Here is a 57671-nt window from a genome sequence, read left to right as displayed (position 1 = left end):
GAGTACGGCGGCGACGAGCCGCCGTCCCGGCTGCACGGCGATCTCTGGCCGGGCAATGTGCTGTGGGCCGCCGACGGGCGGGCCTGGCTGGTCGACCCGGCGGCGCACGGCGGGCACCGGGAGACCGACCTTGCGCAGCTCGCGCTGTTCGGCGGGCCGCCGCACCTGGACACCATTCTTTCCGCGTACGCGCAGACCTGGCCGCTCGCCGACGGCTGGCGCGCCCGGGTGCCCGTCCATCAGCTGCACCTGCTGCTCGTGCACACGGCCGCGTTCGGTGGTTCCTATCGCGGGGCCGTACGGGCAGCGGTCGACCGGGCCCGGTCCTGAGCGTCTGTGGGATGGGTCGCCGCGCTGGAGAAAGTGTCGGCGCGACGGGATAGATTCGATCGGTGAGCGAGGGCAGATCCGTGAGCGGCGTCGCCGAGCGGGTCGATGCGGCAGGACAACTCGGCGCGGTCGGAACCGCCGAGGGCCTCCGCGCGCCCGAGCCGACGCAAGCAAGCAGGCCGGCGGAAGTACGAGGTCCGGCGGAATCGGGCGGGCTCGTGGACCGGTTCGGGCGGGTGGCGACCGATCTGCGGGTTTCGCTGACCGATCGGTGCAACCTGCGCTGCACCTACTGCATGCCCGAGGAGGGCCTGGCCTGGCTGCCCCGCCAGCAGCAGCTCACCGATGACGAGGTGCTTCGGCTGGTGCGGATCGCGGTGGACCGCCTCGGGGTGACCGAGGTCCGCTTCACCGGGGGCGAGCCGCTGCTGCGTCCCGGCCTGGTCGGCATCGTGGCCGCCGCGGCCCGGCTGTCTCCCCGGCCGCGTCTGTCCCTCACCACCAACGGGGTTGGTCTGGAGCGGCTCGCTCCCGCCCTGCGCGATGCCGGGCTGGACCGGGTCAACGTCTCGCTCGACACCCTCTCCCCGGAGCGCTTCCGGGAGCTGACGCACCGGGACCGGCATGCGGACGTGCTGGCCGGCCTGCGCGCGGCCGCGACCGCCGGGCTCACCCCCGTGAAGATCAACACCGTGCTCATGCGCGGCGTGAACGACGACGAGGCGCCCGCGCTGCTGCGCTTCGCGCTGGAGCAGGGGTACGAGCTGCGCTTCATCGAGCAGATGCCGCTCGACGGGCAGCACCGATGGGACCGCCACACCATGGTCACGGCGGCGGAGATCCTGGCCTCGCTGGCGCCGTTCGGGCTGGAATCCGACCCGGTTTCACGTGGAACCGCCCCGGCCGAGACCTGGCTGGTGCCCGGCTGGTCCGCGGCGGGCGGCGGTCCCGCCCGCGTCGGCGTGATCGGCAGCGTGACCCGGCCGTTCTGCGGTGACTGCGACCGGACCCGGCTCACTGCGGACGGGCAGATCCGCAACTGCCTCTTCGCCCGCGAGGAGTCCGACCTGCGGGCGCTCCTGCGCGGCGGCGCCGACGACGCGGAGATCGCGCAGGCGTGGCGGGTCGCGATGGCCGGTAAGCGTGCGGGGCACGGCATCGACGATCCGTCGTTCCTGCAGCCGGCCCGGCCGATGTCCGCGATCGGAGGCTGAGCGGTGCTGACCGTGCGGTATTTCGCCGGGGCGCGCGCCGCCGCCGGGGTCAGCACCGAGACCGCCGACGCGGCGTGCCTCGACGACCTCACCTCGCTGCTGACCGCACGGCACGGGGAGCGGCTGGCGGTCGTGCTCAAGGCGGCCAGCTACCTGGTCGACGGGCTGCCGGTCCACGACCGCACGGTGTCCCTGCCGGCCGAGGCGACCGTCGACGTCCTGCCCCCGTTCGCGGGGGGATGACGGTGTTCGTCTTCTTCGCCGTGGTCCTCACGGTCCTCGGGCTGATCCACCTGTATCTGTGGAAGCGCCTCGTCCGTGATCCGCTGCGGCCGGGTCCGGCCCGGTGGATCGGCGGGGGCGTCATCACGCTGCTCGCCGTGCTGGTGCCGGTCACGCTGGTGCTGACCACCGGCGGGCGGTCCCAGCTGCTCGGCTGGGTGGGCTATCTGTGGCTCGCGGTGATGTTCTACCTGCTCGTGACTCTCCTGGTGCTGGAGGTGCCACGGCTGCTGATCGGTCTGCGGATGCGCCGCCGGGCAGCCGCGGACGGGCGGCGGGCGGACGAGCCGGTCACGGCGGCGGCGTCGGTCCCGGTTCCGTCCCAGGACACCGGGACCCATGACGCTCCGGCCCACGACGTTCCCGCTCACGACACCTCAGCCCGGGGGCCCGAAGGACAGGCACCCGAAGGCCGTGCGCGCCAGGGCCGGGAGACCTCGGCGGCGACCGGCCCGGCACCGGCTGCGGCGAGCCCGAACGGCGACGCGGGCACCGGACCTGCCGGGCCGGGCCCCGAGCGAGCCGGGGTCGACCGGCGCCTGCTGCTCGCGCGCGGGGCGGCGATCTTCGCGGGGCTCACCGCCGCGAGCGTCACCGGGTACGGCGTGCGTACCGCGCTCGGGCCGCCGCAGCTCGACCGCGTGCAGATCCCCCTGGCCAAGCTGCCCCGAGCGCTGGACGGCACCCGGTTCGCCGTGGTCTCGGACATCCACCTCGGCCCGCTGAGCGCGTCGCATCACGTCGGCCGCATCGTAGACATGATCAATTCTTTGGACGCGGACGTGGTCTGCATCGTGGGCGACCTGGTCGACGGCAGCGTGGCCGAGCTGGGCCGGTACGCCGAACCCCTGGCCCGGATCCGGTCCCGCCAGGGCGCCTACTTCGTCACCGGCAACCACGAGTACTACCGCCCGGACTACCAGGACTGGGTGGCGGAGGTGGCGCGGCTGGGCGTCCGGCCGTTGCAGAACGAGCGGGTCGCGCTGGGGGCACTCGACCTGGCCGGCGTCAACGACGTGGCGGGGAAGGCGTACGGGCAGGGTCCGGACTTCGGCAAGGCGCTCGGCGGCCGGGACACCTCGCGCCCGGTCGTGCTGCTGGCGCATCAGCCGTCGCAGGTCCGCGAGGCAGCAGAATTCGGCGTCGACCTGCAGTTGTCGGGCCACACCCACGGCGGCCAGATGGTCCCGTTCAACCTGATCGTGGGGCTCAACCAGCCGGTGGTCAGCGGCTACGGCAAGATCGACGGCGTCCCGCTGTACGTGACCAACGGCGCCGGCTTCTGGGGCCCGCCGGTGCGGGTCGGCGCCCCGCCACAGGTGACGCTCGTCGAGTTGCGTACCCCGTGACAGTGAATCCTCTGCGTTGCCCGGCGGTCCGGGCGGCGGCGGTCCAGGATTCTTACCCGGACCGAATGTGTCACTCCGCGCGTGGCGCCGCGCGCGCCGCGGGGCGCCCGTGACAGGATGCGGCGTGCCCTCGTTCAGCGCAGGGTCCTCGGTCACCGCGGACACATACGTCGCGGACCTGCACATTCACTCGAAATACTCGCGAGCCTGCAGCCGTGACCTCACGCTGCCCAACCTCGCATGGTGGGCACACCGCAAGGGCATCGCCGTGCTCGGCACGGGCGACTTCACCCATCCGGCATGGTTCGAGCACCTGCGGGAGAGCCTGGTGCCCGCCGGACCGGGCCTGTTCCGGCTGACCGACGACCTGCGCACCGGCGTCACGCAACGCCTTCCCGGGTCGCTGCGCGACAGCCCCGAGCCGACGTTCATGCTCAGCGTCGAGATCTCGACGATCTACAAGCGGGACGACCGCACCCGCAAGGTGCACCACCTGATCTACGTGCCGGATCTCGACGCGGCGGCCCGGTTGAACACCGCGCTCGGCCGGGTCGGCAACCTGACCGCGGACGGCCGGCCGATCCTGGGCCTGGATTCCCGCGACCTGCTGGAGATCGTGCTGGAGGCCAGTCCGGACGCCTACCTGGTGCCCGCGCACATCTGGACCCCCTGGTTCTCCGCGCTCGGCTCCAAGTCCGGCTTCGACGCCATCGCGGACTGCTACGCCGACCTGGCCGAGCACATCACGGCCGTGGAGACCGGCCTGTCGTCGGACCCGGAGATGAACTGGCGGGTGTCCAGCCTGGACCGCTATCGGCTGGTGTCCAATTCGGACGCACACTCCCCGGCCGCGCTGGCCCGCGAGGCAACCCTGTTCACGGGCACTCCGGACTACTTCGCGATCAAGGACGGCAGCACTCTCGCGGGCACGATCGAGTTCTTCCCGGAGGAAGGCAAGTACCACGCGGACGGCCACCGCGCGTGCGGGGTGAACTGGGAACCGTCCCGCACCCGCACGGCCGGCGGCCGGTGCCCCGAGTGCGCCAAGCCGCTGACCGTCGGCGTGCTGAGCCGGGTCGAGGACCTGGCCGACCGCCCGCCCGGTACGGGTCGCCGGCCGTACCGGGTCGAGCACCTCATCCAGCTGCACGAGATCCTCGGCGAGATCAGCGGCGTCGGCCCGAAATCCAAGACGGTCGAGGCCCAGCTCAACCACCTGGTCGCCACGCTCGGCACGGAGCTGGACATTCTGCGTACGGTGCCGCTCGACGCGATCGGCCAGGCCGGCGGCGAACACCTGCGCGAGGCGATCGACCGGTTGCGCCGCGGCGCGGTCCGCCGGATTCCCGGCTACGACGGCGAGTACGGCGTGATCACCCTGTTCGCGCCGGGGGAGCTGCGCAACCGGGCCAGCGCCCCGCAGACCGAGACGCTGTTCGACGTCCCCGCCCCGGCCGCGGTCCCGCAGCAGCGCCGCTCCGAACCGCAGCTCGGCCGGGTGGCCAAGCCGAAGGTCCGGGAGCCTCGCAAGGCGGTGCCCGCCCCGGCGCCGCCGCTGCCGCCGCCGCCGAGCCCGCACGAGCCGTTCGAGCCGATGCTGGCCGGGATGGAGGAGGTCGGCACCGGGCTGCTGGACCGTCTCGACGCGATGCAGCGGGTGGCCGCCTCGGCGCCGGGCGGCCCGCTGCTGATCGTGGCCGGTCCCGGCACGGGCAAGACCCGCACGTTGACGCACCGGATCGCGTACCTCTGCGCGGAACTGGGTGTGTTCCCGGAGCGCTGCCTCGCGATCACGTTCACCCGGCGGGCCGCCGAGGAGCTTCGGGTCCGGCTCGGCGGGCTGCTCGGCGAGACCGCCGAGGACATCACGGTCGGCACGTTCCACGCCGTGGGGCTGACGATCCTGACCGAGAACGCCAAGGCGGCCGGGCTCGGCCCGGGATGGCGGATCGCGGACGACACGGACCGCGCCGCGGCCCGCGAGCAGGCCGGCGACGACGACGCCGCGTACGTGAAACTGCTGCGCCAGCGCGACCTGGTGGACCTGGACGACCTGCTCACCCTGCCGGTCGCGTTGCTGCGCGACGATCCGGCGCTGGTGGAGAAGTACCGGGACCGGTGGCGCTGGATCTTCGTGGACGAGTACCAGGACGTCGACGAGGTCCAGTACGAGCTGCTGCGCCTGCTCAGCCCCGCCGACGGCAACCTGTGCGCGATCGGCGACCCGGACCAGGCGATCTACTCGTTCCGCGGTGCCGATGTGCGGTACTTCCTGCGCTTCTCGCAGGACTTCACGGACGCCCGGCTGGTCCGGCTGACCCGCAACTACCGCTCGTCCGCGCCGATCCTGGCCGCCGCGGTGCAGGCGATCGCGCCGACGTCGCTGGTGCCCGGGCGGCGGCTCGACCCGGCCCGGCTGGACCCGGAGGCGCCGCTGGTCGGCCGGTACCACGCGGGTTCCGCGGCAGACGAGGCCGACTTCGTGGTGCGGACGATCGACGGGCTCGTGGGTGGGCTGTCGCACCGCTCGCTGGACTCGGGGCGGGTCGACGGGCGGGCGGTCGTGGCGGGCGCGGTCTCGTTCTCGGACATCGCGGTGCTGTACCGCACGGACGCCCAGTCGGTGGCCATTGCGGCGGCGCTGTCGCGCGCGGGGGTGCCCGTACAGAAACGGTCACACAACCGGCTGCGCGACCGGGCCGGGGTGCAGGTGCTCGCCCGCGAGCTGCGCCACGCGGGCGGCCTCGGCGGCTCGCTGGCGGCCCGGGTGAAGCTGACCGCGCAGGTGCTGGCGCAGCGGTTCGCGGCGCCGACCCTGGATGCCGAACAGCTCGCCCCGGACGACATCTGGGCGGCCGCGGATCTGATCACGCCGCTGGCGCAGCGCGTCGGTGACGACCTGACGCGCCTGCTGCAGGAGATCGCCACGGGCGCCGAGGTGGACGCGCTGGACCCGCGCGCCGAAGCGGTGAACCTGCTGACGCTGCACGCGGCGAAGGGCCTGGAGTTCCCGGTCGTGTTCCTCGTCGGCTGCGAGGACGGGCTGCTGCCACTGCGGTGGCCGGGCGCGGCGCCGGACGCCGAGGAGACCGCGGAGGAGCGGCGGCTGTTCTTCGTGGGCCTGACCCGCGCCCAGGACCGCCTGTACGTGACGCATGCGGCGCGCCGGTTCCGGCACGGAAGCGAGCGGGAGCAGGCGCCGACGCCGTTCCTCGACGCGATCGACGCGGGGCTGTTCGAGCGGATGGGGGACACGGTCCCCGCCCGGCCGCGCGACCGCCAGCTCCGCCTGCTGTAGGGCGAGGACTGCGCGCTGGGCGGCAACCGGGACAATCGGCCTATTCGGGCCACGACCACGCCGAGCGGCGCTCCCGTCAGGCCACGACCACGTCGAGTAACGCGCACGTCACGCCAGAACCACGCCGAGCAGCGCGCCGGCCAGCAGGGCCGGGCCCAGTGGCAGCGCGGTGCCGCGCCGGGCCCGCCCGGTGGCCATCAGGACCAGCGCCACCGGACCGTTGATCAAGTGCGGCACCACCAGGCCCGCGGCGGCGACCGGCCAGCCGAGGAAGCCGAGCGGGAAGGCCAGCGCCGCGGCCAGCTTGACGTCGCCGAACCCCAGGCCGTGGCCCGGCAGCAACGCCACCATCAGGTACGCGGCACCCGCGAGCCCCGCCGCGACGGCGGCCCGCCCGAGCCGCCCGGGTTCCCCGCCGAGCAGGGCGAGCAGCACCAGCGGCGGCACGACGACCGCGGCGAGCGCGCCGACGAGCGCGTCGGGCAGCCGCAGGCAGCGCAGGTCCACCACGGCGAGCAGCACGCCGAGCGGTACGGCGAGCAGCAGCACGGGCAGCGTCGGCACCGGTCCCCGGGCGGCGGCGAGCAGCGCCGCAGCCGATGCGCCGACCGCCATAACGGTCCCCGTTGCGGGTCCGGCGTGACAGGCGGGTCCGGCGTCGCCTCCGGGCTGGGCGCCACGGGCGGGTCCGGCGTCGCCGACGGGCTGGGCGTCACGGGTGGGCTGGGCGTCGTGGGCGGGCTCGGCGCCACCAGCGCCGGGGAGCTCGCTGCGGGTACCCGCTCGCCGCGCGGTGCACCCGCACGGGTGACCGGCGTGCGCCCAGCCACGGTGTCCGGTGGGGAAGGGTCGCCCGCAGTCCGCGCAGGCCGTTCGTGGTGAAGCCCCGAACGGCACGGCCAGCCGGTGCGCGATCCGCGGCACGAAAGCGCTGGTGGCGGCCCCGTACCCGGCGGCCAGGATGACTATCGGTAGCGACATGACCGTGGACCGTATCGGTGCCGGGTGGGCGCGTCGGGTCGGGTTGCCGACAGCGGGGTTAGTTGGAGCACTCGGCGCCGGAATGATCCCTGGTCGGCGCGATTCCGGGACGGAACGCGGCCGCGCTGCACGCTACGGTGGCGTACAGCGAACGTGCGCCAGGAGGACCCCGATGTCGCAGAACGGCCCGTACTCCGGCCGGCCATGGTCGGCCGGCGGATCGTCGGGGTCCGACGAGCCGTACACGGAACCGGCCGATCCCTGGGGCGAGCATGCCACCGCTGCCGTGCCGGAGGGCGGGTGGGGAGCCCATCCGGTCTCCATGCCGCCGGGCTCGGAGCCGTCGTCCGGGTACGCCCAGCCGTATCCGGCGCCGCCGACCGCGGTGTCGCCGGCCGGCTCACCCACGGGGTGGGCGCAGCCGGGTGGTCCGCAGCAGGCCGGTCCGCAGCCGCGTCGGCGCAACGGTCCGATCGTGGCCGTAGTGGTCGTGCTGGCCGTGCTGATCTGCGGTGGTCTCGCCACGACCGCCTGGCTGATCTCGAAGGACACGGGGAACAAGCACAAGACCGGAGCCTTGAACACGCCGTCCGCGGCGGCCACGGGTGTCGGGGCCGAGCCGCGCAGCAGTGAGGACGCCCGTTTCGTCGCCAAGGGTCAGTGCGTGCGCAACGACGGGACCCCCGCGGCCCCCGACATGAAGATCACCCCCTGCGCCTCCGGTACGTTCGAGGTGCTCAAGCGGGTGGACGGGCGCACGACGGGTGAGGCGGACGCCGAGGCCAAGTGCAGCCGGGTCCCCCACTACACCAAGTGGTACTTCTACGACAGCGAGCTGGACAGCCTCGACTTCGTGCTGTGCCTGCGCGAAAAGTAGACCTCTCTAGCGGCTTCTAGCGCCAGAGCTAGACAACCGTAGAGCTCCGTCGAGACCCGTCTCTAGCGATTCGGCTAGACAGCCCGATATTGTCCTGTTCGTGGACCCGGTACGGAACCCGTACGCGCCCGGCGCCGGCCAGCGACCCCCCGAACTGGCCGGTCGCGGCCGGGAACTGGACGCGTTCGACGTCGTCCTGAAACGGGTTGCCCGGGGCCGCCCCGAGCGCAGCCTCGTCCTGACCGGCCTGCGCGGCGTCGGCAAGACCGTACTGCTGAACACGCTGCGCTCCGCCGCGATCGGCCGCCTCTGGGGCACCGGCAAGATCGAGGCCCGGCCGGACCAGTCGCTGCGCCGCCCGCTGTCCGGTGCGCTGCACATGGCCATCCGGGAACTGACCCCGCACCACCGCAACCCCGAGCGGGTCGACGAGGTGCTCGGCGTACTGAAGGCGTTCGCGCTGCGGGCCGGTGACACCGGCGCGAAGCTGCGCGACCGCTGGGCACCCGGCATCGACGTGCCGCCCGCCCGGGGCCGCGCCGACTCCGGTGACATCGAGATCGACCTCGTGGAGCTGTTCACCGACGCGGCGTCGCTGGCCACGGACGTCGGCACCGGCATCGCACTGTTCATCGACGAGATGCAGGACCTGGGCGCCGCCGACGTCTCCGCGCTCTGCGCCGCCTGCCACGAGCTGTCCCAGCTCGGCGCGCCGCTGATCGTGGTCGGCGCCGGGTTGCCGCACCTGCCCGCGGTGTTGTCGGCGGCCAAGTCGTACTCGGAACGGCTGTTCCGGTACCAGCGCATCGACCGGCTGGACCGGATCGCCGCCGATCTCGCGCTGTGCGCGCCCGCGGGCCGCGAGGACGTCGCGTACGAGCCGAAGGCACTGGACCTGCTGTACGAGAAGTCCGGCGGTTACCCGTACTTCGTGCAGGCGTACGGAAAGGCGACCTGGGATCACGCACCCACCTCGCCGATCACCGCAGCGGACGTGCGGGTCGCCGCGCCCGAGGCGGAGGCGGAGCTCGCGGTCGGATTCTTCGGCTCCCGCTTCGAACGCGCCACCCCCGCCGAGCGCGAGTACATGCGCACCATGGCCGCGCTGTCCGGCGACGCCGCCGACGACATGGACGCCGCGGTGCCCACCGCCGACATCGCGGGCGCGCTCGGCCGCCGCCCGGCCAGCCTGTCCCCAGCCCGCGACGCGCTGATCAAGAAGGGGCTGATCTATTCGGGCGGGCGCGGCACGGTCGCGTTCACGGTCCCGCACTTCGGCCGATACCTGCGTACACAACCGGCATGATCGGCCGGGTACGGGTATAACCAGCGGTATGAAGCCCGTACGCAGCGCAGCCCGCGCCATGCTCGGCGCCATCTTCGTCATCAGCGGAGTCCGTGTCGCTCTCGATCCCGGCTCCCGCGTCGACCTGGCCAAACGGGTCACGGACCACGTGAGCCCGCTGATCGAGCGGGTGGATTCCCGGTTGCCCAGCGACGCGGAGACCCTGGTCCGGCTCAAAGCCGGCGCAGACCTGGTGGCAGGCCTGCTGCTGGCGAGCGGACGGCTCACCCGCCCGGCTGCGGTGGTGCTGGCGGCGGGGCTGATCCCGACCACGCTGGCCGGGCATCCCTTCTGGACGATGTCCGGACCCGACCGCAAAGGGCAGGAGATCCACTTCCTGAAGAACCTCGGTCTGCTCGGCGGGCTGCTGCTGGCGGCGGCGGACACCCAGGGACGGCCTGGCCTGCGGTACCGCACGTCGCACGCGGTCGATCGCTCGCAACGTACGGTCCAGCGCTCGGTGCGCCGCGCGGTGCGCACCGCGAAACGGGAGGCGAAGATCGCGGCCGCCTCGGCGACCGTGGGCCGGCACCTGCCCCGCTGAACAACCTCCCTGCCGTTCCCGCCGTTAAGCCATCAGGGGCTGCCGGTGGGCCGGGGGCCGCCGAGCTCGCGCCGCGGGCCGCGCCGGACCCGCTCCGCGCCGCCTCTCGAGGTCCGAGCGGACCGGAGAGCGAGAGCGACGGGGGGTCGCGCCATGCCGGCGATTGTGGAGCGTGCGCGCCGAACCGCGCGCACGCACCGGAGAGCGGCGCGACTCGCCGTTGCCGGACTGGCGTGCGTGGGCGTCGGCATCACGGCGGCCGCTCTCACCCATCGGTACGGACTCGCCGGCCTGGCCCTGGACCGCGCCGCCATCCGGAGCTGGCTGTCCGGCGACGGCCTGTACGCCTACCGCGCCCCCGACAGCAACCTCGGCACGGCGGTCCCCCCGGCCGCCGCGTTCCTGCTGCTCCCGGCCGCGTGGCTACCGATCGGGGCGGCGGGCCGTCTACTCGCGCTCGCCGGGGTGGCCGCCCTGGCCCTCGCCCTGTACACACTGGCGGGCCCGGTCGCCCGCCGGTACGGCAGGCCCCGCTGGCGGGCCGTACTCGCCGCCGGCGCACTCGCCCTGCTGCTCGAGCCGGTGCGGGCGGCGCTCGGCCTCGGCCGTCTGGACGTGCTGGCGTTCGGCTTGATCGTGGCGGACATGGTGGCGCTGCGCCGGGGCGCCTGGGCACGCAGCCGCGCCACGTGGTGGCCACGGGGCCGGGGCTCACCCGCGCGACGGTCGATCCACGAGGGCGCGGGATCCGCGGCGCGACCGCCCGGCGGTGGTCACCTGAGGCGGCTGCTGCGCCGCGGCTGGGAGCGGGGGGCGTGGGCCGGTGTGGGCATCGGCATCGCGACCGCGCTGATTCTGAGCCCGGTCTTCTTCATCGTGTATCTCGCGAGCACCCGCCAGTGGCGGGCGGCGTGCACCGCGACCGCCACCGGCGTGGCCCTGGGCGCCGGCGCGGTCCTGGCCGCACCGCACGAGGGTGTCGCGTGGCTCACCGAGGTGTTGTTCCGCCTGGACCGGCGTGGCGGGATCGGCGCACCGGACAACCAGTCGCTCGCCGGTGTGCTCGCCCGGCTGTTCGACTCGGCGACCACGCCGGTCCTGCTGTGGCTGTCGTTCGGGCTGATGCTGGTCTCGGTCGGGCTGATCCGGGCGCGGTCCGCGCACGCCGACGGGGACGAGGTCGCGGCGTTTACGCTGGTGGGCCTCACCGCCGGGATCGCCGGTCCGGTGACCAGCACGTACGAGCTGATCTGGGTGGTGCCGGCGGTGCTGATCCTCGTCGACGCAGCGTTCCGGCAGCGGGTGTGCGGCCGGCGGCCGGGGCCCGGGCGTCCGTCCAGGGTGGCCGGTACGGGCTACGCGATGGCGGCGGTGCTCACGTACCTGCTGTTCGTCACGGCTCCGATGTGGACGCTGGCGGGCGCGGGCGGGACGGTCGGTACGGTCGGCGGCAACGCGTACGCACTGGGGCTGATCCTGCTGATCAACGGGCTGCCCGCGCGGATGGGGGCGGCACCCGCGTTCCCGGTCGACCACTGGCGGCGGCCGGTGACCGCGCACCTGCGGCCCGCAGCGGCCGTCCCGGAACCGGGCTGACCGGCGTCACCCGCGGGTCAGGGGCAGTTCACCCACTCCTCGGTGCCGTCGCCGAACACCTGCCGTTTCCAGATCGGCAGCCGGGCCTTGACCTCGTCGACCAGGCGCGCGCACGCGGTGAAGGCCGCCGCGCGGTGCGCCGTGCTGACCGCCGCCACCAATGCGATGTCGCCCACGTGCAACGTGCCGATGCGGTGCGATACGGCGACCGCGAACACGGACGGGTCCGCGGCCACTTCCTCGGCGACCTCGCGCAGCACGGCTTCGGCGCTGGGGTGGCCCTCGTACTCCAGCACGGTGACCGTCCGGCCGTGGTCGTGGTCGCGGACGACGCCCTGGAACGAGACGACCGCCCCGGCCTGCGGATTCGCGACCGCGCGTTCGTGCGCCGCGAGGTCCAGTTCGGTGTCGAGGACGGCAACGAGGGTGACCGCGGCGGCGGGTGCGGACGGCTGCTCGGTCGTCACGGGCGCTCCCCGGGGCGTGGGCGGCTGCTCGGTCGTCATGGGCGCTCCCCGGGGTACAGCGGCAGGGGCAGGAACGGCACCCGGTCACCGGCCGCGGCCTGGGTGCCCGGGCGGACCACCACGAATCCGTGTGCCCGGGACAGCCCGCGCAGCATCGCGGAGCCGACGTGGCCGACCGGGGTGGCCGTACCGCGGTCGGGGTCGAGGGCGGCCAGTGCCAGGTGGGTGTACCCGCCGCGGCCCGCCACGGCGGCGCCCGTGGTGACGTGGGGGAGGTCGGGCAGTTCGCGGCCGTGCAGACCGGCGAGCAGCGGCGCCACGAGCGAGACCAGGGCAATCACCGCGGACTGCGGGTTGCCGGGCAGCCCGGCAACGAATCGGCTGCGCCCGTCCGGGTCGGTGAGGCGGGCCAGCAGCATCGGGAAGCCGGGCCGGACGGCGACCGTGTTGACCAGGTACTCGGCGCCCAGGGCGGCCAGTGCGGGGTGCAGGTGGTCGACCGGTCCGTGCATCGTGCCGCCGGTCGTGCAGACGACGTCCGCGGTCGCGAGCGCGTGCCGCAGCGCGTCGACGTGCGCGTCGAGCGTGTCGCGGACCGGCCCGGTGACGTCGGCCGGGTCGACGTGCGCGCCGTGCCGGCGCAGCCATCCCGGGACCTGCGGCCCGAGCGAGTCGCGAACCCGGCCCGCGCCGGGCACGCCGCCGGTGAGCAGCTCGTCGCCGAAGATCAGTACGGCGGCCCGCGGCACCGACCGCACCGGGAGGGTTTCGTAGCCGCAGGTGGCGGCGAGCCCCACCACGGCCGGGTCGACCGCCGTCCCGGCGGGCAGGAGCTGCTCGCCGCGGGTGGCCTCCTCGCCGGGCAGCCGCCACTCCGGTGCGCTGCGCGGTACGCCGGTGACCAGACCGTCGGCGGCCTGGCGGGACTCCTCGACGCGCAGCAGGGCGTCCGCTCCGGCCGGGACCATGGCGCCGGTGGCGATCTCGACACAGGTGCCGTCGTCGGTCAGCGGCGCCGGGGTGTGCCCGGCGAGCACCCGGCCGACCGGGCGCCACGGCGCGCCGCCGCGCACCGCCCACCCGTCGATGCTGGCGGTCGGGAACGCGGGCAGGTCGGTCAGCGCGCTCAGCGGCTCGGCGAGGGTCCGCCCGTCGGCCTGTGCCAGCGGCACCTCGTTGACCGGCCCGGCCGCCACCCGCCCCGCCTCGTACGCGATCCGGCGCGCCTTCTCCCAGTCGACCGGGGTGCTGTCAACGCTCACCGCAGCAGCCTATCCACGCACCGGCCCGGCCGGTTCACGCACGCCCGTGATCGCCGCCTCGGACCTGCTGCACCGTGTGCGCCAGCAGTGGCCCGAGCACCGCGAGCCCGTCGCGCGCGCCGCCGGTGGAGCCGGGCAGGTTGACGACGAGGGTGCGCCCGGACACCCCGGCGAGGCCGCGGGACAGGGCGGCGGCGGGCACCCGGTCCCGCGCGTACGCCCGGAGCGCCTCCGCGATGCCGGGGATCTCGAAGTCGAGCAGCCCGCGGGTCGCCTCGGGGGTCCGGTCGGTGGGGGTGACGCCGGTGCCGCCGCTGGTCAGCACCACGTCGATGCCGTCCGCGACCGCGGTGCGCAGGGCGTCGGCGACCGGCTCGCCGTCGGGGACGACCACCGGCTCGGGGTCGACGTCGCAGCCGAGGTCACGCAGCCCGGCGACCAGCAGGGGGCCACTGGTGTCGGAGTAGATCCCGGCCGCGGCGCGGTTGGAGGCGACCACCACGCGAGCGCGGATCGCGGCCGTGGTCACGGGCGGTCCTGCGGGCGTACCCAATCGCCGGTCTTGCCGCCCTCCTTGCGCAGGACCCGGACGGCCGACAGGCTCGCGGCCGGGTCGACCGCCTTGACCATGTCGATCAGGGCGAGCCCGGCGGTGGCGACCGCGGTCAGTGCCTCCATCTCGACGCCGGTGCGCTCGGCGGTCCTGGTGGTCGCGACGATGTCGACGCCCGCGTCGGTCACCTGCAGGTCGACCGTGACCCCGTGCAGCCCGATCGGGTGGCACAGCGGGACGAGCTCCGACGTGCGCTTGGCCCCCATGATCCCGGCGAGGCGCGCCACGGCCAGGGCGTCGCCCTTGGGCATGCCCTCGCCGCGGAGCAGCGCGACGACCTCGGCGGTGGTGTCAAGCCGGCCGGCGGCCACGGCACGCCGGACGGTGACGGCCTTGGCGGAGACGTCCACCATGCGCGCGGCCCCGGTGTGGTCCACGTGGGTGAGCAGGGATTCCTCGGGCATACCGGGAGTTTATAGAACGGTCGCCGACCGGGGGTTAGCGCGACTGCCACCGGGCACAGCACAATTTCTCCACGGCAAATCTTCGGAGATCTTCCCGCTGCTCAACAGCGGTTCGTTCGGTGGTTAGCGGGAACCTGTCAGATAGCCATTGTCAATCGTTTCGGGAGGACCGACGATATCGTCTGCCAATCGATTACTCCGGTTTGACCGACTTTCGGGATTGCGGTCGGTCCGCGGTCCAAAGCGAACGGTGACGTTACCTCGCCCGATTCTCGTGTTCTGCGCATACCGGCACGAATCACTACCAAAACCGCGCCTGGCCGCATAACGTTCCCCTCGTCGCGACACGAACCGGTACGTAGGGGGTTCAGGGGCCCGCGAAGCCTCTGACGGACGGCGAGGGAGACGGCCATGCGTCGCAGCAACGAGTGGGAGTGACGGACCGTGCGTCGGCGCGCTCGCGTCGATACGCTGAGAGTTGAGCCTTGAGTGCCCCGCTGTGCTCGGTATCCGATGTGCACGGTTGACCAGGAAGTCGGATGCGATCCGCAAACAGTCTTGACGACGACGTGACCGATCGGCAGCTCCGGCTGTTCGTCGGTCTCGTCGTCGTGTTGGCGATGTTCGCCTCCGCCGCCGACGCCACCCTGCCCGTCCGGCAACGTCCGACCTGGCCGGATGTCGCGCTGCTGGTGGCGATCTGCGCGGGCACGGTGTTCGCCCACCGGCTGCGCGTCCACGTGCGCGTACGGTCCAACGGCGAAGCCGTCGCCTGGGCCGAGGTCCCGGTACTCGTCGGTCTCTCCCTGGCGCCCGTGCCCTGGGTCGTGCTCGCCGCGGTCGCGGCCGCCCTGATCGACAAGGCGTTGCTCCGGCTGCCGCCCCGGAAGATCGTCTTCGCCGCCGCCAAGGAGGTGTTGACCGTCACCGCCGCGGGCCTGGTCCTCGTCGCCTCCGGTGTGGACCACGACGCGACCCGTCCCGAGTTCGCCCCGCTGGCGATCACGCTCGCCTTCTGCGCCATGGTGATCGTCGACGACCTGGTGTTCCTCCCGCTCATGGCGATCGTGCAGCGCGCGCCCCTCACGCGGGTCACCCGGGTGAATCTCGACGTCAAGCTGGTCGGGCACGTCTTCCGGCTCGGCACGGTCCTGTGGGTGGTCGCGGTCCTGGCGTACCGCATCAACCCCCTGCTGCTGCTGCTCGTCCCGCTGCTGATCGCGTGCGTGCACCTCTGGCACTCGCGGCGCGTCCGCACCCGCACCGAGCGCGAGTCCTGGCAGCGGCTGTCCCGGGCCATCGACGCCTTGAACGTCCCGGATCTCACCGAGGTGCTGCACCTGGCGTCCACCCGGGCGGCCCAGATCTTCTCCGCCGACGCCGTGGAGATCGACCTCACGGGCGGCAGCGACGACCGGGTCGTGCGCGGTGTGGAGCGCGGCGTCACGTTCGACGGGCCCGCGGCCGCCGCGCCCCCGCAGGACGGCAACCTGATTACCACCGAACTGCAGACCAACGACGGCAGCTACCGGGTGGGCGTGCTCCGGCTGCGCTTCCGCGACCGGGTCAAGCTCAATGAATTCGAGCAGTACAAGCTGTGTACGTTCGCCTCGGCGCTGTGCACCGCCATCCGCAACGCCACCGCGTACGCCGAACTCGCGCGGATCTCGGCGGAGAACGCGCACGCCGCCACCCACGACCCGCTCACCGGCCTGCCGAACCGCCGCAAACTGTACGAGAACGCCGCAGCATCCATCGAGGACCGTGCCGGAGACGGCATCCTGGCCCTGCTGCTCATCGACCTGAACCACTTCAAAGAGGTCAACGACACGCTCGGGCACGCGGCCGGCGACGCCGTCCTGTGTGAGGTCGCCGGCCGGCTGCAGGACGCGGCCCGCCCCGGCGACCTGGTCGCCCGCCTTGGCGGCGACGAGTTCGCGATCCTGCTGTCCGGACTGCCCACCCCCGCCATGGCGGCACACCGGGCCGAGTCGATGCTGGCCCAGCTGGACCGCACCATCGAGGTCGACGGCATGCGGCTCACCATCGAAGCAGCCGGCGGGATCGCCCTGGCCCCCGGCACGGGCGGCGTCGAGGAGCTGATGCGCCGCGCCGACGTGGCGATGTACCAGGCCAAACGATCCGGGCGGCGCACCGCCACGTACGCGCACGCCCGCGACACCGCCGACGTCGGCCGGCTGATGCTCGGCGGCGACCTGCGCCGCGCCGTCGCCGAACAGCAGTTCGTCGTCGACTTCCAGCCGATCGTGGACCTGGGCACCGGAGAGGTGATTTCCGCGGAAGCGCTGGCCCGGTGGCATCACCCGCAGCACGGCAACCTCACCCCGCTGGACTTCCTGGAGACCGTCGAGCGGTCCGGTCAGCTCGCGGCGTTCGCCGACGCCGTGCTCGACCAGTCGCTCACCGCGTTCACGGCCTGGCGGGAGGCCGGTTTCGACCTGCCCGTGGCGGTCAACGTGTCCCCGCGCAGCCTGCTCGACCCCCAGTTCCCCGCCGCCGTGCTGGCCCGCCTGCGCAACCACGCGGTGCCCGCCGACCGGCTCGTCCTCGAACTCGCCGAAACCCTCACCCTCAGCCAGCTGGAGGTCGTCGAGCGGGCGTTGGGCGAGCTGCGCGACGCGGGCGTACGGCTGGCCCTCGACGACTTCGGCAGCGGGGTGTCGTCACTGTCGGTGCTGTCCCGCATCCCGGTGCACGAGTTGAAGATCGACCGCGAGTTCGTGATGGCCGTGGAGACCTCCCCGGAGGCCGCGGCGGTGATCCGGTCCACCGTGGACCTGGCACGCAGCCTTCAGCTCACGGTCGTTGCGGAGGGTGTCGAGAGCGAACCCCAACGGCACGCGCTGTTCCGGCTCGGCTGCGTCGCCGGGCAAGGCCACCTGTTCGCCCGGCCCATGGGCGCCGGACGCCTGCTCGCGTCGCTGCGGCGAGGCTCCGGCGGCCGGCCCGGGGTGCTCGCCGACGCATTGCACGAGACCGGGGCGGTCGTACGCCTGCCCCGCCGCAGAGCGAAGGACCGATCGTCTCTGCCACACTTGCCCGCGTGATCACCGCCGCCGGCCGACTGCTGACGCGGGTCGACCGGGCCGCGGACGGCCTCGCCGCCGACCTCGCGCTGTACGCCGTGTCTGCCGCGTTCGCGCTGGTCACCGCGGCGTTCTCCACGCTGCTGCCGCATCGCGGCTGGGGCGCGGTCGCGGCGTGGGTCTACGTCGGCGCCGCGCTCGTGGTGTCGGTTCAGCTCGTCGCCCGACGCATCGGCGGTCGACGGCCGCCCTGGCACTCCCCGTCGACGGCCCGAGCCGAACGCTCCCCGCTGACGGCCTCGGCCACTTGGCCGCGATGGACGGCCTTGGCCGGGCGGGCGCCGCTGACGTGGGTGGTGTGGATCGGAGCGGCGCTGGTACCGCTGGTCGTCGAGGCCGTCCAGCGTGCGGGCGGACGCACCGACCGCGCACAGGAGGAAGTCCTGGTCGTCGAGCAGATGGGCCACCGTCTGCTGGAGAGCGGGACGCCGTATCTCGGCCGGGACGCCATCGCCGCGCTGCCCGCGGGGGAGAGGCTGCTCGGGTACGCGCCGTACCAGCCGGGCATGGCGGTGTTCGGGCTGCCCCGGGCCGCCGCGGGCGACGCCTGGTGGACCGACGCCCGGGTGTGGTTCGCAGTCGTTACGGCAGCCGCACTGATCACCGGCATCGCACTCGTCCGGCACGCCGACCACGCCGCGCGCGTACGCGCCCTGCAGTTCGCGACCGTCCTGCCGATCTGCGCCCTCACGCTGGCGACCGGGGGCGACGATCTCCCCGTACTCGCGTTGTGCCTGCTCGCGCTGGCCTGCTGCGCGACCGGCCGGTTCGGTGCCGGGGGCATCGCGATCGGCGTCGCGGCCGCCTGCAAGCTCTTCGCGCTGCCGGTCCTGGTCGTGCTCGGGGTCCTCGCCGTCGTTGCCGGCCGCGGCCACCGCCTGCTGCCGGCCGCGCTGGGCCTGCCGCTGCTCGCCCTGCTGCCCGCGCTGCTGGTCGACGCGGATGCGTTGGTGGAGAACGCGCTGCGCTTCCCGCTCGGCCACGGAGTGGTGACCAGCCCCGCCCAGTCGCCGTTTCCCGGTCACCTCATCGCCGCGGCGGTGCCCGGCGGTCGTTACGTCGCGGCCGCCCTGCTCGCCGCGGTCGCGGTCGCGATCGCGGTCCTGCTGGTACGTCACCCGCCGCGTACCGCCGGAGCCGCGGCGCTGTTCTGCGGGTGGGGCCTGCTCGCCGCGATCCTGTTGATGCCGACCACCCGGTTCGGTTACCTGCTGTATCCGCTGGCGCTGCTGGCTTGGGCGCCCGTACTCGGGAAGTACTCAGCCACAAGCGCTCCGCGCCATGACGGCGCCTTGTACCGTGTGTGAGATGCAGATGACCTGTCCGAAGTGTCACGGTGAGATGCGGCAGTACGAGCGCAGCGGCGTCACGATCGACCAGTGCACCGAATGCCGCGGCATCTTCCTCGACCGGGGTGAACTGGAGAAGCTGTTCGAGGCCGAGGCCAACTGGAACAGCCGGCAGGCAGCCGCCCGCCCACAGCAGGGGCCCGGGGCATACGCTCCGCCGCCGCCCCCGGCAGGTCACGGCGGCTACGTACCGCCGCCCCCGCCGCCCCACCACGGCGGCGGTTACGCGCCCCCGCCCGCCCCGTACGGCGCACCTGCGGCACACGGCTACCCGCCGGCCGTCCCGGCGTACGGCCACCATGGCCACTACCGCCATCACGGCCATTACCGGCACCACGGCCACTACCGGAAGCGCAAGGGCTTCCTCCACGAGCTGTTCGACTGACCGCAGCCAGGCGCTCGAACCCGCCGATCGCCCGGGATCGCCACTGTTGTGGGGCTTCCCGGCGATCGGCGCGACCGCGGGCCGCCGCCCTTGTTCAGCCCTTCCCGCGCCGAGGCCGCGATTCCAGCAGCGCCCAGGACCCGTTGCATTGTCCCGCGCGCCGCGCCGGGCACGATGATTGAGACGGCGTCAGACGATGGCCATGTCGACGAAACGGGACAGGTGCAGTTGCGCCGCGACGGTCACCGTATCCGTGGGCCCGTTCCGGTGCTTGGCGACAATGAAATCGGCTTCGCCGGCGCGTGGCGACTCTTTGTCGTAGTAATCGTCGCGATGCAGAAGAATGACAACGTCGGCGTCCTGCTCAATTGATCCACTCTCACGCAAGTCGGACAATTGCGGCCGCTTGTCGGTACGTTGCTCAGGTCCGCGGTTCAGCTGACTCACCGCGATCACCGGGCACTCGACCTCCTTGGCCAGCAGCTTCAGACCACGCGACAGGTCGGCGACCTCCTGCTGGCGGCTTTCCGTACGCTTCGGCGAGGTCATGAGCTGCAGATAGTCCACGACGATGAGCTTGAGATCGTGGCGCTGCTTGAGCCGACGAGCCTTGGCCCGGATCTCCATCAGATTCATGCTCGGGGTGTCGTCGACGAAGATCGGAGCCTCGCTGATCTCCCCCATGCGCCGGGCGAGCTTCGTCCAGTCGTCGTCGGAGAGCTGGCCGGAGCGAAGCACGTGCAGAGGCACCCGCGCCTCCGCGGACAGCAGCCGCATCACGATCTCGATCTTGCTCATTTCGAGCGAGAAGATGGCGCTGGCGCAGTTCGCACGGATCGCCGCGTTGCGGGCGAAATCCATCGACGCGGTCGAATTGTGGGTCGCCACCATGGTGTGACCGGCCAGGTACAGCTTGTCCGCATTGTCGATGGACACGCACTTGACCGGCACGCTGGGCACCGGCCGGACGTCGACGATGAACCGGCCCGGCTCCGCGTCGGGACGACGGCGGTCCTTGTGCGCCTGTGCCATGCGCTCCACCCGGAACACGTCGTCAGCCGCCGCGAACGTCACGGTGTGGCCGGTGACCCCCGCCACGAGGCCGGATGTGACCAACGCGGCCGATGCGACCCGAGCCCCCGATGTAACCAACGCGGCCGATGTGACCCGGGCCCCCGGTGTGACCGACGGCTGGTAGCCCAAGCCCGCGACCAGGTCCCGGACATCCTCGGCTAGCCGCCGCGACGTGGCGGTGAATTCGCACAGGCCCGCGTCCGTCACAGTCCCGGCGGTGTCCAGCAGGCCGGCCAGCAGGGCACGGCGTTGCGCGACCGAACCCCGCAGGTACGCCGCCGGGATGTGCGGGTCATGATCCTCGGGCTGCCCCGCGGATCCCGACAGCTGCGCCTCCGCGCCGCCGCCCAGCCGGGTCCCCAAGGCGTACGGGGAGACCGGCAGGTCCCGCTCCGGCAACTCCATGGGGCGCGCATCGGCCACCCAGTGGTTGAACTGCCGGCCGGTGGAACCGCCGTACAACGTGGCCGCGATCTCCCGGGTCGTGCGGACCTCGGCGGGGCGACCGGACCGGCGGGCCGCGTCGTCATGGGTGGCCCACTGGTGTGAGCCGTCGGCCACGAGCACCGAGCCGTCGGAGAACTCCACCTCGAAGCACGGCCGCCCCAGCATGATCTCGCTGGTGGCGATGACCGTGGTCGGCCGGCCGTCCGCGCCGATGAGCCGGTCACCCACGGTGGCCTGCGCCATCGTCGTCCAGCCCGTCGGGGTCGGCAGCGGGGTGTCCAGAGCCAGTGCCTTGCCGAGGCCGGGACGGCCCGCGACGATGATCAGCTGACCGGGGTGCAGGCCGTTGAGCAGGCGGTCCAGGTCGGAGAACCCGGTCGGCACGCCGGTCATCATGCCGTTGGTGGCGCCGACCGCCTCGATCTCGTCCAGGGTCGGCTGGAGCATGTCGGCGAGGATCGCGAAGTCCTCGCTGACCCGGCGCTCGGTGACGTCGTACACCGCCTGCTGGGCCAGGTCGACGATGTCGTCGACGTCACGCCCGCCCATGCCGCCCGTACCGTAACCGAGTTGGACGATCTTGGTGCCGGCCTCGACGAGGCGGCGCAGGACGGCGCGCTCCGAGACGATCCGGGCGTAGTAGGACGCGTTGGCGGCGGTGGGGACGCTCTCGATGAGCGTGTGTAGGTACGGCACCCCGCCGATGCGCTGCAGGTCGCCCGAGTCGGCCAGCGCGGCGGCGACCGTGATGCCGTCGGCGGGCTCGCCGCGCCCGTACAGATCGAGGATGGTGTCGAAGATCGTGGCGTGCAGCGGCCGGTAGAAGTCGTGCGCCTTGAGGATCTCCACGACGTCGGCGATCGCGTCCTTGGACAGCAGCATGCCGCCGAGGACACTCTGCTCGGCCGCGACGTCCTGCGGGGGAGACTTGTCGAAGCCGCCGCCGCCGAAACCACCACCGCCAGGACCGTCGCCATTCGGGCCACTGCCGGACGAGGGGCCGCCGTGCGGAGCCCGGCTGCCGGGCGCTGCCGGGCGGGAGTCCGGCCGCGAATCGTCAGTGACTGACACCCCGACCTCCCCCCAAAAGCTCGCCGTCCCCATCGTGATCGAACACCCGGGGTGTGACAGTTCGGCTGCGCCGGCCCGATGGTTTCGGGGAATTCTCCACGGGGGCCGACCGCAGCGCGGTAACCATACGGACCCGCGTGTCGCCGGCCCAACCCACGCGGTGGACAGGCCTCGGGACAACCTGTGGACAGGACGACCCGACCTGTGCGCGGGCCTGTGCACAGCCTGTGTACAACCGCTGGGGAAGTTCTCCGCGGAGGGCAGATGACGTGCGAATTCGTCGTCCCCATGGTGTGGAGACGAAAAAGGTGGGCCGGAGTTGCCGAGCCCGTTCCGGGACTCCGAGGGGCCTCGCGAACACCCCGTGAGCTGCGGCGCCGGGGGCCGCGGGCGAACCCCGCACCGGCCAAGACTCCCTTGCGTGACCAAGCCGTCGCGTCAGGGCGTTGCGGTTCTGCCGCGCGGACGTCACCCTTTTGTCGTGGACCAACGGGAGTGGGACTACGGCGCCCGCCTGCCGCGAGACAGGCGCGCGGCAGAGTCGTGGTCCCCAACAACAGGTCCAGAAAATCCCGAATCAGACAGTACGGCCCTGAAATGGGGTTCTGTCACTGACACCGGGAGCATGGAGCCGATCCCCGAGGCCGTCGACTGGTCCCGCCGCGCCGACCAGTGGGCGCAGCAGGCGAACCTGCCCGCCCAGAACGACCAGTGGCAGTCGGTGAGCCGTTGGTCCGAGGTCGTGCCGACCACCCGGTCCGGCTATCCCGCCGACGGCGTCGGCTGGCGTACGGAAACGGCCGAGTGGCAGGCCACGACGGAGACCGCGCGCTGGCGGCAGACGACCGAGTGGCGTTCCACCTCCGGGACACACGGCTGGCGTTCCACCACCGAGGCATGGCAGACGGGCAGCGCGGGCGCTGAGGGCACCCCGCCGCAGCTGGCGCCGCCGGGCACCGGTCAGCGGGCCATCTCCAGTACGGCGTGGCAATCCGCTGCCGCCGACGGCCAGCCCGGCGCCCAGGACATCCGGCAGCAGCCTGTGTCCGACAACGGCGCCGCCCCCGGTGGTACGGGCGCCAACCCACCCTGGCAACAAAGCGAGGACTCGCGACCGGCCTGGCAACAGTTCGCGGCGCCAGCGCCCCCGTGGCAGGCCGGCGGAACCGCGCCCTGGCAACAGGCGCCCGCGGCCCCGGGCCGGGACCAGAGCGCCGCCGGCACCCCGCCCTGGGACCAGAGCGCCGCCGGCACCCCACCCTGGGAGCAGGGCAGCCCCAGCGCCGCACCGTGGGAGCAGGGCGCTGCCACCACACCGCCCTGGCAGCAGGCCACCAGCCGGCCGGCCCCGGCCACACCGGCATGGCAGCAGCTCGTCGACCCGGTCGCGGGATGGCAGCAGCGTGAGGAGGCCACCCGCGGCGACGACATCCGCCGGGATGAGACGCGCTCAGCCGGATGGCAACGGCCGGATCCCGCTGGCGGGCGTGCCCCGGACAGCCCGTCGAGCTGGCAGCGCCCCGACGCCACGCCGAGCTGGCAGGCGCCGGGAGGCGCGCCGGGGCCGCAGACCACCCCGAGCTGGCAGCAAACTGAGGCAGAGCCCGCCACCGGGTCCTGGTCCGCCCCGTACGATTCGGGCCGCCACCTGGTGCGCGACGACGACCGGGCGCAATGGCGGCGGGACTCCGCCGCGGGCGCGGGGCGGCTCGACGACCGGCCCGACCAGACCGGACGCCGCCGCGTCCCCGAGGGCGGAACGGGTTGGTCGACCCGTTCGGAGTCGGACAACTGGGCCGGGCATGCTGATACCGGCACGATGCCGGCGTTCACGGACCCGGCGCAGTCCACCTCCCGCGGATGGAGCCCCGACCCGCAGCAGGCCGCAGGCGGGTGGGGCACCGATCCTCAGCAGTCGACCTCGCGCGGATGGAGCGCCGACCCGCAGGAATCCACCGGGCGCGGTCGGGGCACCACCGACCCGGAGTGGGCCCCCGACCCCGCGCAGTCCAGCTCACGCCTGCGGCGAGCCGAGCCGGAGCGCCCCTCGCCGCCGAGGCGGCGGGCCGAACCAGAGCCGGACTCGGCGAGCTGGCGCGCCGACCTGGCAACGCCGGATCGGCGATACGAGGACGACGACTGGCGACGGGACCCGGACACCGGCCAGTGGAGTCTGTTCGAGGACGACACGGACGAGGGTGCCCCGCGCGAGTCGGAGCGGCCGCGTGCCCGCCGCGACCCCGGTCCGGCCTCGGATCCGTGGGAGCAGAGTGCTGCGGAGACCAGCGTCATTCCGTTGCCGTGGCAGCCGCGGGAGTCCCGCGAGCCGCGTACGGACGGCTGGCGGCCGTCGCCGGACGAGGCCGAGCGGCCCGCCCGGCGCCGCGGATACGACAGCCCCGGCTCCACCGGCGGATACGACACTTCGGCACCGACCGGCCGGCGCGGATACGACGCCGCACCCCCGACCGCCGAACGTGGATACGGCACCTCAGCCGCAGCACAGAGCGGCGGATACGACCCCGAGCCGGACGATCGTGCCGGTTGGCGCGACGAGCCGCGTCGCGGCACCCGCGCGGGTGAATGGCGCGACGAGTCCCGCCGGGCGACCCCCGCCGGCGAGTGGCGTGATGACCCCCGCCGGGACGCGCGTGCCGGGGAACGGCGCGATCCGTCCCGCCGCGAAGACGGCGGCCAGGGCAATCGGCGTGACGAGTCACGTCGCGGTGGACGCCGCCGCGCCGGTGACGACGACGATGACCACTGGCGGGCGGGCGGCAGCAGCGGCATCGACCAGCCAGGGGACCCTGAGCAGGCACAGGACCCTGAGCGAGGCCTGGATCCCGACGTCTGGCGCCGCGACCCCGAGCCGCGGCCGGAGCGTGACAACTGGCGAATGACCCGGCTGGAGGACGCGCCCACCCAGTCGTGGCGGCAGGAACTGCAGGCCGAACTGCGTGCGGAGCAGCGCCCGCCGACCGGCGACGCCGCCACCGAGATTCGCCCCTTGGGCTCGGGTGGCACCGGCATCGAGGGCCGGGCACAGCCCCCGACCGGTTCGGCGAGCTACCGCGAAGGGAACACCGGCGACTGGCGCCGGGAGCTGGCGTCACAGGGTGGGCTGGCGGACGGCGAGTCGCGCCGCAACGGCGATGCCACGTCACTGCGGAATCCGCCCGGCGCGGGCGCCGGTAAGGCATCGGTCCCGGCCGCGCGGCCGGTGTCTGCCCGGCCGTCGGGCGGCGGCGCTCCGGGTTCGGCCGAACGCGCGGGAGCCCGCGAGGAGATGCTGGTCGGCGCCCGGTCGGGCGGCCGCTGGCAGGATCCGCCGGACACGCAATGGCCGCCTCGTCCGGCGTCCGGCTATCAGAGTGCCGCGACCGGATCGTACGGGCGTCGGGCGGTCGGCGGTCTGGCGACCGCGTCCGGCCGGCAGCCGACGAATCTGCTGGAGCCCGACGAGGACGAGATCGAGGAGGACACCGGCGGCCCGCTGGCCGCGGTCGGTTACACGGTCGTCTGGTACGGCGTCCCGGTCGTGTTGTTCGTGCTGGCCATGCTGGTGCTCAACGGCGCCCAGCAGGCGCATGCTCTGGGCACGCTGGCCAAGGCGGCCCCGCAGTTCGGTCTCTCGTTGGTGTTGAGTGTGGTGGTGGCGGTCGGGCTGCGCCGGGCCAGTGGTTCGTGGAAGGCGGCCAGCGTCGGCCTTGCCTCGGCGGTGGTCGGCGGTGGCCTCGCCACGGTGCTGACCTCGGCCATCACGGGCAATTCCCTGAGCTGAGGAAAGTGCCCACTCGCCCGGGCTGTCCCGCTGAGGAGGCGCTCGTCGGGGAATGCGAAATGGCGCACCGGCCGGGCCGATGCGCCATTTGCTTTGTGCGGTGCTGTTACTTCGCGGCGACCACGTTCACCGGGAACGTGGCGGTCACCTCGGGGTGCAGCTTGACCTGGACCTTGTACGCGCCCGTGGTCTTGATGTGGCTCGGCAGCTCGAGACGGCGCCGGTCCAGGGCCGGGCCGCCGGCGGCCTTGACCGCGTCGACGATCTCGGCCGGGGTGATCGACCCGAACAGGCGCCCGCCCTGGCCGGAACGCGCGCTCAGCGTGACCTTGAGACCTTCGAGCTGGCCCTTGACCTCGTTGGCCTGGTCCAGGTCGCGGATTTCGCGGGCCTCGCGGGCCCGCCGGATGACCGCGACCTGCTTCTCGGCGCCCTTGGTCCAGGCGATCGCGAAGCCCTGCGGAAGCAGGTAGTTGCGGCCGTAGCCGTTCTTGACCTCGACGATGTCGCCGGGGGTGCCGAGGCCCGACACCTCGTGCGTGAGAATGATCTTCATGTCGGTGCCTCCCCTCAGCGCGCCGAGGCCGTGTACGGCAGAAGCGCCATCTCGCGGGCGTTCTTGACCGCCCGGGCGATCTGCCGCTGCTGCTGGGAGGTCACGCCGGTGACCCGCCGAGCACGGATCTTGCCCCGGTCGGAGATGAACTTCCGCAGCAGCGCGGTGTCCTTGTAGTCGATGTAGGTGATCCCGTCCTTGTCGAGCGGGTTCACCTTCTTCTTCGGCTTGCGCAGTGCCGCAGCCTTCGCCATTGCTCTTGCTCCTGATGTCATGTCGCGCACCGGGCGGCCGGGCCGCCCCGGCCGCTAGAAAGGTGGCTCGTCGTCGAAGTTGTTGCCGCCGCCGGAGCGGCTGCCAGAGGCCTGGGCGGGTGCAGCCGTGGCCCAGGGGTCGTCGAATCCGCCGCCCCCACCGCCGTTGGACTGCTGCCGCCCGCCACCACCGCCGGAGGCGCCGAAGCCGCCCCCACCGCCGCCCGAGCGGGACATCTTCTGCACCTTCGCCGTGGCGTAGCGCAGGGACGGGCCGATCTCGTCGACCTCGAGCTCGATGACGGTGCGCTTCTCACCCTCGCGCGTCTCGTACGACCGCTGACGCAGCCGGCCGGTGACGATCACGCGGGCGCCCCGCTGCAGCGACTCGGCGACGTGCTCCGCGGCGTCACGCCAGATGTTGCACGCCAGGAAGAGCGGCTCGCCGTCCTTCCACTCGCCGGAAGCCTTGTCCAGGAACCGCGGCGTCGAGGCGACGCGGAACTTGGCCACCGCCGCACCAGACGGGGTGAAGCGCAGCTCAGGGTCGTCGGTCAGATTGCCGATGACCGTGATGGTGGTGTCTCCTGCCATGACCTTCTCCTCGCGTCCTCGCGTTGCTGGGGTGAGACTCGCAGAGCCCTACGACAGAAACGACGAGGACGGTAAGTCAGCGCGTCTCGGGCCGGATGACCTTGGTGCGCAGGATGGACTCGTTGAGGCGCAGCTGGCGGTCCAGCTCGGCAACAGCCTCCGGCGTCGCCTGCAGGTCCACGACGGCGTAGATGCCCTCTGACTTCTTGTTGATCTCGAACGAGAGCCGGCGACGGCCCCACACGTCGAGCTTCTCCACCGAGCCACCCGCGGTACGGATCACGTTCAGGTACGTGTCCAGCGACGGGGCGACGGTGCGCTCCTCGAGACTGGGGTCGAGGATCACCATGAGTTCGTAATGACGCAAGACGTTCTCACCTCCTGTGGGCTTGACGGCCACGGTCTCTCCGTGGCAGGAGGTCTTGCTGTCCGCCGTCGTGTGATGTCGTGGTCGACCCACAGCAACGCCGTGGGGCGAATGGCCCACGGCTGGTCACCCGACGGACCGGGCAAGCATACCGGCGCACGCACCGGCCACAAAAACCGGAACGGCCCCGTCCGGGCAGGGACAGGGCCGTTCATCGGAAGAGCCGCGGGGCGTCCGGTCCGCTTTCGCTGGGTGGGACCTGGGGAGGAACGACCACACCGATGAGGTTGGACGCAGCCGCCCCGCGGAGCTTTCTGACCGGGAGTCTACGCCATCGTTGCCCGAGATGCACGTTGCGCCACGATTGCCCGAATCGCGCCGATACTCACCCCTAGCACGCAAACCAGGGCGGTCAGCGTGAGCAGGCCGCCCGGCGCGTCTTCCGGCACCGGTGGCAGCGCCGCGGCCACCTCACCGCTCACCACCGCCGCCGAGCCCGCGGACGTGGTGACCGGGGCGGCGTCGGAGGTCACCGGCACTTCGACCGACTGGACGCCGGTGGCCAGCGACTTGATCCCGCCGGCCGGCGGCAACCCGGCGATCACCGACGCCGCGGCGACCGAGCCCCGGCTGCGGGTCGGACTCACGTCCGCCTGCGTGACGCCACCGCCGGCCGGCTGATTCACCGGGACGACCGGTACCGTCCTGGTCTGAACGGGCGGCGGCACCCCCGGCCGCGAGACCCCCGGCGGTACGGTCTGCGGCCGTGTCGTCTGCGTCGGCGGCGGCGGAACGGGCGAGTCACCGCCCGTGGAACTCGACGGCGGCCCCTGGCTGGGCGGCGTGTCCGTGACCGGGACGGAGCTCGGCGGCACCGGGACGGGAGTGGTCGGCACGCTCGACGGTGGCGCCGACGGCAGCGTCGTCGGTACGACCACCGGCGTCGACTCGTCGGTGAGCGCGCACACCGGGTCGTCGGCCAGCGACGTCGTCGGCCGCCGGAACACCGCCTCCGTGCCGCCGTGCCGGGCGACCGCGTCCGAGGCGCGGCGGGGCACCCGGCCCGCCTGCGCGGCCCGCGCCGCGGCCGCCACGCGCACCCGCTCGGTCCGCAGCAGCCGCTTGACCCGGACCCGTTGGGCACGGATCGTGAGCACCTCGAGGTCCGGTGTGGACTTGCAGCCCAGCTCGACGGCGTGCCCGCCGGCCGCCTTCGGACGGGCACCGGTGGCCTGGCCGGCACTGGCGGTTTCCCTCGTCAGCAGCGGCGCGGAGACGAGCAGGCCGCCCAGCACCATCGCTGCGACCAGGTGTCGGAACTGCCGCGACATGCACCCATCTCCCCGGCTCGGCCGGCTCGAGCCGGCACCTCGACCTGCGCAATCCCTCCGTTAACGAGACGCGGCGGAGCCCGGTGACGCGCGGCGTCGCCGCGTCGTGACATCCGGTTACGTCGTACCCCCGTCGTAGGCTCGTCCTCATGCGCATCGGAGCCCATGTCGATCCCGGCGATCCCCTCGCCGAAGCGGCCGCCCGCAACGCGGAGGCGGTGCAGTTCTTCCTCTCCGACCCGCAGGGGTGGAAAGCGCCGGCGCCGCGTGCCGACGCCGATGCCCTGCGGTCGTCGGATGTCGCGGTCTACATCCACGCGCCGTACATCGTGAATGTGGCCACGCTCAACAACCGGATCCGCATCCCGAGCCGCAAGCTGCTGCTCACCCACGCCAGGGCCGCCGCCGAGATCGGCGCGCGCGGCCTGATCGTGCACGGCGGCCACGTCGGCGACGGCGACGACCTCGCGGTCGGCGTCGACAACTGGCGCAAGACTTTCGCGTACGCGGAGAAGGAGGGCGGCCTGCCGCTCCCCGTCCTGATCGAGAACACCGCGGGTGGGGAGCGCGCGATGGCCCGCCGCTTCGACGACCTCGCCCGGCTGTGGGATGCGATCGGTGAGTTCGGTGCGGGATTCTGCCTGGACACCTGTCACGCCCACGCGGGTGGCGAGGAGTTGCTCGGCATCGTCGACCGGGTGAAGGCGATAACCGGCCGCATCGACCTGATCCACGCCAACGACTCGAAGGACCCGTTCGATTCGGGCCGCGACCGGCACGACAACTTCGGCAATGGCAAGATCGACCCGGACCTGGTGGTAGCCGTGATCCGCGCGGCCGGGGCCCCCGTCATCGTCGAGACACCGGGCGGGGCGCAAGGCCAGGCCGCCGACATCGCCCTCCTGCGGGATCGGGCGGGCAGCTGACGCAGCGGCAGGAGATGCTGGCATGACAACCGACCAGCCGCAGCTCAGTCCCGACCCAGCGGCATCGACGGACGACAGGCCAGCGGCGGACAGCAAACCAGCTACGGACCCCAAGCCGACGACGGACGACAAACCAGCGGCAGGCAGCAAACCAGCTACGGACCCCAAGCCGACGACGGACGCACCGGCGTCAGCCGATGCCTCCCACGTGTCGGCCGCAGCCGAGCCTCCGGCCGCGGATACACCGGGGCGTCGCGGCGATGTGCTGCCGGCGACCCGTCCGCCCGGGGCACCGCCGGATCCCTGGACGGCTTTCGCCACCACACCGGAGCGCGGCCCCGGTCGTCTGCGCCGCGTCGTGCGCGGGGTACGTCGCGGGCTGGTCCACGAGTTTGCGCTGGCCGCCTATGCCGCCCTGCTGCTGGCATTGGCCATGACCTGGCCCGCGCTGCGCTACCCGCTGCACACCCTTCCGCAGGACGTCCACGATCCGTCCCGCCAGGCGTGGCAGGTGTCGTGGGCGGGGCACATCCTGCTTACCGACCCGGCACGGCTCTGGCACGCGAACGCGTTCTTCCCCCTGCGGTACAGCTTCGCCACCGGCGACAGCCTGCTCGGCTACGCCCCGGCCGGCATGCTGGGCACCGGTCCGGACGCGGCCGTCCTGCGATACAACATCCTCTTCGTGCTGGCCCATGCGCTGCTGACGTTCGGCGGCTATGCGCTGGCTCGCCAGCTCGGTGCCCGACGCACCGGCGCGGCGGTCGCCGCGGTGGCGCTCGCGTACGCCCCGTGGCGGCTCGCGCAGGAGGGCCACCTCGACATCATCTCGGCCGGCGCCATCCCTCTGGCCCTGGCGATGCTGGCCCGCGGCCACGGCTGGTCCCTGCGGTACGGCTTCCGCCCCGCCCGTCGGCGTACCGGCTGGGCGGTGGCGGGGTGGTTGTTGTCGGCGTGGCAGATCAGCCTCGGCTTCGCGCTGGGCCTGCCGTACGCGTACGTGCTCGCCCTGCTCCTGGTCGTCGGTCTGGTCGCCGTGCCGATCCGGCGGCTGCGCCGCCGCGGTCAGGGCCCGGTGCTGGGCTGGCGGCTGCTCGTCACCGACCTGCCGGGGACGCTGCTGGTCGCAGGCGTGGGTGTGCTGATCGCGCTGCCGTACCTGCACGCCCGGGACACCGGCTCCGCCGCCGGCGAGGTGCGGTTCTTCTCCCCGCCGGTGCACAGCCTGCTGATCGGTCCGGCCGAGTCGCGGATCTGGGGTGCCGCGCATGCCGTCCCCCGCGCGTCGCTCGGCTGGCCCGCCGAGATGACGCTGTTGCCCGGCTTCGTGTTGTACACGCTGGCCCTGCTCGGTCTCGTGTTCTCGATCTGGACGTGGCGGCAGCGGTTGGCCATGCTGTGCGCCCTCGCCGCCTCGGTGGTGCTGACGCTCGGCACCACGGTGTTCGACGGCCGGTGGACCTATCTGCCGCTGTTCGGGCACCTGCCCGGCTCGTTCGGGGTGCGGATCCCGGGCCGCCTCATGTTCTGGGTGACGCTGCTTCTCGCGCTGCTGGCGGCGGGCGCGGTCGACGAGTTCGTCGGGCGTGCGGAGCAGTTGGCGGCGCACCGGATGCCGCCGTGGCCGAGCCCGTGGCTGCGCGCGGCCACCCTGGTGCCGCTGCTGCTGGTCCTGGTCGAGGGCTTGAGCACCACCGCGCACCCGGTGGTGCCGGCCCAACCCGAGGTCATGCGTACGGGCAGGTCGTCCACGCTCGTGCTGCCGACCTCGACGCTGGGCGACCAGACCGTCATGCTCTGGTCGACGTCGAGGTTCCAGCCGCTGGCCAACGGCGGCGGCGCCTTCGCACCGGCGCACCAGGCGGAGTTGCGCCGCAGCGTGGCCACGTTCCCCGATCCGGCGAGCATTCAGTACCTTCGCGGGCTCGGCGTGCAGACCGTGTTGCTGGTCCGCGCGCAGGTGGCGGGCACGCCGTGGGAGCGCGCCGGCGACGTTCCGGTGGACCCGCTCGGCATCACCCGGGAGGACCTGGACGACGGCACGGTCCTGTTCCGCATCCCCTGATGGCTGAATCCTCTGATGGCCGGCGTTGGCCTGTCACCGGGCGGTGGCGGGCCTTCGCACCGTCGACGAGCGACCAGGGCCGATCATGCCGGGACGGGCGACGGGTCAGCCGCTGACTTCCGGTCCCCGTGGGGGCGGCCGCGCAACCGGGACACCCATTGTGTGTCCGGTGCACCGTCCATCAGCCCGCCGTCCGGGTCGTCCGCATAGGTGTCCCGCACGGGATCGCGTTCCGGCCGCCACATCTCCCGCACCACCAGGCCACAGAGGATCGCCACGGTGATCAGACGCAGGCTGGCCGCGAGCACGAAAGTCCCCTCTGGAATGACCGGTTTGCCACCGGCCCCGAGCAGTTCGGCGTAGAACGCAGCGAAGTAGCCGATCTCGGCGACGCTCCAGGCGACGACCGCCGCCCAGCGCGGCCGGGCCAGCACGATCAGCGGCAGCAGCCACAGGACGTACTGCTGCGACCAGACCTTGCTGAAGATGAGGAACGCCGCCACGACCAGGAAGGCCGCCTGCGACAGGCGCGGGCGGCGGGGCGCGAGCAGGCACACCCCGGCGATCGCCAGGCAGGACAGGCCGAACAGCCCGTACGTCAGCCAGTTGAGCGTCGGCACGTGGTCGCTGAGCCACTGGAACGGGCCTTGATCACCCGGAGTGCCGGTGTTCCACTTGCCGTCGAGGTACCGGCCGATGTACCAGAACGTGCCCCAGTCGATCGGGCGTTCCGTGTTGAGGTCGAAGAACCGGTTCCAGCTCGTCCGGTAGGCCAGGAACACCGGAGCGTTGGCCACCACCCAGGCCGCCACGGCCGTGCCGAGCGCGGTGATTGCGGCGCGCAGTCGCCCGGAGCGCAGGCCGAGCACCAGGATCGGGCCCAGGATGAACAGCGGCCACAGCTTCGCGGCCCCGCCGAGCCCGAGCAGGATGCCGGCGAGCGCGGGACGGCGCCGGGCCCACGCGTACAGGCCGAACATGGCGAAGCCGATGGCGAGGAAGTCCCAGTTGACCGTTGCGGTGACGAACAGGATCGGTGACAGCGCGAAGATCGCAGCGTCCCAGGGTCTGCGGCGCCGCAGGGCGAGAATGACCGCGGCGGTGGCGACCGCGAGCGCGCAGAGCACGAACGCGTTGACGTTGTAGAACCATTTACCCTGGTTGATGCTCGGGTTCTTCACGCCGAGCGCGTGCACCGGCAGCCCGAGCGCCCCCATGAAGTACCCGGTGACCACCGGGTATTCGACCGCATGGTCCCGGTACGGCACCTTGCCCTGGTTGAGCTCCTCGGCGTAGTACAGCGCCAGCACGTCGGTGTAGCAGAACCGGGTGTACTGGATGTTCTTCTGCCAGTCGCCGTCCTGGCACGGCGACTTCTGCACCCAGTGCAGCGCCAACGTGAGGCAGGTCAGGGCGAGGACGATCCGCGCCGCCGTCCAGAACCGGTTGGTCCGCGCCTCGGGCGGTACGGCGTGCCCGCCCAACGGGCCGCCGATCGCCTCGGAGAGCCCGCGCACGAAGCCGTCCGAGGATGCGGGGTGGTCCTGCGACTCAGGCCGTTCGATGTCGCGGGCCGACTGGGTGCTCATGACTTGGCATCATGCCGCATCCCGCGGCCCTTTCCCGGAAGGGGAGGGAGCGCGCCGGGCTCGGCTGTTTCCTTGATCGAGCCCGGCGCCATCGGGTCTACCCGCCGGTGTTCGGCGTGCCGTTGTTGTTCCCGGTCGGATTGTTGCCGTTCAGGAACTGGCCGGGGAACGTCGTTGGCGGGTCGCCGTTGTTGCCACCGCCGTTGTTGCCACCACCGTTGGTGCCGTCACCGTTGTTTCCACCGCCGTTGTTCCCACCGCCGTTGTTCCCGCCGCCGTTGTTCCCGCCGTTGTTGCCGCCGTTGGGGTCGCCGCCGGGGCACAGGAAGCCGATGAGGCACTGCGGAGGCTGAACGACCGGCGGGGGCGGCGGCGCCTTGCCGTTCTGCAACGAGCTGTTCGGGTCGCCGGTGCGCTGGCGCTGCGGGAAGCGCTCGATCTTCATGTCGAGCTTTGCGGTGACCTTGTCCATGAACGTCTTCCACACCGCACCCGGGGTGCTGGCGCCGAACATGTCCTTGCCGGTGCCGTTGGGCCCGGACTTCAGCTTGACCTTGCCCTTGGCCCCGCCGATCCAGACCGTGGCGGCGAGTTGCGGGATGCCGCCCACCATCCAGGCGTCACCGCTGCCGCCGTCGTTGTTGAACTCCCAGGTTCCGGTCTTGACCGCGGCGGGCCGGCCGTTGCGCAGCACCTTGTTCGCGTGCGCCGGGATCTCCTGCATGACACCGAGCAGGTTGCTCATCTGGTCCTCGGGGAAGACCCGCTTGCCGACCGCGTTTTCGGGCTTGTACGTCTTCATCTGCCCGGTGATGTCGTCACGACGGCTGACCTTCTCGATGAAGTGGGCCTTGTGGTAGAAGCCACCGTTGATGATGGTCGCCACGCCGTTCGCGTGCTCCAGCGGCACCACCCGGTACTGGCCGAAGCCGACCTCCTCGCCGAAGTACTTGTTCCAGGTCGAGGAGTCCGAGCGGTCGAGGTCGATCAGGTCGGACTGGCCGTCCTGCTTCTCCTGCGCGTCGGTCCACATGTGCTGGATGCCGGCGGCCTTCGCGGCGTCGACGACGTTCGACGGGCCGATGTTGTGGGCGATCCAGTAGAACGGGAAGTTGTACGACTGGATCGTCGCCTTCTCCAGCGGGCAGAACTGGATCTGGCCACCACACACGGTGCCCGGGTCCTGGCCGGCGTTGCTGATCTTGCCGCCGCCAACACGCTTCAGGCTGCCGTCCCAGTGGGTGTCGAACGAGATGTTCTTCTGCAGACCCGCCGCCAGGGTATAGATCTTGAACGTCGATCCGGGTGACTGGCCGCCTTCGATCTTGCCGTTCTGGCCGTTCATGTAGCCGCCGTAGTCCAGGCCGTTCGGCTGGTCGCCGCCGTAGTAGCCGAGCACCCGGCCGTTGGTCGGGTCGATGGCGATCAGCGCGGCCTGGTACGAGCTCGGCTTGTCGTGCATCGGCGAGTCAGCGCTCGACCGCTGCGCCGACTCCTCCGCCATCTCCTGGATCTCCGGGTCGATGGTGGTCTTGATGTCGAGCCCGCCGCGGCGCTGCTCGTCATCGTCGATGTTCATCTCGCGCAGTTCCTGCTGGACGTGCCGGATGATCATGCCAACCGGCTTGTTCGCGGCACTGCCGCTCGACTTGCCCGTGTCGATCGGACGCAGTTCCGGCTTCTTCGGGAACACCGCGGACGCGCGCTGCTCGGGAGTGATCCATTTCATCTCGAGCATGTTGTTGAGGGTGTATTCCCACCGGTCCTTCGCGGCGGTCGGGTTGATGTTGGGGTCGAACCCCTGGTGACCGTTCTTGACCGGCTCCGGCTGCTTGATGATCGAGGCGAGCACCGCCGCCTCGGACACCGTGAGCGCCCGCTCGCTGTCCGGCTTGGCGAGTACGGACTTGCCGAAGTACCCCTGCGCCGCGGCCTCGATCCCGTACCGGCCCTCGCCGAAGTACACCGAGTTGAGGTACATCCCCATGATCTGCTGCTTGTTGTACTTCGACTCCAGCTTGCGGGCGATCACCGCCTCGCGCAGCTTCCGGTTGTAGCTGATCTCCTTGAGATCGGCCGCGTGCCGGGCGTACTGCTGGGTGATCGTCGAGGCACCCTGCTTGTCGCCGCCGGTGAAGTTGTTCCACGCGGCGCGGGCGATGCCCATGAAGTCGATGCCGTGGTGCGAGTAGAAGTTCTTGTCCTCCGCGGCGGCCACGGCGTGCTGGACCATCGGCGGGATGCTGTTCTCCGGCACGACGGTGCGGTTCTGGCTGCCGAGCTTGGCCAGGACGTTGTTGTCCTTGTCCCGGATCGTGGTCGCCTGGTCCTCGGACTTCGGCTGCGGCAGATCCACGCCGTCGAAGAACCAGGTACCACCGACGACCCCGCCACCCAGCAGGATGACCATGACCGCGGCGGCCGCGGTGAGCACGTTCGTGCGCCGGCGGCGCTTGGCCGCCTTCTTCAGGTCCTTCTGGGTCGGGCGCATGCCGGGGGGGCCACCGAGATCGCCGTACCCGTCGGCACCGGCCGACGGGCGAACCGCGGCGCGGGCGACTGCAGCCCGGCCGCCGTACGATCCCGTGCTCTGCCCGGCGTCGTACGCCGCGCCGACGCGGGCCGAGCCCACCGACGCCGCGCCGACTGACGCACGGCCCGCGGGAGCACCGACGGACGCGGTCGCCCGGGGTGCCCCGACGCTGGCCCGGCCGGCCGCACCGCGCCGGTACGCGTCCGGTGCTGGACGGGCCTGGTCGTCAGGCCCGGTAGCAGCGGACGGCCCGGGCACTCGGGCCCGGGCACGTGCTGACTGCAAGTCGCCGTTCGAATTCATTCAGTCACACCTACCGGTCGCAGTGGCGTGCCTGAGGAGCCCCGACGGGCTTCCGGCGGCAGCGCCACGAGCGGTCGTTGTGGGCTGCATCCGCGCAGCCGCCCTGTCAGATGCCAAGAATGACCGATTGCGGCGCTGGATGCCCGTTTCGGTCGGGGTCGTGTCGACGTTGGCGTTGAGGGGTCGAGTCACCATCGGCCCTCCCGGCGCTGTGACGACGACCCTGCCTCGCGGTGGCGGCCCGAGGAAGCCGAGGCGACAGCCTCGACCCTGTCCAGTTCGTCGGCGTTGAGCGCATCCCGGCCGAGCAGGAACTGCTCGGTGAGATGGTTCCACGCGCAGGACCGGCACACCTCCACGACGAACACCTGAAACTCACGCAGCGTCATGGCCAGCACGGGCAGCTCCGCGAGCTTCCGCGCCTGGCCGGCCGACTGCTTGAGCTCATCGCCGTAGATGTAGTGCACCAGGGTGAGGTTGTCGTGACGGCAGATCGGGCAGCGCTCGTCCGTGGGTTCGCCATGGAATCTGGCTGCATTCTTCAAGTACGGCGACGCATCGCAGACTTCAAGCGTTCCGACCTTGCCGTTGCGCACGTCACGTAGCAGCGCTCGCTTCTGAAGCGAGTAGTCGACGACCTGCCGCTGCGTGCGCATGGCGAAGAGAGTACGCGCTCCTGTCCCGTACGGCGACAGGCGTCACTCAGCGTGGCGCAGCGACCGCGCAGGCACGATCATCTTGCGGGTGACGGCCGCGCGTTCTACCGTGACGATGTATCGGCCCGATACATCGGCCCGCAGTGAGCGGCCCGTAGACCCGGCGAGGAGGTGGCGACATGCTCGAGCTCGCCGTCCTCGGTCTCCTTCAGGAGGCCCCCATGCACGGGTACGAGCTGCGCAAAGAGCTCGCCACCAAGCTGGGGACGATCCGGGCCGCAATCAGCTACGGCACCTTGTACCCCACGCTGAAGCGCCTGAACGCCGCCGGCTGGATCAGCGAGACCGCACCCGAGGACGCGATGGTCCCACCGCTGACCAGCAAGCGGGGCCGAATCGTGTACAAGATCACGGCCGAGGGCAAGGAACGGTTCGCCGACCTGCTGGCCCAGGCCGGACCGGAGACGTACGACGACGCCGGCTTCGGCGTACATTTTGCGTTTTTTGCCCGGACTGACCGGGCCACCCGGCTGCGGATCCTCGAAGGTCGCCGCCGCCGGATCGAAGAGCGTCGGGAAGGCCTGCGTGAGGTCCTCTCCCGGGCCGCCGACCGGCTCGACGCATACACCCTCGAACTGCAACGACACGGACTCGAAGCGTGCGAGCGCGAGGTCCGCTGGCTGGAGGAGCTCATCACGAACGAGCGCTCCGGCCGTTCCCCGGCCGCACCGGCCGCGGAGACATCCACCGAGAGCCCGCGTCCACACCAGGACCGGCCCTTATGAACAAGGAGGCAATCGCGATGGGCTCCGTCCGCGTCGCCATCGTCGGTGTGGGTAACTGCGCCTCGTCCCTCGTGCAGGGCGTCGAGTACTACCGCAACGCCGACCCTAACGACCGTGTCCCGGGTCTCATGCACGTGACCTTCGGCGACTACCACGTCTCGGACGTCACGTTCGTCGCGGCGTTCGACGTGGACGCCAAGAAGGTCGGCATGGACCTCTCCGAGGCGATCGTGGCCAGTGAGAACAACACCATCAAGCTGTGCGACGTGCCGCCCACCGGCGTCACCGTGCAGCGCGGCCCGACCTTCGACGGCCTGGGCCAGTACTACCGCGAGATCATCGAGGAGTCGACGGCCGAGCCGGTCGACGTGGTCCAGGCACTGCGCGAGGCCGAGGTCGACGTGGTCGTCTCGTACCTGCCGGTGGGCTCCGAGGAGGCGGACAAGTTCTACGCCCAGGCCGCGATCGACGCGGGCTGCGCGTTCGTGAACGCTCTGCCGGTCTTCATCGCCTCCGACCCGGTGTGGGCCAAGAAGTTCGAGGACGCGGGCCTGCCGATCGTCGGTGACGACATCAAGAGCCAGGTCGGCGCGACGATCGTGCACCGGGCGCTGGCCAAGCTGTTCGAGGACCGCGGGGTCGAGCTGCTGCGCACGTACCAGCTCAACTTCGGCGGCAACATGGACTTCATGAACATGCTGGAGCGCAACCGCCTGGTCTCCAAGAAGATCTCCAAGACCCAGTCGGTGACCAGCCAGATCCCGCACGAGATGCTCAAGAGCGACGTGCACATCGGGCCGTCGGACCACGTGCCGTGGCTCGACGACCGCAAGTGGGCGTACATCCGGCTGGAGGGCCGCAGCTTCGGCGACACCCCGCTGAACGCGGAGCTCAAGCTGGAGGTGTGGGACTCGCCGAACTCGGCCGGCGTCATCATCGACGCGGTCCGCGCCGCGAAGATCGCCAAGGACCGCGGCATCGGCGGCCCGATCCTGTCGGCCAGCTCGTACTTCATGAAGTCCCCGCCGGTGCAGTACAACGACCACGACGCCAAGGAGTCCGTCGAGGCGTTCATCCGCGGCGACATCGAGCGCTGAGCGGCGCCGACGCAGAGTCAGCCTGGGGCCGCTTGCCCGGATGGTCACACCATCCCGGGTAGGCGGCCCAGCCGCATCAGTGGTGGCGCTCAGCCCCAGGATCGGGCCATCGCGATGCGGGCCTCCAGCTCCAGCAGTTTGCGCTTGCGGTCCAGCCCGCCGCCGAAGCCGACCATCTTGCCGCCCGCCCCGACGACCCGGTGACACGGCACGATCACGGGAACCGGGTTGTGGTTGCACGCCGTCCCGACGGCCCGCGCCGCCCCCGGATCGCCCAACGCGGTGGCGATCGCCCCATACGTGGTCGTCTCCCCGTACGGGATACGAGCGATCTCGGCCCACACGGACCGCTCGAACTCCGAGCCGCCCACCAGCTCGAACGGAACGGTGAAGTCCGTCAGCTCGCCGGCGAAATACGCCGACAGTTGATCGAGCGCAGGATGCGCACCGGCGGGCCCGGGCGAGGCGCCGAACCGCACCCCGACCACGACGTCGTCGCGGACGGCGACGCCCAGCGGGCCGATCGGCGAATCGATGACCAGTCGCATGCCGCCAGTCTGCCCCGCGGGTACGACACCTTCTTACTTACGTGTGTCCGTGCTCGCGGGCCCAGCGCACCAGCTCCGCCTCGGCCTCCTCGCGCGGCAGCGGGCCTTTGTCCAGCCGCACTTCCTTCAGGTACTTCCAGGCCTGCCCGACGATCGGCCCCGGTGGGACACCGAGGATCTCCATGATCGCGTTGCCGTCCAGGTCCGGGCGGACCCGGGCCAGATCCTCCTCGGCGGCCAGACGGGCGATCCGCTCCTCCAGCGCGTCGTAGTCCGCGGCCAGCGCGGCGGCCTTGCGCCGGTTGCGGGTGGTGCAGTCCGAACGGGTCAGCTTGTGCAGCCGGGGCAGCAAGGGACCCGCGTCCGTCACGTAGCGGCGCACCGCCGAGTCGGTCCACTCGCCCCGGCCGTACCCGTAGAAGCGCAGGTGCAGCGCGACCAGGTCGACCACGTCCGTGATGACGTCCTTGGGGTAGCGCAACGCCCGCATCCGCTGCTTGGTGAGCCGCGCCCCGACCACCTCGTGGTGGTGGAAGCTGACCCGGCCGTCGCGCCCGACCGCCTTGGTGGCGGGCTTGCCGACGTCGTGCATGAGCGCGGCCATCCGCAGGACGAAGTCCGGCCCCTCGTCGCCCTCCAGCCGCACGGCGTTGCTGACCACGATGAGCGTGTGCTCGTACACGTCCTTGTGCTGGGCGTGCTCGTCGATCTCCAGCTTGAGACCGGACAGCTCGGGCAGGAACCGGTCGGCGAGGCCGGTGTCGACCAGCAGCCGCAGACCGCGCAGCGGGTCGGCGCCGCAGAGCAGCTTCGTGAACTCGTCGCGGATCCGCTCCGCGGTGATCCGGTCCAGGTCGGCGGCCATCGCGGTCATCGCGGTCAGCACCGCCGGGGCCACCGCGAACTTCAGCTTCGCGGCGAAGCGGGCCGCCCGCAGCATCCGCAGCGGATCGTCGGAGAACGACGACTCCGGGGTGTCCGGGGTCCGGATCACCTGCCGGGCCAGATCGGCCAGGCCGCCGTACGGGTCGGTGAAGGCGTGACCGGGCAGGCTCACCGCCATGGCGTTGATGGTGAAGTCGCGGCGCCGCAGATCGTCGAGCAGGTTCGTCCCGTACGCGACGACCGGGTTGCGGGTGACCCCGTCGTACGCCTCCGCCCGGAACGTCGTGATCTCCAGCTGCAGGCCGTCCTTCTGCACCCCGATCGTGCCGAACTCGCGCCCGGTCTCCCAGATCGCGTCGGCCCAGCCCTTGACCACCCGCAGGGTGGCGTCGGGGTGGGCGTCGGTGCAGAAGTCGAGGTCGTCGCCGAGGCGGCCGAGCAGCGCGTCACGGACTGACCCGCCGACGAGGTGCAGCTCGTGGCCCGCGGCGGCGAAGCGGCGGCCCAGCTCGTCGGCGACCGGGGAGACACGGAGCAGCTCGGCGACCGCATTGCGCTGGGCGGCGGAGAGGGAGGAGGCAGGCGTTGACATGGGACGACCAGCGTATCGGTCGTGGCGGCGACCGGCCGCAGCGGGCAGGATGGGCGCCGTGCCCGTTTCCGAGGCGCTGCGTCGCGCGTGTCAGGACCCCGGGTTCTGGACGGGCGCGACCAGCCCGACCGCCGTCCCGCCGCCGAGCGCAGTGGCCCGGCCCGGCCCGGATCCGGCGCCCGACGGAACGCCGCCCGCCGAGCTGCGCGTCTCGTTGCCGGTAACCGCCGGGTACGGCCTCGTGCTGGAGATCGACCCGGTCACGGGCGAGCGCACGCTGGGCCTGCGCGGTCCGGCCAGCAGCGAACCGGTCCAGCTCGGTTGGGGCGCCCCGGGCAGGCCGTACCCGGCCGCGCTGCGCTGGTGGGAGCTGGACCTGTGCGCCCGGGTCATCGCGCTCGACGATCCGACCCTGCCGCATCCGGGCCTGGTCGTCGCGCTGTTGTCGCCGTTCGCCCCGGCCACCGCGGACGACGATCCGCGGGAGATCGCCGCGGTGCGCGCGGCCGCGTACCGTTCGCTGCGCCGCGAACCCGAGGGGCTCCCCGCGCCCGTGCGCCGCGACCAGCTCCGCACGCCTGGTGAACGCGAACCCGACCCGCTCCGCACGCCCGGACACCGCGCGGCCGGGCCCCGGCCCGGCGAGCCGGAACAGGATCCGCTGCCGCTCTTCGCCGACGCCCGCTGGTGGCCGTCCCCCGAGCCGGCACCCGCGGGCGGGGACCCGGCGTGGGTGCTCGACGAGGCGACGGTCCAGCTTCTGGCCGCCCCGGCCGCCGCACACCTGGAGGTCCGCGGCGGCGCACGTTTCCCGAGTGACGAAATCGCCGATCTGGTACGCCGGGCCGCCGCGCGGCTGTCCCGGCACGGCGAGGACGACTGCTACGCGGCCGCCCGGCCGCTGGCCCGGCGCATCGCCGGCTCCGGCGACCTGCAGCCCGTCCGGCACCTGCTGGCCACGCTGACCGAGGCCGGCTGCGACCACCCCACCGTGCTGGACGCGCTCAGCGAACCCCTGGTGCCGTTGGAAGCCTGCTGGATCGTGGAGACTCTGGCGGACGTGGCACCCGGCACCCTCCTGCGGCGACACGTGTGAGCGTGACCTGGCTAGATTGGCGGGGTGTCCGTACCTGACGAAGCCCGGCCCACCAGCGGCCTGTACCGCAGCGCCCACGCTGCGGGCGACGGCGCCGCGCCCCCCGTGGACGGCGTGACCCTGATCTCGGTGGACACCCCGAACCCGGGCGCGGCCGTCACCGGGGAGCAGGCGCTGCCGCCGGAACAGGTGCCGGACGAGACCGGCGAGGCGAGTACGGCGGGCAACAGCGCGATCATGGCGGCGGGCAGCCTGGTCAGCCGGGTGATCGGATTCGCCCGCAACGCGCTGATCGGCATGACGCTGGGCGCGGGCATCGGTGACGCGTACACCAGCGCGCAGTTCCTGCCGGGGCAGATCTACGAGCTGCTGCTCGGCGGCATCCTGTCCAGCGTGCTGGTCCCGCTGCTGGTCCGGCGCCGCAAGGCGGACGCCGACCGGGGTCAGGAGTACACCCAGAAGCTGCTGACGTTCGCGGTGGCGGGGCTGGGCATCGCCACCGTCCTGGTGGTGATCGCGGCACCGCTGGTGACCGCGATCCAGTCCAACCGGCACACCACGCCGGAGTACCGGGACCTGGTCACCGCGTTCGCGTACCTGATCCTGCCGATCATCTTCTTCACCGGGGTGTCCGCGCTGATCGGCGCGGTCCTCAACGTACGCGGGCATTTCGCCGCCCCGATGTGGGCGCCCATCCTCAACAACCTCGTGGTGATCGCCGCGTGCGGCGTGTTCATCGCGTCGTTCGGCACCGCGAAGGGGCTGAAGCCGGAGGACATGACGCCCGGGCAGATCGCGGTGATCGGCCTGGGCACGCTGTTCGGCATGGTGGCGCAGGCGGCGGGGTTGCTGCCCGCGCTGCGCAAGGTGGGCTTCCGCTGGAAGTGGCGGTGGGATCCGCGGGGCCTGGGCCTGGGCGAGATCGGGCGGCTGGCGGGCTGGATGCTCTGTTACGTCGGCGCGAACCAGGCCGCCGTGTTCGTCGTGGTGAACCTGCTCAGCGGTGTGTCCGGCGGCCACAACGCGAGCGTGCTGGCGTTCAACAACGTCTTCCTGCTGACGATGATGGCGCACGGCATCATCGGGGTCTCGGTGATGACCGCGCTGCTGCCGCGGATGAGCGCCGCGGCCGCCGACGGCCGGTACGCCGACGTCAGCGCCGACCTCAGCCGCGGCATCCGGCTCACCGCCTCCGCCCTGGCCCCCATCGCCGTGGTGTACGCCGTGCTCGCCGCGCCGCTGTGCGTGACCCTGTTCCAGGGCGGCGCCTACACGCCGGAGATGACGTTCGCGACCGCCGGGGTGCTGGTCGTGGCGGGCTTCGCGGTGCTGCCACTGTCGATCAGCTACCTGTGCACGTACACCTTCTATTCCTTGCAGGGGAACAAGACCGCCGCGCTGATCAACATCCCGGTGGTGGTGATCCGCATCGCCGCGTACCTGGCGCTGTTCGCGGTGCTGTCCGGCTCGTTGGCAGCGGCGGGCATGACCGCGGCGAACGCCCTGTCGTACGTCGCGTCCGCACTCATCTCCCTGGCGGTGCTGCGCCGACGGATCGGCCGCCTCAACCTCGGCGCGGTCGCCGGCGCGCTGGCCCGGGTACTGGTCGCCGCCGCGCTGGCCGCCGCACTCGGTCTGCTGGTGGTCCGGCTGCTGCCCGGTGGCACCCGCCCGGAACGGGGCGAGGCCATCCTCCAGGTGGCGATCGGCGGCGCGGTGATCGTCGTGACGTACGTCGTGGCAGCCGCCCTGCTGCGCGTACGCGAGGTCAGCCAGGTCATCGGCATGGTGCGGCGCAAGCTCGGAGTCTGATCCGGCGTGTCCGGCTTGTGCAGCTCGCCGCAAACTCGGACTTTGAGGCTGTGGACAAGGTTGTGGACAAGCCGCTGAACAGCCCCGTTGTCGTCACCGGACGGCCGGTACCCGATCGGCCGCAGGCCTCGGACGGGTGCCGCGCCCGGGGTTGACCTGTGGGAGCCTGGCCCAGGCCGGGTAAGGTCGTGGCGGACACGTGTGCACCACGGAGGAGGACTGGTGACCCAGGTCGGCGAAGGCCACGAGACCGCGGCCGATGGGGCCGGTCCGGTCATGACCTTCGGCGCCTCCACCGCCGGTGAGATCCTGGCCGAGCGCTACCAGCTCGAGGACCACGTCAACAACGACAGCGCCGGTCGCCAGGTGTGGCGCGGCATCGACGTCATTCTCCGCCGGCCCGTGGCGGTGGTGCTCCGGCACCCGGGCGGCGATTCGGCCACCGAGATGCTGCAGGCCGCGGTCGACGCGAGCCGGGTGATCCACCCCAACCTGGTCGGCGTCTACGACGCGATCGACGAGGGCGAGCGGGCGTACGTGGTCCGTGAGTGGGTGGACGGCGCCGCGTTGCGCGAGCTCGTCGGCACCAACGGCCCGATGGATCCGCCCCGGGCCACCGCGATCGCCCACTCCCTCGCCGATGCACTCGCCGCGGTGCACGCCACCGGCATGGTGCACGGCAACGTGCACCCCGGCACCACGCTGATCGCCGACGACGGCCGCGTGGTGCTGGCCGACGCGCGCGCCGACGCTGCGGACAGCACCGAGGCGGACGTCCGCGCCGTCGGCGGGGTCCTCTACTACGCGCTGACCGGCCGCTGGCCGCACGCCGAGGTGGGCCGCTCCGCGCTGCCCGACGCGCACCGCGACGCCGCCGGCACGATCGCCGCGCCGCGGCAGGTCCGCGCGGGCATCCCGGCGTACCTGGACGACCTCACGATGGACCTGCTGGACAAGCGGGTCACCGCGCCCGACGCGCAGTCGCTCGCCGCCGAGCTCGCCCGGCTGGACGCGGCGGACGACGACTACGAGGACGTCGGCCCGCTGCGGTTCACCCAGAGCGGCTCGGTGGAGCCGGTCCGCAGCACCCGCAAGATCGCGCTGGGGATCGCCGCGCTCGTGGTCATCGCGCTGATCGGCCTGGTCTTCGGCATCAACGCGATCTCCAACACCGACAAGGGCAAGCCGTCGGGCACCACCCAAGCGGGCACCAGCCAGCCCGGGCCCAACGCCGGTACCAACTCCAACGGCAACCCTGGCACCGCCGCACCCGCCACCGCGCAGAAGATCCCGCTGACCGCGTCCATGGTCCGGATCGTGGACCCGCCGAACGGCGACCGCGCCGACACCGGCGAGGCCGCCAAGACGGTCGACGGCGACGACTCCACCGGCTGGACGACCCAAGGCTTCTACTCCTCCAAGTTCGGCGGCCTCAAGCCGGGCATGGGCGTGCTGATCAACCTGGGTACCCCGCGATCGGTCAGCTACGTGAAGGTCGAGATGTCGGCCCCCGGCGTCACCCTGGACGTCCGTACGGGTGACAGCGACCCGGGCGACAACCGCGCCGGGGACGACGCGATCGTCAAGGGCTACAAGAAGATCAACGACGACGAGACCACCAACGGTCCGGAAAAGATCCTCACCGGCTTCGACGAGAACACGAAGTACCAGTACGTCCTCGTCTTCCTGACCGAGCTGCCGCGCGGCGACGACGGCCGCTACCGGATCGGCGTCAACAACATCGAGGTGTACGGCAACTGACCCGGCCGCCCGTCTCGGCTACATTGCTGGCGTGACCGAGCAGCGTGACGCGTACCCCGGGACGGACCCGCCCGGCCCGAGCGACGCTGAGCTGCTGCGCGCACACGTCGACGGCGACCCGGAGGCGTTCGGTGAGATCGTCCGCCGCCACCGGGACCGGCTGTGGGCGGTCGCGCTGCGCACGATCGGCGATCGGGAGGAAGCCGCCGACGCCGTGCAGGACGCGCTGCTGTCGGCACACCGCTCCGCCGCCCGGTTCCGCGGCGACTCGGCCGTCACGACATGGCTGCACCGGATCGTGGTGAACGCCAGCCTGGACCGGCTGCGCCGACGCCAGTCGCATCCGACCGTGCCGCTGCCCGACAGCGGCCGCGCCGACGACACGCCGCGCGCGCCGGAGCCCGCCGCACCTGCACCGGACCACGACACCGCACTGGTCGTGCGCGCCGCGCTCGCCGATCTCCCGGTCGATCAGCGCGCCGCGATCGTCCTCGTCGACATCCAGGGGTACGCGGTCGCCGAGGCCGCCACGATCCTCGGCGTCGCCGAGGGCACGATCAAGAGCCGGTGTGCGCGGGGCCGGGCCCGGATGGCGCTGGCCCTGGCCCCGCTGCGGGCCGGTGACGGAGACGACCGTCACGACGCCGCCGGGAACCGTACGGGCGCCCGCCGCGTCCCATCGGGGTCGGGAGTGACAGGGCCGCTCCCATCCGCAGCCGAGGGGAGGGACGACCGGTGACCGGGGCCGACTTCACCGAGGTCGACATCGACCTGCTGGCCGACTACGTCGGCGGGGTGCTGGACGGCACCCCGGAGGCGGCGGCCGTCGCAGCCCGCATCGATTCCGACCCGCAGTGGCGTGAGGCGCACGCCGCCATGGTCGCGGGCATGACCGTGGTCGGCACCGAGCTGAATGCGATGGGGGCCGCCCCCGAGCCGATGCCCGCCGACGTGGCCGCCCGGATCGACGCCGCCCTCTCCGCAGCCTGGACGACACCCGCTGACGCGACCTTCCTCGACACGGACATCGAACGCACCGACACCGACGCTACAAACTCCGACCCCACGAACACCGAGGGCACGGGCACCGAGGGCACGGGCACCGAGGCGCCGTCGCGCCGCCGGCATCTGGTGGCCGTACCGTCGTCCGAGGGTTCCCGGGTGGCGGCCAGCCGGCGGTGGCGGCGCTGGGCCGCGCCGATCGGGGTCGCGGCCGGTGTGCTCGCGTTCGCCGGTTTCGGCGTCAACCACCTGGTCCGGTCCTCCTCCGACAGCGCCGACTCGGCCCAGTCGGCCGGTGTGATGGCGGCCGCCGGCAGCGCGGTGGCGCTGCCGGACGCGGACCACATCGTCACCAGCGACACCGACTACGGGCCGGGGACGCTCGAAGCCGACGGCGACCGGGCCCTGTCCGCGCCGGCACCGAAACACCCGGAGCCGAGCGAACCGCGCAAGGCACTGGGGCCAACGGCCGCACCGGACACCACCGGGTCCGGACCCGAAATGGCGACCGACAACGCGGCCGGGCCGCTGCAGCGGCTGCGCCCCCGCGACGCCCTGCAGTCATGCCTCGACGCGATCGCCCAGGAGTACGGCTCCCGGCCGGTGGCGGTGCAGAGCATCGACTACGCCCGTTTCGCGCACACCCCGGCCTTGATCGTGCGGTTCACCGGGCCGGACGGTTCGTGGGCGTGGGTGAGCGGCCCGGCCTGCGGCGCCCCCGGTGCCGGGGCGGCCACCCGATTCCGGGTGAAGGTAGGCTGATCCGCACCGCATCTCCCGTTGGGTGAGTTCGGCCACGGGCGTCTGACGCGAGGGAATGGCCGGTCCCTACGATGAGGTTCTAGCGTGCGGAGTCGCCGGGGTGCCCGGTGACATCGATCGGAGGAGTCGGCTGTGGACGAGGTCCGAAACCTGATCATCATCGGCTCGGGACCGTCCGGCTACACCGCGGCGCTGTACGCGGCCCGGGCCAACCTGAACCCGCTGGTCATCGAGGGTGTGGAGTCCGGCGGCTCGCTGATGACCACCACCGAGGTGGAAAACTTCCCCGGTTTCCCCGAGGGCATCATGGGCCCCGAGCTCATGGACAACATGCGCAAGCAGGCTGAGCGGTTCGGCGCGGAGTTCATCACCGACGACGTGACCCGGGTCGAGCTGTGCGACCGGCCGACCGAGGCGGGCAGCGAGGGCCTCAAGACGGTGTGGGTGGGCGACACCACCTACTTCGCCCGCGCGGTCATCCTTTCCACCGGGTCGGCCTGGCGTCCGCTAGGCGTCCCGGGGGAGAAGGAGCTGCTCGGTCACGGCGTCTCCTCGTGCGCGACCTGTGACGGTTTCTTCTTCCGCGGCCAGAACATCATCGTGGTCGGCGGCGGCGACTCCGCGATGGAGGAGGCCACGTTCCTGACCAAGTTCGCCGAGACCGTCACGATCGTGCACCGCCGCGACTCGTTCCGGGCCAGCAAGGTGATGCAGGTCCGGGCGCTGAACAATCCGAAGATCAAGGTCGAGTGGAACAGCGCCGTCGAGGAGATCCTGGGCGCCGACGGCAAGGTCGCCGGTGTCCGGCTGCGCGACACGCAGACCGGCGGGACGAAGGTCCTGGACGTCACTGGCGTCTTCGTCGCCATCGGCCACGACCCGCGCAGCGACCTGTTCAAGGGCCAGATCGAGCTCGACGCCGACGGCTACGTCAAGGTGGAGCACCCGAGCACCCGGACGAGCATTCCGGGCGTGTTCGCGGCCGGCGACCTGGTCGACCACACGTACCGGCAGGCCATCACCGCCGCCGGTACCGGCTGCGCCGCGGCGCTGGACGCCGAACGCTTCATCGCCTCGTTCATCGAACTCTGATCCACCCGACTGAAAATCCCGGAGGTACCTGGTGGGAGCTACCAAGGCGGTCACCGACGCCACGTTCGCCAACGACGTTCTGCAGTCCGCGAAGCCGGTGCTGGTGGACTTCTGGGCCGAGTGGTGCGCGCCGTGCCGCAAGGTCGAGCCGTTGCTCGCCGAGATCGCCACGGAGATGGGCGACAGGGTGGAGATCGTCAAGGTCAACATCGACGAGAACCCCGAGACCGCCCGCGCCTACCGGGTCATGTCCGTGCCCACCCTGACCATGTTCAAGGGCGGCGAGCCGGTCAGCTCGGTGGCCGGCGCGAAGCCGAAGGGCGCCCTGATCAACCTCATCGAGTCGGCTCTCTGACCGACGACCTGCGACGACGCCCCGTGTCCCGGAGGACGCGGGGCGTCATCATTTCGTGATCCGAGGCACGGATCGTCGATCGACGCCCGGCCGCGCAGGATCGTGCGGGGTACGCTCCGGAGGTTGCCCTTCCGCCCCACCCCCGAGCCCGAGGGAGCCGCGCGTGCGTGCGATCCGACGTGGAGATACCGGACCGGCCGTCCACGAGATCCGGTCCATCCTCGTGGGGCTCGACCTGCTCGACGCCCCTGCGGACCTCTACGACGACGCCACCGAGACGGCCGTCCGGGCGTTCCAGCAGAGCCGCGGCATCGGCGTCGACGGGGTCGTCGACGCCGAGACCTGGCAGGCCCTGGACGGGGCCCGCTGGACGCTCGGCGACCGTACGCTCTTCCACTCGGTCCCGGCCGCCCTGGCCGGGGAGGACGTCCGCGCCCTGCAGGAACGCCTCATGGAGATGGGGTATGACACCGGCCGCACGGACGGCATCTACGGCGCACGGACGGCCCGCGCCGTCGCCCAGTTCCAGCGCGAGGTCGGCCTGACCCCGGACGGCTCCTGTGGCCCGCACACGATGCACGCCCTGCGCCGGCTCGGCCGCAAGGTGGTCGGCGGGCGGCCCCAGTGGCTGCGGGAGGCGGAGGCGTTCCGCCAGTCCGGCCCCAACCTGATGGGCAAGACGATCGTCATCGACCCCGGCCACGGCGGCCCGAGCGATCTCGGCGTGGTGGTGCCGGACGGCCCGTTGCGGTGGACCGAGGCGGACCTCGCGTTCGACCTGGCCGCCCGGCTGGAGGGGCGGCTCGCCGCCGCGGGGATGCGCGTGCACCTGACCCGAGGTCCCGCGCCGGCCGAGCCGATGACCGGCGCCCAGCGGGCCGAGCTTGCCAACAACCTCGGCGCCGACCTGCTCATCTCCCTGCACCTGGACGGGCACGACAACCCGGCGGCCGACGGCGTCGCCACCTACCACTACGGCACCGGCAACGGGCTGACCTCCACCGTGGGGGAGCGGCTGGCGAACCTGGTGCAGCGTGAGATCGTCGTGCGTACCGGCATGCGGGACTGCCGCATCCACGCCAAGACGTGGGAGTTGCTGCGGCTGACCCGGATGCCCGCGGTCCGCGTCGACTTCGGCTACCTCACCTCACCGGTCGAGCGGGACCGCCTGGTCAACCCGCTGTTCCGCGAACAGCTCGTCGAGGCGATCCTCGCCGCGGTGCAGCGCATGTACTACCCGGTCGAGCAGGACGTGCCGACCGGCTCGATCGACGTCCGCAAGCTGCGGATGGTCCTCGCCCAGTCTTGAGTCAGGACTGGGTGGATCGCGTCGCCGCCGCCGGACGCACCGGCCGCAGCAGGGTGTCCGGGCTCATCGAGCCGAGCAGCTTCTCCAGCGCGTACTCGACGTCGGACTTCCACGACAGGGCCGTACGCAACTCCAGGCGCAGCCGCGGGAAGCGCGGGTGCGGGCGTACCGTCTTGAAGCCCACCGACAGGAAGAAGTCGACCGGGGCGACGCAGCTGTCCTCGCCCTCGCCGGCCTCGCCGAACTTCGCGTCGCCGAACGCCTCGATCGCCTTCACTCCGCGCTTGGTGAGATCACGCGCGACGCCCTGCACGAGCATCCGGCCCAGCCCGCCCCCGGCGAACGCGGTCACGACGTGGGCGGTCGTCAGCAGCACGGCGTCCGCGGAAACCGGCGACGTGGGGAACGCCATGGACCGCGGCACGTACGCGGGCGGCGCGTACATGACGTAGCCCGCGGGCATCCCGTCCACGTACGCGAGCTTGCCGCACGAACCCCACTCCAGCAGGGTCTGCGACACCCATGCTTCCTTTTCGAGGCCGGGGTCGCCGGAGGCACACGCGCGCTCCGCGGACACGGGGTCGAGCTCCCAGTAGACGCACTGCCGGCAAGGCCGGGGGAGGTCCTCGAGCGTGTCGAGAGTCAGGTTCACCAGGCGACGCGACATCGGCGGACCCCTCAGCATCACGGAATGTCCGGTTGACGAAGCACGGTCCTGTTCACGTGCTCGTCCGCGCCCTCGTCGGATACTACGCCGCAATGGCCTTGAACGGCACCGATCGGACGTCGCCCACAAGGCCACCGTCGGCTCGTTGGCCGTCGGGCCGCCGGGCACGCGGCGATTAGCATGAATGCCGCTGCCGTCACGCGACGGCATCTTTCGGAAGGGGTGAACGGCATGACCGGTACGACCCAGGACGACTACACCGACCGTTATGCGAGGCGGGTGCGGGGCATGACCGCCTCGGAGATCCGTGCGCTGTTCGCCGTCGCGAGCCGCCCCGAGGTGGTGTCGCTGGCCGGCGGCTCGCCGTACATTGCGGCGCTTCCGCTGGACGCGGTGGGGGAGATGCTCGCGCACCTCGCCGCCGACGAGGGCACCACGAGCCTGCAGTACGGCATCGGCCAGGGCACGCCCGAGCTGCGCGAAGGCATCTGCGAGGTGATGTCGCTGTCCGGCATCGACGCGTCGACCGGGGCGTCCCCCGACGACGTGGTGGTGACCGTGGGCGGCCAGCAGGCACTGGACCTGGTGGCACGGCTGTTCCTGGACCCGGGCGACGTGGTGCTCGCCGAGGGGCCGACGTACGTCGGCGCACTCGGCGTCTTCCAGGCCGCCCAGGCACAGGTCCGGCACATCGCCATGGACGCCGACGGGCTCGTCCCGGCTGCCTTGGAGGAGGCCATCGCCGAGACCGCCGGGCGGGCGAAGTTCCTCTACACCATCCCCACGTACCAGAACCCGGCCGGCGTCACGATGAGCGAGCAGCGGCGCGAGCAGGTGCTGGACATCTGCGAGCGGGCCGGGCTGCTGGTCGTCGAGGACGACCCGTACGGCACGCTGAGCTTCGCGGGTGACGCGCCGAGGCCGCTGCGGGCGCGTCGCCGCGACGGCGTGTTCTACCTCAGCACGTTCTCCAAGACATTCGCGCCGGGCCTGCGGGTCGGCTGGATCCTCGCCCCGCACGCGGTGCGCGAGAAGCTCGTTATGACCAGCGAGGCGCAGATCCTGTGCCCGAGCGCGTTCGCGCAGGCCGCGGTCACCCGCTACCTGACCACCATGCCGTGGCGCGAGCAGATCAAGACGTACCGCGAGATCTACCGCGAGCGCCGCGATGCCCTGCTCGACGCGCTCCAGGACCTGATGCCCGCCGGCACGACGTGGACCCGGCCCGAGGGCGGCCTGTTCGTGTGGGCCACCCTGCCCGATGGCCTGGACTCGAAGGCGATGATGCCGCGCGCCATCGCCGCCCGCGTCGCCTACGTGCCCGGCACCGGGTTCTACGCCGACGGCTCGGGTGCCAACCACATGCGGCTCAACTTCTCGTTCCCTCCGCCCGAGCGGATCCGCGAGGGCGTGCGCCGGCTCGCCGGCGTCATGGAGCAGGAGCTGGCGATGCGCGCCGTCTTCGGCGCACCGGCCCTGCACCGCCGTCGTGGGCACGCGGGCGCGGACGCTCCCGGCCCCGACTTGTCATGATCAATTCCATGGGTACGGAGGAAGACGTGCACGTTCTGGTCCTGGCCGGCGGCCTGTCGTACGAGCGGGACGTGTCGCTGCGCTCCGGGCGTCGGGTGCTCGACGCCCTGCGCGCCGCCGGGCTGCAGGCCGAGATGCGCGACGCCGACGTTTCGCTGCTGCCGTACCTGGCGCAGGACATGCCGGACGCCGTGGTCATCGCACTGCACGGCGCCACGGGGGAGGACGGTTCGCTGCGCGGGGTGCTCGACCTGTGCGGCGTGCCGTACGTCGGGTGTGACGCCCGCGCCTCCCGCCTTGCCTGGGACAAGCCGTCCGCGAAAGCCATGCTGCGCGAGGCCGGCATCCCCACGCCGGACTGGGTGGCGCTGCCGCACGACCGCTTCTCCGAGCTCGGCGCGGTCGCGGTGCTCGACCGGATCGTCGACCGCATCGGGCTGCCGCTGATGGTCAAGCCAGCCCAGGGCGGCTCCGGTCTCGGCGCCTCCGTCGTACGCGACGCGGCCGACCTGCCCGCCGCCATGGTCGGCTGCTTCGCGTACGACTCCACGGCCCTCGTCGAGCGATACGTTCCCGGCATGGATGTGGCCGTCTCCGTGGTCGACCTCGGCGACGGCCCGCAGCCCCTCCCGCCCGTCGAGATCGTCCCCCGCAACGGTGTGTACGACTACGCCGCCCGCTACACCGCCGGGCTGACCACATGGCACACCCCGGCTCGCCTCGACCCGGCCGTCGCCGCGCGGGTCGCGTCGACCGCGCTCGCGGCACACGAGGCACTCGGCCTGCGGGACCTGTCCCGGGTGGACCTGATCGTGGATGCCGCCGGGGAGCCGCATGTGCTGGAGGTCAACGTCTCCCCGGGGTTGACCGAGACGTCGCTGCTGCCGCTCGCTGCCCAGGCCGCGGGGCTGGATCTCGGGAAGCTTCTGGCCGGGCTGGTCGCCAGGGCAGTCGCCCGGGGCTGATCCGCCACGCGTCTCGTGGAACTCGGCCGGAGCGGCTGCGCCTCGTGGTGGAGTCGTCGTTCCTGCAGGAGCGCTTCGCCGCCCGCGCACCCGACATCGCCGAGGCGCGCGTCAGGCTCAAGCGGATGTGGCTCAGCGTCGCGCCGTGCTCACCTCGGACCGGGGGTGTGCACGTCGCGCCGCTGCGGCGTGGGAGCTCAGGTGCCGAGACGCTTAGTCAGCGGCGCTCGCGGACTTCCGGCCCTGTGGTGACCGTTACTGCGTCGGCTGACTCGGTATCGACTGTCGTGGCGTCGTCGACTCCGTAGCGCTGGTGTCCCCGCCGCCGGCCTCCGGGTCGCCGGTCTCCGATGCACCCGACCCCGTCCCGCTCGTCTTCGAGTCACCCATCCCCTTGCCGGCGGTCTTCGGGTCCCCGGCCTCCGGGTCAGCGGTCCCCTTGGCCGCGGTCCTCCGGTCGCCAGCCTCCGAGTCAGCGGTCCCCTTGGCCGCGGTCGTCCGGTCGCCAGCCTCCGAGTCAGCGGTCCCGTTGCCAGCGGTCTTCGGGCCGCCGTCGTTACCAGCGACGGCTGCGGTGCTCGCGCTGGCGGAGGTCGGTGCGGTCTGGGCCAGACTCTCGGAGGCTGGCTCCGCGAGAGTTTCATTGGCGCGGATCGGTTCGGCAGCGGCTGGCATCGCGCGGACCGGCTGGGCTGGCGTCTGCAAGGCGGAGCTCGGTTCCGCCCTCGTCGTCTGGACCGTCCCTAGAACCGGGCTCGGTTTCGCGGATGTTGCCGGGGCGGGGGCTGATTCGCGCTGGTCCGTGGGCGGGTCCGCAACCTCGTGCCCGGCCGAGGCTTCCGGCGCGGAACTCGGTTCGGATGCCTTCTCCCGGACGGGCGCTTCGGCTGGCGTCACCGTGGCGGACGCCTGGGCCCCCGGCTCCGAGTCGTCGCTGTGGGCCGGATTGATCCGCGGCGCACGTGTCGGCTCGGCGTCGGCGTCGATCGAGATCGGCGGGGGGTCACTGATCGTGGATGGCGATTGCCACGCGATGTGCGGTGGCTCTGCGATCGCGCGACCGCCGAACTCTCCCAGCCATGCGGCAACCAATGCCAGGTTCTCGCGCCACAGATTCTCGGGCACCACCGGAAGGATGTCGTCCCAGAGCGACAGGAAGGTGCCGCGCAGCTGCAGCCGTCCGTACGGCCGCGCAAGGAACCACATGTGCAGGTGTGCCGAGCCATCGCCCCAACGGTTGACGTGGACCCGCGCCACGCCGTCGAGCGAGCGGATGGCCCGTTCAAGCCTCACCGTCATGACGCCGAGTTCGGCGGCGAGCAGGTTCGGCAAGTCGCCGAGGTCAAGGTGCGACCGGCATTCCAGGATGAGAACCACGGGCAGGCCGGTCGGACGGTCCATCGCCCGCACTCGCCAGCGATCACTGACCCAGATGTACTCGTCGTCCGGCGTACCACAGGACACACAGTCGGCTGCGTCCTCGCCGCTGCGCGGCGGTTCCACGGCGACCGGGTCGGCAAGGGGCTTGACCCGCATGTCTCCCTCAAACGGGAAGGAGGGCCAGCGCGTGAAGTCGGGGAGCGGGGGGATTCTGTCGGGCACGTGGCTGACCCTAGTCCAGCTCTTGGCCACTGTCCCGGGTCAATTTCGAGTGAATCTCCTCTGCTCGGTTCGGCCATTCGGGCATGGGTAGACGTTGATCAAGGTCACAGTCTGTGGACAGTACGGCCGGGGCTGCCGTTGTCCACAGAAGTTATCCACAGGCCCCATGGTTTCCCGTGAAACACCACGTAGATGCGCTCGCCCGCCTGTGGATACAGCCGTGTGGTTGCGAGCGTCCATCGGCCATGTTTCACGTGAAACAGCGACGACCATCCCCTCAACAACGCTTACACACAGCCTGTGGATATTCATCCGCCACGCTTCCGCGATGGTGGGGCAACGTAAGTGGGAGACGTCGCCTGGTCGCCTGGTCGCCTGGTCGCCTGGTCGCCTGGTCGCCTGGTCGCCTGGTCGCCTGGTCGCCTGGTCGCCTGGTCGCCTGGTCGCCTGGTCGCCTGGTCGCCTGGTCGCCTGGTCGCCGGCCGATGATGCGCCGAGCCGGCGCGTCGTCAATCGCCGCGGGCATTGGGCCTGGCGAGGCATCCGTGGTCAGACGATGGGCGGCCCTCGCCGAAACCACAAATCCGGTTTCACGTGAAACGGCACCGGGCACCGGGCACCGGGCACCGGGCACCGGGCACCGGGCACCGGGCACCGGGCACCGGGCACCGGGCACCGGGCACCGGGCACCGGGCACCGGGCACCGGGCACCGGGCACCGGGCACCGGGCACCGGGCACCGGGCACCGGGCACCGGGCACCGGGCACCGGGCACCGGGCACCGGGCACCGGGCACCGGGCACCGGGCACCGGGCACCGGGCACCGGGCACCGGGCACCGGGCACCGGGCACCGGGCACCGGGCACCGGGCACCGGGCACCGGGCACCGGGCACCGGGCACCGGGCACCGGGCACCGGGCACCGGGCACCGGGCACCGGGCACCGGGCACCGGGCACCGGGCACCGGGCACCGGGCACCGGGCACCGGGCACCGGGCACCGGGCACCGGGCACCGGGCGGGATTGTGGGTGATGGTTTCACGTGAAACAAGGCCGAATGGCGACCACTATTCCGAGGATGAACCGACCGCCGATCGCTGATTGTTCAGCCCGTGCTGAGTGGGGCGCCTTTCCGCTTGTTCGCCATGTTGCTCTGATTCGGCCCGCCGATTGGCGTGCGGACTTCCACGCATGGGCAGCCGAGTCAGGTAGCTCTCGCCAGCCTGTGAGACGGCCGGCGTGAGAATCCGGAGCGGAGGAACGCGGCCGATTCTGAATCGCGCCTCGATGTAGCGGATTCCCACACGGCCCCCATCGAATCCAGGTCTACGCAATCCAGTACGCAGGCATCCGCCCCTGCAACGCGGCCCGCCGCCCCGGTTGCGGGCGCCCGTCACCGAGCGCAACCCGATACCGGACTTGGCCCGCCTCCCTTACCACCATCGAGCCTGACTGCCGTCGAGCCGCCGCCCGTTTCACGTGAAACCAGGAACCTCGGCTCGCAAATCATGCACCTTGCCAGCGGTCGATTCGACGTTGTCATAGCGGCAGGGACCGGATCCAAGGACCCTGATCGCCGCCAGATGGACAACGCCCAGAAAGCCATAACCAGTCGGTAGACATCGCCGGACGATCGTCCGGGACCTTCTCGGCTCGGCAGCCTGTCGGAGCAATCGCTGGAACACTCGCGTCAAGCGCGAGTCCTCGCGAACACCCGCGCCAGCTTTCCGCCCAAGAAACTCACATGACGAACTCATCATGAACGTTTCGGGCCCTCGACCACAGACCGGGAATGGTTCGTGCGTGCAGGCGCTGAAGCAGGGGCCAGTCTCGATCGCAGGAAAGTCGTCGACCCCAGAGCCGAACCATCGCGGGTGGTGAACTACAACGACCGACGCCGCGAGATGCGGCGACTCCGGATCCGACGGTTCCATACGGTCCTCGCGGATTTCGGCTCGTGACTACGACTCAAATGCCTCCCCGCGGAGCGCGTGAACGACGGGCCCGCTGATCACCGCCGGCCGACGCCAGGTTTCACGTGAAACACTGCTGTCGGCCGCGGGCGGTCGGCACGAAAACCGGCCGCTCCCGTGCGTGACGAAGTGGGTGCCGGATCGCGCAGCTCGGCGGGGGTGGGACAGCGGATCACCGGGCGCAGTTGCTGCACCCGGAGGACAGGCTCACGCTGCCGGTGGGGTCAGAGCTCAAGCACCCCGACGGCCTGCCTCCGCTTCGCTCGCCGGTCGGCCGGAAGCCAAGCATCAAGTAGAAGTCCTCGGGTCCTCCCGCGCACGGCTGCCAGGTGACGTACGCCTTGGAGCTGCCACGAGCTCGGGCTCTTTGCAGGCCTCGTCGACGGCGAATCGCCCGTAGCCCTGCCCTTCGGCGGCGGTAGCGATTCAGCCGCCAGAGCCCAGAGCGCCGATCTTCGGGATCCTGGTTGGCCCACGGGATGTCGAGAAACTCCATGACGAAAGCCGACCGACCGCTCGCCATCGTAGATCAGCATCGGCCAGGCGGTTCGGGGAACACGTACGCCTCGGCCAGTGACTTGGCCACGGGAGCGACCAGATCGTCCTGGTCGGGCCGAACGGACAATGCCAGTGCCGCCTCGTAGTTCTCCGGCGTGACGAGTTCCAATTGCGTGGTGCAGACACCAGCCACGCAGCTGCCTACTGGAGCAGCACCTTCTCACGGTCGGACGAGCGGGTATGCACCACGATCACGAGCAGGTCGGCGATAGGAATCAGCTGAATCGTCAACGACGCCGGACTGTGTCCTGAGTTGTGGTGGACGTACGAATTGCCTCTCGGTCGTCGAATCTCTAAGGGATCGTCAAGCCACACCAACGCACGTGACT

At 71.8% G+C, this 57671-nt stretch carries 46 protein-coding genes and 1 pseudogene (1 of these 47 cut by a window edge); 28 read left to right on the top strand and 19 right to left on the bottom strand.

The features are described 5' to 3' along the window. The 5 genes from ACMCNK_RS21710 to ACMCNK_RS21690 form a co-directional block, all read left to right on the top strand. Positions 1-330 carry the final stretch of a fructosamine kinase family protein gene (locus ACMCNK_RS21710; RefSeq protein WP_412738218.1) on the top strand. Its footprint begins 549 nt before the window's first position, so the window shows 330 of its 879 coding nt (coding positions 550-879); the start codon falls outside the window, past its left edge; it ends in the stop codon at positions 328-330. A gap of 218 nt (positions 331-548) precedes the next feature. After that, on the top strand, positions 549-1544 hold the full coding sequence (gene moaA, locus ACMCNK_RS21705) for a GTP 3',8-cyclase MoaA (RefSeq protein WP_412740943.1): 996 nt from the start codon (positions 549-551) through the stop codon (positions 1542-1544). A gap of 3 nt (positions 1545-1547) precedes the next feature. Next, positions 1548-1787 carry a MoaD/ThiS family protein gene (locus ACMCNK_RS21700; RefSeq protein ID WP_412738217.1) on the top strand — a complete coding sequence of 80 codons (240 nt, stop codon included), beginning with the start codon at positions 1548-1550 and terminating at the stop codon, positions 1785-1787. Further along, complete coding sequence (locus tag ACMCNK_RS21695; RefSeq protein ID WP_412738216.1) at positions 1784-3175, top strand: metallophosphoesterase; 1392 nt, start codon at positions 1784-1786, stop codon at positions 3173-3175. Before ACMCNK_RS21700 ends, ACMCNK_RS21695 begins: the two co-directional genes overlap by 4 nt. 124 nt (positions 3176-3299) lie before the next feature. Next, positions 3300-6473: a UvrD-helicase domain-containing protein gene (locus tag ACMCNK_RS21690; protein WP_412738215.1), complete on the top strand. Its 3174-nt coding sequence runs from the start codon at positions 3300-3302 to the stop codon at positions 6471-6473. A 108-nt stretch (positions 6474-6581) separates the two neighbouring features. On the opposite strand, the gene ACMCNK_RS21685 is transcribed toward ACMCNK_RS21690, so the two are convergent. After that, entirely contained in the window at positions 6582-7454 is an 873-nt protein-coding gene (locus ACMCNK_RS21685; protein ID WP_412738214.1) for a hypothetical protein, read from the bottom strand. A 172-nt stretch (positions 7455-7626) separates the two neighbouring features. Here ACMCNK_RS21685 and ACMCNK_RS21680 point away from each other — a divergent pair, with 172 nt between their 5' ends. The 4 genes from ACMCNK_RS21680 (at position 7627) to ACMCNK_RS21665 (ending at position 11816) form a co-directional block, all read left to right on the top strand. Next, complete coding sequence (locus ACMCNK_RS21680; RefSeq protein ID WP_412738213.1) at positions 7627-8331, top strand: hypothetical protein; 705 nt, start codon at positions 7627-7629, stop codon at positions 8329-8331. A 100-nt stretch (positions 8332-8431) separates the two neighbouring features. Beyond that, complete coding sequence (locus ACMCNK_RS21675; protein WP_412738212.1) at positions 8432-9637, top strand: ATP-binding protein; 1206 nt, start codon at positions 8432-8434, stop codon at positions 9635-9637. 28 nt (positions 9638-9665) lie between these two features. Beyond that, positions 9666-10220, top strand: a complete 555-nt coding sequence (locus ACMCNK_RS21670) for a DoxX family protein (protein ID WP_412738211.1) — start codon at positions 9666-9668, stop codon at positions 10218-10220. Between the two features lie 237 nt (positions 10221-10457). Continuing rightward, positions 10458-11816, top strand: coding sequence for a glycosyltransferase family 87 protein (locus tag ACMCNK_RS21665; RefSeq protein WP_412738210.1), 1359 nt, complete (start codon positions 10458-10460; stop codon positions 11814-11816). Between the two features lie 17 nt (positions 11817-11833). Here ACMCNK_RS21665 and ACMCNK_RS21660 read toward each other — a convergent pair whose 3' ends face one another. Genes ACMCNK_RS21660 through moaC form a run of 4 tightly spaced genes read right to left on the bottom strand, consistent with a single transcriptional unit; the run spans position 11834 to position 14562 of the window. Beyond that, positions 11834-12322, bottom strand: a complete 489-nt coding sequence (locus ACMCNK_RS21660) for a molybdenum cofactor biosynthesis protein MoaE (RefSeq protein WP_412738209.1) — start codon at positions 12320-12322, stop codon at positions 11834-11836. After that, the gene (locus ACMCNK_RS21655) at positions 12319-13545 is read right to left on the bottom strand and encodes a molybdopterin molybdotransferase MoeA (RefSeq protein ID WP_412738208.1); all 1227 of its coding nucleotides are present in this window, start codon (positions 13543-13545) and stop codon (positions 12319-12321) included. The genes ACMCNK_RS21660 and ACMCNK_RS21655 overlap by 4 nt, the downstream gene beginning before the upstream one ends. Positions 13546-13579: 34 nt before the next feature. Beyond that, positions 13580-14074, bottom strand: coding sequence for a molybdenum cofactor biosynthesis protein B (locus ACMCNK_RS21650; protein ID WP_412738207.1), 495 nt, complete (start codon positions 14072-14074; stop codon positions 13580-13582). Beyond that, complete coding sequence (moaC, locus tag ACMCNK_RS21645) at positions 14071-14562, bottom strand: cyclic pyranopterin monophosphate synthase MoaC (RefSeq protein WP_412738206.1); 492 nt, start codon at positions 14560-14562, stop codon at positions 14071-14073. Before moaC ends, ACMCNK_RS21650 begins: the two co-directional genes overlap by 4 nt. Before the next feature lie 539 nt (positions 14563-15101). Between moaC and ACMCNK_RS21640 the strand changes: the two genes are divergently transcribed. From ACMCNK_RS21640 to ACMCNK_RS21630, 3 genes are read left to right on the top strand one after another with little or no spacing between them, the layout of a single operon-like run. Next, positions 15102-17630: a putative bifunctional diguanylate cyclase/phosphodiesterase gene (locus tag ACMCNK_RS21640; protein WP_412738205.1), complete on the top strand. Its 2529-nt coding sequence runs from the start codon at positions 15102-15104 to the stop codon at positions 17628-17630. Beyond that, positions 17630-18976, top strand: coding sequence for a glycosyltransferase 87 family protein (locus tag ACMCNK_RS21635; protein WP_412740942.1), 1347 nt, complete (start codon positions 17630-17632; stop codon positions 18974-18976). Before ACMCNK_RS21640 ends, ACMCNK_RS21635 begins: the two co-directional genes overlap by 1 nt. A 1-nt stretch (position 18977) precedes the next feature. Beyond that, positions 18978-19403, top strand: coding sequence for a zf-TFIIB domain-containing protein (locus ACMCNK_RS21630; protein WP_412738204.1), 426 nt, complete (start codon positions 18978-18980; stop codon positions 19401-19403). Between the two features lie 189 nt (positions 19404-19592). Here the strand turns inward: ACMCNK_RS21630 and dnaB are convergent, their stop codons facing one another. Further along, a complete protein-coding gene (gene dnaB, locus ACMCNK_RS21625; protein WP_412738203.1) occupies positions 19593-22028 on the bottom strand; it encodes a replicative DNA helicase in 2436 nt (811 codons plus the stop codon). A gap of 592 nt (positions 22029-22620) precedes the next feature. Here dnaB and ACMCNK_RS21620 point away from each other — a divergent pair. Further along, positions 22621-25776 carry a hypothetical protein gene (locus tag ACMCNK_RS21620; protein ID WP_412738202.1) on the top strand — a complete coding sequence of 1052 codons (3156 nt, stop codon included), beginning with the start codon at positions 22621-22623 and terminating at the stop codon, positions 25774-25776. A 106-nt stretch (positions 25777-25882) separates the two neighbouring features. On the opposite strand, the gene rplI is transcribed toward ACMCNK_RS21620, so the two are convergent. The 5 genes from rplI to ACMCNK_RS21595 all read right to left on the bottom strand — a co-directional run bounded on the left by rplI (position 25883) and on the right by ACMCNK_RS21595 (position 28878). Further along, complete coding sequence (rplI, locus tag ACMCNK_RS21615) at positions 25883-26332, bottom strand: 50S ribosomal protein L9 (RefSeq protein WP_412738201.1); 450 nt, start codon at positions 26330-26332, stop codon at positions 25883-25885. Positions 26333-26346: 14 nt separating this feature from the next. Further along, the gene (rpsR, locus tag ACMCNK_RS21610; RefSeq protein WP_123553912.1) at positions 26347-26586 is read right to left on the bottom strand and encodes a 30S ribosomal protein S18; all 240 of its coding nucleotides are present in this window, start codon (positions 26584-26586) and stop codon (positions 26347-26349) included. A gap of 54 nt (positions 26587-26640) precedes the next feature. Further along, a complete protein-coding gene (locus tag ACMCNK_RS21605; RefSeq protein WP_412738200.1) occupies positions 26641-27180 on the bottom strand; it encodes a single-stranded DNA-binding protein in 540 nt (179 codons plus the stop codon). A 76-nt stretch (positions 27181-27256) separates the two neighbouring features. Next, positions 27257-27547 (bottom strand): 30S ribosomal protein S6, encoded by a 291-nt coding sequence (gene rpsF / locus ACMCNK_RS21600; protein ID WP_106128737.1) that lies wholly within the window; start codon positions 27545-27547, stop codon positions 27257-27259. Between the two features lie 326 nt (positions 27548-27873). Further along, positions 27874-28878 carry a hypothetical protein gene (locus ACMCNK_RS21595; protein ID WP_412738199.1) on the bottom strand — a complete coding sequence of 335 codons (1005 nt, stop codon included), beginning with the start codon at positions 28876-28878 and terminating at the stop codon, positions 27874-27876. 149 nt (positions 28879-29027) lie between these two features. On the opposite strand from ACMCNK_RS21595, the gene ACMCNK_RS21590 reads away from it, so the two are divergent. Both ACMCNK_RS21590 and ACMCNK_RS21585 read left to right on the top strand, forming a co-directional pair. Beyond that, positions 29028-29804: a deoxyribonuclease IV gene (locus ACMCNK_RS21590; RefSeq protein ID WP_412738198.1), complete on the top strand. Its 777-nt coding sequence runs from the start codon at positions 29028-29030 to the stop codon at positions 29802-29804. Positions 29805-29826: 22 nt separating this feature from the next. Next, positions 29827-31869 (top strand): hypothetical protein, encoded by a 2043-nt coding sequence (locus tag ACMCNK_RS21585; protein ID WP_412738197.1) that lies wholly within the window; start codon positions 29827-29829, stop codon positions 31867-31869. Positions 31870-31952: 83 nt separating this feature from the next. On the opposite strand, the gene ACMCNK_RS21580 is transcribed toward ACMCNK_RS21585, so the two are convergent. The 3 genes from ACMCNK_RS21580 to ACMCNK_RS21570 all read right to left on the bottom strand — a co-directional run bounded on the left by ACMCNK_RS21580 (position 31953) and on the right by ACMCNK_RS21570 (position 36950). Further along, positions 31953-33458 (bottom strand): glycosyltransferase family 87 protein, encoded by a 1506-nt coding sequence (locus ACMCNK_RS21580; RefSeq protein ID WP_412738196.1) that lies wholly within the window; start codon positions 33456-33458, stop codon positions 31953-31955. Between the two features lie 97 nt (positions 33459-33555). Continuing rightward, positions 33556-36294 (bottom strand): transglycosylase domain-containing protein, encoded by a 2739-nt coding sequence (locus tag ACMCNK_RS21575; RefSeq protein ID WP_412738195.1) that lies wholly within the window; start codon positions 36292-36294, stop codon positions 33556-33558. A gap of 188 nt (positions 36295-36482) precedes the next feature. After that, positions 36483-36950, bottom strand: coding sequence for a DUF5318 domain-containing protein (locus ACMCNK_RS21570; protein WP_412738194.1), 468 nt, complete (start codon positions 36948-36950; stop codon positions 36483-36485). A gap of 179 nt (positions 36951-37129) precedes the next feature. Between ACMCNK_RS21570 and ACMCNK_RS21565 the strand changes: the two genes are divergently transcribed. Further along, positions 37130-37735, top strand: a complete 606-nt coding sequence (locus ACMCNK_RS21565; protein ID WP_412738193.1) for a PadR family transcriptional regulator — start codon at positions 37130-37132, stop codon at positions 37733-37735. Between the two features lie 17 nt (positions 37736-37752). Further along, on the top strand, positions 37753-38832 hold the full coding sequence (locus ACMCNK_RS21560; protein WP_412738192.1) for an inositol-3-phosphate synthase: 1080 nt from the start codon (positions 37753-37755) through the stop codon (positions 38830-38832). An 89-nt stretch (positions 38833-38921) separates the two neighbouring features. Here ACMCNK_RS21560 and ACMCNK_RS21555 read toward each other — a convergent pair whose 3' ends face one another. Both ACMCNK_RS21555 and ACMCNK_RS21550 read right to left on the bottom strand, forming a co-directional pair. After that, complete coding sequence (locus ACMCNK_RS21555; protein WP_412738191.1) at positions 38922-39380, bottom strand: methylated-DNA--[protein]-cysteine S-methyltransferase; 459 nt, start codon at positions 39378-39380, stop codon at positions 38922-38924. Between the two features lie 37 nt (positions 39381-39417). After that, positions 39418-40857, bottom strand: a complete 1440-nt coding sequence (locus ACMCNK_RS21550) for a CCA tRNA nucleotidyltransferase (protein ID WP_412738190.1) — start codon at positions 40855-40857, stop codon at positions 39418-39420. A 49-nt stretch (positions 40858-40906) separates the two neighbouring features. Here ACMCNK_RS21550 and ACMCNK_RS21545 point away from each other — a divergent pair, with 49 nt between their 5' ends. The 8 genes from ACMCNK_RS21545 (at position 40907) to ACMCNK_RS21510 (ending at position 50046) form a co-directional block, all read left to right on the top strand. After that, positions 40907-41953 (top strand): hypothetical protein, encoded by a 1047-nt coding sequence (locus tag ACMCNK_RS21545; protein WP_412738189.1) that lies wholly within the window; start codon positions 40907-40909, stop codon positions 41951-41953. 24 nt (positions 41954-41977) lie between these two features. Further along, entirely contained in the window at positions 41978-43765 is a 1788-nt protein-coding gene (gene murJ / locus ACMCNK_RS21540; protein WP_412738188.1) for a murein biosynthesis integral membrane protein MurJ, read from the top strand. A gap of 222 nt (positions 43766-43987) precedes the next feature. Then, the gene (locus ACMCNK_RS21535; RefSeq protein ID WP_412738187.1) at positions 43988-45526 is read left to right on the top strand and encodes a protein kinase family protein; all 1539 of its coding nucleotides are present in this window, start codon (positions 43988-43990) and stop codon (positions 45524-45526) included. Between the two features lie 31 nt (positions 45527-45557). Next, positions 45558-46265: an RNA polymerase sigma factor SigM gene (gene sigM / locus ACMCNK_RS21530; protein ID WP_412738186.1), complete on the top strand. Its 708-nt coding sequence runs from the start codon at positions 45558-45560 to the stop codon at positions 46263-46265. Next, the gene (locus tag ACMCNK_RS21525; protein ID WP_412738185.1) at positions 46262-47290 is read left to right on the top strand and encodes a hypothetical protein; all 1029 of its coding nucleotides are present in this window, start codon (positions 46262-46264) and stop codon (positions 47288-47290) included. Before sigM ends, ACMCNK_RS21525 begins: the two co-directional genes overlap by 4 nt. A 132-nt stretch (positions 47291-47422) precedes the next feature. Next, positions 47423-48382 carry a thioredoxin-disulfide reductase gene (gene trxB / locus ACMCNK_RS21520; RefSeq protein WP_412738184.1) on the top strand — a complete coding sequence of 320 codons (960 nt, stop codon included), beginning with the start codon at positions 47423-47425 and terminating at the stop codon, positions 48380-48382. A 31-nt stretch (positions 48383-48413) separates the two neighbouring features. Continuing rightward, the gene (gene trxA, locus ACMCNK_RS21515) at positions 48414-48737 is read left to right on the top strand and encodes a thioredoxin (protein WP_412738183.1); all 324 of its coding nucleotides are present in this window, start codon (positions 48414-48416) and stop codon (positions 48735-48737) included. A 163-nt stretch (positions 48738-48900) separates the two neighbouring features. Then, on the top strand, positions 48901-50046 hold the full coding sequence (locus ACMCNK_RS21510) for an N-acetylmuramoyl-L-alanine amidase (protein WP_412738182.1): 1146 nt from the start codon (positions 48901-48903) through the stop codon (positions 50044-50046). Position 50047: 1 nt separating this feature from the next. Here ACMCNK_RS21510 and ACMCNK_RS21505 read toward each other — a convergent pair whose 3' ends face one another. Next, the gene (locus ACMCNK_RS21505; protein ID WP_412738181.1) at positions 50048-50713 is read right to left on the bottom strand and encodes a GNAT family N-acetyltransferase; all 666 of its coding nucleotides are present in this window, start codon (positions 50711-50713) and stop codon (positions 50048-50050) included. 231 nt (positions 50714-50944) lie between these two features. On the opposite strand from ACMCNK_RS21505, the gene ACMCNK_RS21500 reads away from it, so the two are divergent. Together ACMCNK_RS21500 and ACMCNK_RS21495 are read left to right on the top strand one after the other, a co-directional pair. After that, positions 50945-52246, top strand: a complete 1302-nt coding sequence (locus ACMCNK_RS21500; protein WP_412738180.1) for a PLP-dependent aminotransferase family protein — start codon at positions 50945-50947, stop codon at positions 52244-52246. Positions 52247-52254: 8 nt separating this feature from the next. Further along, a complete protein-coding gene (locus tag ACMCNK_RS21495; protein ID WP_412738179.1) occupies positions 52255-53211 on the top strand; it encodes a D-alanine--D-alanine ligase in 957 nt (318 codons plus the stop codon). A 1011-nt stretch (positions 53212-54222) separates the two neighbouring features. Here the strand turns inward: ACMCNK_RS21495 and ACMCNK_RS21490 are convergent. Beyond that, positions 54223-54588 (bottom strand): annotated as a pseudogene (locus ACMCNK_RS21490) (hypothetical protein); the annotation flags it as partial. 819 nt (positions 54589-55407) lie between these two features. Between ACMCNK_RS21490 and ACMCNK_RS21485 the strand changes: the two are divergent. Then, the gene (locus ACMCNK_RS21485; RefSeq protein ID WP_412738178.1) at positions 55408-55857 is read left to right on the top strand and encodes a hypothetical protein; all 450 of its coding nucleotides are present in this window, start codon (positions 55408-55410) and stop codon (positions 55855-55857) included. Positions 55858-57313: 1456 nt separating this feature from the next. Here the strand turns inward: ACMCNK_RS21485 and ACMCNK_RS21480 are convergent. Continuing rightward, positions 57314-57475: a hypothetical protein gene (locus ACMCNK_RS21480; protein ID WP_412738177.1), complete on the bottom strand. Its 162-nt coding sequence runs from the start codon at positions 57473-57475 to the stop codon at positions 57314-57316. Positions 57476-57671 lie beyond the last annotated feature (196 nt).

The sequence above is a fragment of the Krasilnikovia sp. MM14-A1259 genome (assembly GCF_047159535.1).
Taxonomy (GTDB): Bacteria; Actinomycetota; Actinomycetes; order Mycobacteriales; family Micromonosporaceae; genus Actinoplanes.
The sequence above is the reverse complement of the archived record's forward strand: the minus strand, read 5'-3'. Positions and strand labels throughout refer to the sequence as shown.

Excerpts from the sequence above, each read along its gene's own strand:
- ACMCNK_RS21695 (WP_412738216.1), top strand. The coding sequence starts at position 1,784 with ATGACGGTGTTCGTCTTCTTCGCCGTGGTCCTCACGGTCCTCGGGCTG.
- ACMCNK_RS21685 (WP_412738214.1), bottom strand. The coding sequence starts at position 7,454 with ATGTCGCTACCGATAGTCATCCTGGCCGCCGGGTACGGGGCCGCCACC.
- ACMCNK_RS21680 (WP_412738213.1), top strand. The coding sequence starts at position 7,627 with ATGTCGCAGAACGGCCCGTACTCCGGCCGGCCATGGTCGGCCGGCGGA.
- ACMCNK_RS21670 (WP_412738211.1), top strand. The coding sequence starts at position 9,666 with ATGAAGCCCGTACGCAGCGCAGCCCGCGCCATGCTCGGCGCCATCTTC.
- ACMCNK_RS21660 (WP_412738209.1), bottom strand. The coding sequence starts at position 12,322 with ATGACGACCGAGCAGCCGCCCACGCCCCGGGGAGCGCCCGTGACGACC.
- moaC (WP_412738206.1), bottom strand. The coding sequence starts at position 14,562 with ATGCCCGAGGAATCCCTGCTCACCCACGTGGACCACACCGGGGCCGCG.
- ACMCNK_RS21640 (WP_412738205.1), top strand. The coding sequence starts at position 15,102 with ATGCGATCCGCAAACAGTCTTGACGACGACGTGACCGATCGGCAGCTC.
- ACMCNK_RS21630 (WP_412738204.1), top strand. The coding sequence starts at position 18,978 with ATGCAGATGACCTGTCCGAAGTGTCACGGTGAGATGCGGCAGTACGAG.
- dnaB (WP_412738203.1), bottom strand. The coding sequence starts at position 22,028 with ATGGGGACGGCGAGCTTTTGGGGGGAGGTCGGGGTGTCAGTCACTGAC.
- ACMCNK_RS21620 (WP_412738202.1), top strand. The coding sequence starts at position 22,621 with ATGGAGCCGATCCCCGAGGCCGTCGACTGGTCCCGCCGCGCCGACCAG.
- rplI (WP_412738201.1), bottom strand. The coding sequence starts at position 26,332 with ATGAAGATCATTCTCACGCACGAGGTGTCGGGCCTCGGCACCCCCGGC.
- rpsR (WP_123553912.1), bottom strand. The coding sequence starts at position 26,586 with ATGGCGAAGGCTGCGGCACTGCGCAAGCCGAAGAAGAAGGTGAACCCG.
- ACMCNK_RS21605 (WP_412738200.1), bottom strand. The coding sequence starts at position 27,180 with ATGGCAGGAGACACCACCATCACGGTCATCGGCAATCTGACCGACGAC.
- ACMCNK_RS21595 (WP_412738199.1), bottom strand. The coding sequence starts at position 28,878 with ATGTCGCGGCAGTTCCGACACCTGGTCGCAGCGATGGTGCTGGGCGGC.
- ACMCNK_RS21590 (WP_412738198.1), top strand. The coding sequence starts at position 29,028 with ATGCGCATCGGAGCCCATGTCGATCCCGGCGATCCCCTCGCCGAAGCG.
- ACMCNK_RS21585 (WP_412738197.1), top strand. The coding sequence starts at position 29,827 with ATGACAACCGACCAGCCGCAGCTCAGTCCCGACCCAGCGGCATCGACG.
- ACMCNK_RS21580 (WP_412738196.1), bottom strand. The coding sequence starts at position 33,458 with ATGAGCACCCAGTCGGCCCGCGACATCGAACGGCCTGAGTCGCAGGAC.
- ACMCNK_RS21575 (WP_412738195.1), bottom strand. The coding sequence starts at position 36,294 with ATGAATTCGAACGGCGACTTGCAGTCAGCACGTGCCCGGGCCCGAGTG.
- ACMCNK_RS21570 (WP_412738194.1), bottom strand. The coding sequence starts at position 36,950 with ATGCGCACGCAGCGGCAGGTCGTCGACTACTCGCTTCAGAAGCGAGCG.
- ACMCNK_RS21565 (WP_412738193.1), top strand. The coding sequence starts at position 37,130 with ATGCTCGAGCTCGCCGTCCTCGGTCTCCTTCAGGAGGCCCCCATGCAC.
- ACMCNK_RS21560 (WP_412738192.1), top strand. The coding sequence starts at position 37,753 with ATGGGCTCCGTCCGCGTCGCCATCGTCGGTGTGGGTAACTGCGCCTCG.
- ACMCNK_RS21555 (WP_412738191.1), bottom strand. The coding sequence starts at position 39,380 with ATGCGACTGGTCATCGATTCGCCGATCGGCCCGCTGGGCGTCGCCGTC.
- ACMCNK_RS21550 (WP_412738190.1), bottom strand. The coding sequence starts at position 40,857 with ATGTCAACGCCTGCCTCCTCCCTCTCCGCCGCCCAGCGCAATGCGGTC.
- ACMCNK_RS21545 (WP_412738189.1), top strand. The coding sequence starts at position 40,907 with ATGGGCGCCGTGCCCGTTTCCGAGGCGCTGCGTCGCGCGTGTCAGGAC.
- ACMCNK_RS21505 (WP_412738181.1), bottom strand. The coding sequence starts at position 50,713 with ATGTCGCGTCGCCTGGTGAACCTGACTCTCGACACGCTCGAGGACCTC.
- ACMCNK_RS21500 (WP_412738180.1), top strand. The coding sequence starts at position 50,945 with ATGACCGGTACGACCCAGGACGACTACACCGACCGTTATGCGAGGCGG.
- ACMCNK_RS21495 (WP_412738179.1), top strand. The coding sequence starts at position 52,255 with ATGGGTACGGAGGAAGACGTGCACGTTCTGGTCCTGGCCGGCGGCCTG.